38 protein-coding genes and 2 tRNA genes are annotated in these 48,800 nt (G+C 60.7%); 8 read left to right on the forward strand and 32 right to left on the reverse strand.

Going from position 1 to position 48,800, the window contains the following annotated elements; all coding sequences use genetic code 11:
• Positions 1-185: 185 nt before the first annotated feature.
• The 5 genes from ABHR63_RS05825 to ABHR63_RS05845 form a co-directional block, all read right to left on the reverse strand.
• Positions 186-1,568: a 6-phospho-alpha-glucosidase gene (locus ABHR63_RS05825; RefSeq protein WP_346965284.1), complete on the reverse strand. Its 1,383-nt coding sequence runs from the start codon at positions 1,566-1,568 to the stop codon at positions 186-188.
• A gap of 3 nt (positions 1,569-1,571) precedes the next feature.
• Positions 1,572-3,188, reverse strand: coding sequence for a PTS transporter subunit EIIC (locus tag ABHR63_RS05830; protein ID WP_346965285.1), 1,617 nt, complete (start codon positions 3,186-3,188; stop codon positions 1,572-1,574).
• A 99-nt stretch (positions 3,189-3,287) separates the two neighbouring features.
• On the reverse strand, positions 3,288-4,142 hold the full coding sequence (locus ABHR63_RS05835; protein ID WP_346965286.1) for a PRD domain-containing protein: 855 nt from the start codon (positions 4,140-4,142) through the stop codon (positions 3,288-3,290).
• An 18-nt stretch (positions 4,143-4,160) separates the two neighbouring features.
• Positions 4,161-4,673, reverse strand: coding sequence for a PTS sugar transporter subunit IIA (locus ABHR63_RS05840; RefSeq protein WP_346965900.1), 513 nt, complete (start codon positions 4,671-4,673; stop codon positions 4,161-4,163).
• Between the two features lie 476 nt (positions 4,674-5,149).
• On the reverse strand, positions 5,150-7,384 hold the full coding sequence (locus ABHR63_RS05845) for a DEAD/DEAH box helicase (RefSeq protein ID WP_346965288.1): 2,235 nt from the start codon (positions 7,382-7,384) through the stop codon (positions 5,150-5,152).
• 602 nt (positions 7,385-7,986) lie between these two features.
• On the opposite strand from ABHR63_RS05845, the gene ABHR63_RS05850 reads away from it, so the two are divergent.
• From ABHR63_RS05850 to ABHR63_RS05875, 6 genes are all read left to right on the forward strand, one after another.
• On the forward strand, positions 7,987-8,949 hold the full coding sequence (locus tag ABHR63_RS05850) for an FHA domain-containing protein (protein WP_346965289.1): 963 nt from the start codon (positions 7,987-7,989) through the stop codon (positions 8,947-8,949).
• Between the two features lie 170 nt (positions 8,950-9,119).
• On the forward strand, positions 9,120-11,204 hold the full coding sequence (locus ABHR63_RS05855; protein WP_346965290.1) for a protein kinase domain-containing protein: 2,085 nt from the start codon (positions 9,120-9,122) through the stop codon (positions 11,202-11,204).
• A 492-nt stretch (positions 11,205-11,696) separates the two neighbouring features.
• Positions 11,697-14,036, forward strand: a complete 2,340-nt coding sequence (locus ABHR63_RS05860; protein WP_346965291.1) for a heavy metal translocating P-type ATPase — start codon at positions 11,697-11,699, stop codon at positions 14,034-14,036.
• Positions 14,037-14,188: 152 nt separating this feature from the next.
• Positions 14,189-14,410, forward strand: coding sequence for a heavy-metal-associated domain-containing protein (locus ABHR63_RS05865; RefSeq protein ID WP_346965292.1), 222 nt, complete (start codon positions 14,189-14,191; stop codon positions 14,408-14,410).
• A gap of 138 nt (positions 14,411-14,548) precedes the next feature.
• The gene (locus ABHR63_RS05870; RefSeq protein ID WP_229071458.1) at positions 14,549-14,818 is read left to right on the forward strand and encodes a metal-sensing transcriptional repressor; all 270 of its coding nucleotides are present in this window, start codon (positions 14,549-14,551) and stop codon (positions 14,816-14,818) included.
• A 146-nt stretch (positions 14,819-14,964) separates the two neighbouring features.
• Positions 14,965-15,438: a hypothetical protein gene (locus ABHR63_RS05875; RefSeq protein WP_156600377.1), complete on the forward strand. Its 474-nt coding sequence runs from the start codon at positions 14,965-14,967 to the stop codon at positions 15,436-15,438.
• 106 nt (positions 15,439-15,544) lie between these two features.
• Here the strand turns inward: ABHR63_RS05875 and ABHR63_RS05880 are convergent, their stop codons facing one another.
• The 5 genes from ABHR63_RS05880 to gltB form a co-directional block, all read right to left on the reverse strand.
• Positions 15,545-16,915, reverse strand: a complete 1,371-nt coding sequence (locus tag ABHR63_RS05880; protein ID WP_346965293.1) for an amidohydrolase family protein — start codon at positions 16,913-16,915, stop codon at positions 15,545-15,547.
• 407 nt (positions 16,916-17,322) lie between these two features.
• Complete coding sequence (locus ABHR63_RS05885; protein ID WP_346965294.1) at positions 17,323-18,399, reverse strand: hypothetical protein; 1,077 nt, start codon at positions 18,397-18,399, stop codon at positions 17,323-17,325.
• Positions 18,400-18,678: 279 nt separating this feature from the next.
• Positions 18,679-19,386, reverse strand: coding sequence for a hypothetical protein (locus tag ABHR63_RS05890; protein WP_346965295.1), 708 nt, complete (start codon positions 19,384-19,386; stop codon positions 18,679-18,681).
• Positions 19,387-19,739: 353 nt separating this feature from the next.
• A complete protein-coding gene (locus ABHR63_RS05895; protein WP_346965296.1) occupies positions 19,740-21,221 on the reverse strand; it encodes a glutamate synthase subunit beta in 1,482 nt (493 codons plus the stop codon).
• A gap of 5 nt (positions 21,222-21,226) precedes the next feature.
• Positions 21,227-25,924, reverse strand: coding sequence for a glutamate synthase large subunit (gene gltB / locus ABHR63_RS05900; RefSeq protein WP_346965297.1), 4,698 nt, complete (start codon positions 25,922-25,924; stop codon positions 21,227-21,229).
• Positions 25,925-26,287: 363 nt separating this feature from the next.
• On the opposite strand from gltB, the gene ABHR63_RS05905 reads away from it, so the two are divergent.
• Positions 26,288-27,544, forward strand: a complete 1,257-nt coding sequence (locus ABHR63_RS05905; RefSeq protein WP_346965901.1) for an Nramp family divalent metal transporter — start codon at positions 26,288-26,290, stop codon at positions 27,542-27,544.
• 151 nt (positions 27,545-27,695) lie between these two features.
• Here ABHR63_RS05905 and ABHR63_RS05910 read toward each other — a convergent pair whose 3' ends face one another.
• From ABHR63_RS05910 to ABHR63_RS05935, 6 genes are all read right to left on the reverse strand, one after another.
• The gene (locus tag ABHR63_RS05910; protein ID WP_006235327.1) at positions 27,696-27,839 is read right to left on the reverse strand and encodes a rubredoxin-like domain-containing protein; all 144 of its coding nucleotides are present in this window, start codon (positions 27,837-27,839) and stop codon (positions 27,696-27,698) included.
• 89 nt (positions 27,840-27,928) lie between these two features.
• Entirely contained in the window at positions 27,929-28,432 is a 504-nt protein-coding gene (locus tag ABHR63_RS05915) for a flavin reductase family protein (protein WP_346965378.1), read from the reverse strand.
• Between the two features lie 206 nt (positions 28,433-28,638).
• Positions 28,639-29,109: an SsrA-binding protein SmpB gene (smpB, locus tag ABHR63_RS05920; RefSeq protein WP_006235325.1), complete on the reverse strand. Its 471-nt coding sequence runs from the start codon at positions 29,107-29,109 to the stop codon at positions 28,639-28,641.
• Positions 29,099-30,016 carry a tetratricopeptide repeat protein gene (locus ABHR63_RS05925; protein WP_271759129.1) on the reverse strand — a complete coding sequence of 306 codons (918 nt, stop codon included), beginning with the start codon at positions 30,014-30,016 and terminating at the stop codon, positions 29,099-29,101. Before ABHR63_RS05925 ends, smpB begins: the two co-directional genes overlap by 11 nt.
• Before the next feature lie 97 nt (positions 30,017-30,113).
• Positions 30,114-30,190 (reverse strand) — tRNA-Glu (locus ABHR63_RS05930).
• A gap of 17 nt (positions 30,191-30,207) precedes the next feature.
• A tRNA-Gln gene (locus tag ABHR63_RS05935) sits at positions 30,208-30,281 on the reverse strand.
• 276 nt (positions 30,282-30,557) lie between these two features.
• Here ABHR63_RS05935 and ABHR63_RS05940 point away from each other — a divergent pair.
• Positions 30,558-30,968: a hypothetical protein gene (locus ABHR63_RS05940; RefSeq protein ID WP_006235322.1), complete on the forward strand. Its 411-nt coding sequence runs from the start codon at positions 30,558-30,560 to the stop codon at positions 30,966-30,968.
• A 196-nt stretch (positions 30,969-31,164) separates the two neighbouring features.
• Here ABHR63_RS05940 and ABHR63_RS05945 read toward each other — a convergent pair whose 3' ends face one another.
• The 16 genes from ABHR63_RS05945 to ABHR63_RS06020 all read right to left on the reverse strand — a co-directional run.
• Positions 31,165-31,524, reverse strand: a complete 360-nt coding sequence (locus ABHR63_RS05945; protein WP_006235321.1) for an arsenate reductase family protein — start codon at positions 31,522-31,524, stop codon at positions 31,165-31,167.
• A gap of 92 nt (positions 31,525-31,616) precedes the next feature.
• Positions 31,617-32,669, reverse strand: coding sequence for a MupG family TIM beta-alpha barrel fold protein (locus ABHR63_RS05950; protein WP_195919690.1), 1,053 nt, complete (start codon positions 32,667-32,669; stop codon positions 31,617-31,619).
• A 117-nt stretch (positions 32,670-32,786) separates the two neighbouring features.
• Positions 32,787-34,217 carry a PTS transporter subunit EIIC gene (locus tag ABHR63_RS05955; protein ID WP_346965379.1) on the reverse strand — a complete coding sequence of 477 codons (1,431 nt, stop codon included), beginning with the start codon at positions 34,215-34,217 and terminating at the stop codon, positions 32,787-32,789.
• Positions 34,218-34,274: 57 nt separating this feature from the next.
• Positions 34,275-35,198, reverse strand: coding sequence for an N-acetylmuramic acid 6-phosphate etherase (murQ, locus tag ABHR63_RS05960; protein ID WP_346965380.1), 924 nt, complete (start codon positions 35,196-35,198; stop codon positions 34,275-34,277).
• A gap of 10 nt (positions 35,199-35,208) precedes the next feature.
• Positions 35,209-36,060 (reverse strand): MurR/RpiR family transcriptional regulator, encoded by an 852-nt coding sequence (locus tag ABHR63_RS05965; RefSeq protein ID WP_055310345.1) that lies wholly within the window; start codon positions 36,058-36,060, stop codon positions 35,209-35,211.
• 163 nt (positions 36,061-36,223) lie between these two features.
• Positions 36,224-36,682 (reverse strand): IS200/IS605 family transposase, encoded by a 459-nt coding sequence (tnpA, locus tag ABHR63_RS05970; RefSeq protein WP_346965902.1) that lies wholly within the window; start codon positions 36,680-36,682, stop codon positions 36,224-36,226.
• Positions 36,683-37,012: 330 nt separating this feature from the next.
• Positions 37,013-37,594: a VanZ family protein gene (locus tag ABHR63_RS05975; RefSeq protein ID WP_270226327.1), complete on the reverse strand. Its 582-nt coding sequence runs from the start codon at positions 37,592-37,594 to the stop codon at positions 37,013-37,015.
• 104 nt (positions 37,595-37,698) lie between these two features.
• Positions 37,699-38,304, reverse strand: coding sequence for a recombinase family protein (locus ABHR63_RS05980; protein ID WP_195919687.1), 606 nt, complete (start codon positions 38,302-38,304; stop codon positions 37,699-37,701).
• A 176-nt stretch (positions 38,305-38,480) separates the two neighbouring features.
• Entirely contained in the window at positions 38,481-40,616 is a 2,136-nt protein-coding gene (locus ABHR63_RS05985) for a ribonuclease R family protein (RefSeq protein WP_346965904.1), read from the reverse strand.
• A gap of 135 nt (positions 40,617-40,751) precedes the next feature.
• Complete coding sequence (ftsX, locus tag ABHR63_RS05990; RefSeq protein WP_346965382.1) at positions 40,752-41,672, reverse strand: permease-like cell division protein FtsX; 921 nt, start codon at positions 41,670-41,672, stop codon at positions 40,752-40,754.
• Complete coding sequence (gene ftsE, locus ABHR63_RS05995) at positions 41,659-42,879, reverse strand: cell division ATP-binding protein FtsE (RefSeq protein WP_346965383.1); 1,221 nt, start codon at positions 42,877-42,879, stop codon at positions 41,659-41,661. Before ftsE ends, ftsX begins: the two co-directional genes overlap by 14 nt.
• Positions 42,880-43,383: 504 nt before the next feature.
• On the reverse strand, positions 43,384-44,325 hold the full coding sequence (locus tag ABHR63_RS06000; RefSeq protein WP_117769460.1) for a transketolase family protein: 942 nt from the start codon (positions 44,323-44,325) through the stop codon (positions 43,384-43,386).
• Between the two features lies 1 nt (position 44,326).
• A complete protein-coding gene (locus ABHR63_RS06005) occupies positions 44,327-45,157 on the reverse strand; it encodes a transketolase (protein ID WP_035137416.1) in 831 nt (276 codons plus the stop codon).
• Positions 45,158-45,364: 207 nt separating this feature from the next.
• Positions 45,365-46,255 (reverse strand): YitT family protein, encoded by an 891-nt coding sequence (locus tag ABHR63_RS06010; RefSeq protein ID WP_035137417.1) that lies wholly within the window; start codon positions 46,253-46,255, stop codon positions 45,365-45,367.
• 168 nt (positions 46,256-46,423) lie between these two features.
• Positions 46,424-47,572 carry a peptide chain release factor 2 gene (gene prfB / locus ABHR63_RS06015; RefSeq protein WP_346964946.1) on the reverse strand — a complete coding sequence of 383 codons (1,149 nt, stop codon included), beginning with the start codon at positions 47,570-47,572 and terminating at the stop codon, positions 46,424-46,426.
• On the reverse strand, positions 47,572-48,800 hold a 1,229-nt coding region (locus tag ABHR63_RS06020), incomplete at its 5' end, for a preprotein translocase subunit SecA (protein WP_346965906.1). The genes prfB and ABHR63_RS06020, both read right to left, overlap by 1 nt.

Consider the following 48,800-nt stretch of genomic DNA (forward strand, 5'->3'; position numbering starts at 1 on the left):
GGCCTGGCGTTAGCATGTCGCGATTCAATCTCGAAAACAGCATTGCCCAGTTGACAAAACTATAGGAACACCCCCATATCAACCCTTTGCGCAAAACGGCAATGCCCCGCCCACGCAATCACGTGGACGGGACATTGCTCCAGGCATGCGGTCAGCGGCTCTTTTGTGCCAGCGACCTTCTGTCTTTAGCTAAGCTCGGGCCAGTAACCCTTGTTGGCCTCGATCATGTCGTCGAGGACCTCCTTGGCGACCTTCATCGAAGGCACGGTCTTGTTCAGCGTAAAGGCCTTGAGCGCCTTCTCGTACGAACCCTCGATCGTAGCCTCGACCACGAGCTTCTCGGAGTTCAGCTGCTGCATCATGAGGCCCTGCTGGAACAGCGGAATGTTGTCACGGCTGATGACCTCGGGGCCGTTCTTGCCAATGTAGGCAGGCAGCTCGACCATGGCGTCATAGGGCATGTTGGGGATAGCGCCCTTGTTCTCGCAAATGACCAGGAAGCGCTGCTTGGTGTCGTTCTTCAGAGCGATGGCCAGGTCGGCAATCCAGTCGCCGTGGCTGCCCGCATAGAACGTGCTCTCGTCGATCTCGCCGGTCTTCTCGTAGTGGTCGATGCCGTCGAAGAGGTTCTTCTCGCGCGTCTCCTCAACCTCATTCGCACGGGTGCGCTCGGGGTTGGAATGCTCGACGAACTCCTTCTGCTGCAGGTAGTAGTTCAGGTACGTGTTGGGCAGGTACTCCGGGAAGCACTCCATGATCTCGTACTCGCCCTTCCAGACGTAGTACCAGCTGCCCTTGGTGTGGCGGTTCTGCTCGGGGTGCTCATCGGTGGCCTCCTCGGGCTTCTTGGACATCAGCGAGCTCATGCCCTTGAGGTACGAATCGGGCAGCAGGATCTCATGCTCCTTGATGTACTCGCGCAGCTGCGGGAGCACCTCCTCACCCTTGTGGCGAATCGAGGTAAACCAACCAAAGTGGTTGAGGCCAAAGTAATCGTACTCAACGTCCTTCTTGTCGATATCGAGCGCGGCGCAAACCACGTCGATGATCGCGATCGGCATGTCGCAGATGTTGATGATACGAGCGTTGGGACGCAGCACACGGCAGCCCTCGGAGACGATGGCGGCAGGGTTGGAGTAGTTGAGAATCCAGTAGTCCTTCTTGGCGTACTTCTCAACGTCATCGATCAGCTCGACCATGGGGAAGATGGTGCGCATGCCGTAGGCAAGGCCGCCGCAACCGCAAGTCTCCTGACCCACGCAGCCGTGACGCAGCGGAATCTTCTCGTCCTGCTCGCGCATGGCGTAGCCGCCCACGCGCATCTGGGCAAACACGAAGCTCGCGTCGGTAAAAGCCGTCTTTTTGTCGGTGGTCACCGTGAGCTTGATGTCCAGGCCGAGGTCCTCGTGCAAAATCCAGTCCACGAGCACGCCGATCTTGCGCTGGCGCTCCTCGTTGATGTCGTACAGGCGAATCTCGTCAACGTCGAGCTCGTCCTTGCGCAGGGCGATGGACTTGACGATGCCGGGGGTAAAGGTGGATCCGCCACCACACAGAGTAATGATCATTGTTTACTGCTCCTTCTCAATTGCGTTCTCGACCTTGTCGCGCATCTCGGCGACCTTCATGCCAAAGATGATCTGGATATTGTTGCCGTTGCGGTTGATGCCGCTGTTGGGCACGTGGTTGATGAGGTTCTCATCGATGAGGTCCGGGTTCTTAACGTTCACGCGGAGACGCGTAAAGCAGTTCTCGAGCTCCTCGATATTGTCCTTGCCGCCAAGACCTGCGACCAGGTCGGCAATACCTGCATCGACGCCCTCTGCGGGAGCTGCGGCAACAGCGCCCTGCTTCACCGTGACAGACGCGGCGGCCTCGCCCTCGGCAACGGACTCGGCGAGCTCGGACTCCTCCTCGCGACCAGGCGTGTGAAGGTTGAGCTTCTTGATGAGGAAGGTGAAGAGGAAGAAATACAGAGCGGCGTTGACGACTCCAAGCACCAGCATAACCGGCCAGTTGGTCTTGTCGACACCGAGGACCAGGTTGGAAACCACGATGTTGATGATGCCGCCTGCAGTCGAAGCGGGCACGGAGAGGACCTTGAGCAGAACTAAGAAGATGCCGGAAAGAATCGAGTGAACGACAAAGAGCACGGGAGCGGCAAAGACAAAGAGGAAGTCCATGGGCTCGGTGACACAGGAGAGCACGGCGGTGATGATCAGCGGGATGATAACGGCCTTGGTCTTATCCTTGTTCCCCTTGTAAGCGGTGACGATAAAGGCGAGACCGATACCGATGTAGGGCCACAGGTTGTTGAAGGTGTAGCTGTTGAAGTAGGTGCTATCGGAGAAGGGCTGGCCCGTCATTGCCATCTCGGCAACACGGATGGGGTAGGCACCGGCGATAACCTGATCGCCCAGCGTCAGGGTGCCACCCACATCGGAGAACTGGAACGGGGTGTAGATGAGGTGGTGCAGACCGGTGGGAACGAGCAGCTTGTTGAGCATGCCGTAGATAAACAGACCGACGTTGCCCGACTCCTTAATGATGCCGGCAACGGAGGAGATGGCGCCCTGAACCGGAGGCCAAACGATACAGAAGCCAGCGCCCATGATCCAGGAAATGATGATCATGATCAGGAACGGAAAGCGAACGCCCGAGAACATCGAAAGGGCAATGGGGAACTGCTTGTTCGAGTACTTGTTGAACACGGCACCGGTGATGCAACCAAGAATGATGCCGCCAAACACACCGGTATCGAGCACCTGAATGCCCATAACGGTGGCCTGGCCGGTTCCGGTTAGGCCGAGCATGCCGCTCGCATCGGCAAGAGAGCCGGTAGCGTTGAGCACGATGTTGTTAGCTTGCAAGAACAGGAAGAACGACATCAGGGCGATCAGCGAAGCATGGCCCTTGTTCTTCTTTGCCATGGCGCCGGCGATGCCCACGCAGAACAGAATCGAGAGGTTGTTGATGATAAACATCAGCGACTGGTAGACAACGGCGCCCGCAAGCTGGAACGGACCGGAGCCCAGTACGGGGACCAAAGCGCAGATGGTCTTGTTGGTCAGAATGATGCCCACGATGAGCAGGATGCCGGCAACCGAGAGATACATCATCGGCTGGACGATCGACTTCGCGAACACCTCCAACGGCGCTTTGAAATTGAACTTCTTTTTTGCGGTCATAGCGGTACTCCCCTTCCTTTTCCGCAAATTAAGACAGATGTGCCCTGGACAAGACCGTGAGCCTTGCCTTATATCAATCGGTGTGTGGGCACGTTATGCCTAGAGACCAGGTTCTCCAAGCAGGTTAACAATGTGGTACGCGAGATAACTCTTCTCGGCATTGGTAACGACAACGTTATAGGTAGACGACAAGTGGGCGGCTATGACGTCCGCGCACGAGAATGCGCACGGATACGCCGTTTCATCGATTCGGAACAGCGCATCGCCATTGATTTGCCCTGACGCGGGATCGAGCGCTCGTTGCGCAAAAAATTGCAGGTGACGAACGAAACGTTCGTAAGGCAGAGAGGTGTCATCGAGGGTCGTAGCATAGCGCTCGGAAACAATCGAGAGCACGTCGCGAACAAGCTGAACCGAAATGATGAGACGGTCGGAGCGTTGCGGCATGGTGGCGTTGACGATATGCAGCGTAATGAAGCCCTGCTCTTCTTCGCTCATCTGGATGCCCAAATAGTCCTTGATAATCTGAAGGGCACGGCCCGCAAGCGCGTACTCCTTGCGATAGAACTGCTGGATCTCGAGCAGCAGCGGGTTCTCGCAGGGAACGCCTTTGCGCTCGCGCTCCAAAGCAAGGCTGATATGGTCTGCGAGAGCAATGAGAATCTTGTCGTTAATATCAACATTGAGCTCTCGACGGAGCATCTGAACAATGTCCTCGGAAATCACGAGGTTGACGGTGGGGATGGACTCCAAAAGATGTGCCAAGCGGTCAATCGTACGCGAATCCTGAGAAGTTCCCCTCTGCAACGCGTAGGTCTTTTCGATCGACGCCTCGTCGATGGCATCGCCGGCATGACGGCCAAAGCAGAGGCCTCGACCGATGACGATGAGCTCGGAGCTATCGTCCGAAGTGACCATTGCGACGTTGTTGTTAAAAACTCGCTTGATAACCACGGTACCCACCACAAGAATTTACTCGGAAAGCCAGATGACAGGCTCTTTAACAGCAACAGGGCCGGAAGCATGCTCACGAAGAGTTGATTTCTCTGAACGCTCGCACACGATAACGAAGACCGTGGGATCGAAGCCGGCGGCGCGGACCGCGTCGAAATCGACCTCGACGAGGGGCTGGCCCGCGTCGACATGGTCACCCTGGGCAACAAGCGCATGGAAGCCCTTGCCCTCAAGCTTAACAGTGTCGATTCCGATATGCAGCATCACCTGAGCAGAGCTGTCGTCGGACATGATGCCCAGCGCGTGCTCAGTCGGAAACAGCGCCGCGACGGTGCCGGAAACAGGAGCGCACACCGTTCCCTCTTGGGGAACCACGGCAACACCATCGCCCACGGCACGGCTGCTAAAAGCGGGGTCATTGGTTTTTTCTAGATGAACAAGCTCGCCGGAAACGGGAGCGAGGATTTCGAACTCGGAGGTTACAGTCTTCTGCTCATCCGAGCCCCCCATAAGGCGAGAAAAGAAACCCATGGTGGCATGTCCCTTCATATATATAGCCCAACCAAAATCAAACGAATGCGTCCATAGAGACACACCCGTTCAAAGACTTTGGTTAGGCCCACGTCCGAGGGACTCGGTAACCTTCCGCATTTCTTTTTACGGGAGTTATTGTAGGCAACAGCAAAGCCAGAATTATCATTATGACCGGTGAACGGTATTGTTTCTCCGATAAACGGTATCTATGCGGCACTTAGGGACGATCCTTTTCTGCCGGCACCCAGGGACACTCCTTGCTCTGGTGCATTGGGGTCAGGTTACTTTGCACCAATCATGAGTTGCGGTGAAATAGGGACTGAAAAGCCGCTCAAAAGGCCAAAACAGTCCGTATTCCACCGCAACTTCAAGACGTTGGCGCAAACCAACCTGTCCCCCTGGCACCAAAAAGGGTCCCGAGCATAGCCTGCTCGGGACCCAAACACATCTCGCCTTACCGCGCGACACGTATGTTACTTGCGCTTGCCGCCGCCGTCGCCGGGACGACGGGAGCTGCCACCGCGCTTGCCGCCACGGCGGTTGCCATAGCTGCCACGGTTATCGCGACCGCCGGCACGACCGCCGCGGGAGCCGGCCTGGTTGCCGCCACGCCCGCCGTGATAGCCGCCACGGCGCTCCTCGCGGGTGTCGTCGTAGTTGCGCCAGTCATCGCGACGGTCGCGGCTGGCACGCGGGTCGCGACGATCGCGCGACTCATTCGAACGACCGGCGCCGCTGCGGCCACCTTTGCCACGAGCGCCATCGCGACGCTCGACACCGCGGCCGCCGTGCTCTTCAAAGCGCTTGCCGCCACGGGACTCGCCGCCGCGGGTACCACGCTCGTCACGCGAACCACGGCCTTCGCCGCCACGGCGCTCATCACGCCCGCCGCGCTCGCCATCGCGACCGGAACGACGACGGTCGCCCGCACCGCGCTTGCCGCTGCGCGAACCGCGGCCCTCGTCCTCGCGCTCGACACGGCGACGACCGCCGCGGTCCTCGTCCTCACGGCGACGGCGATGCGCCTCGCCTTGGAACTGCTTGGCACGGCGCTCGGCGCGGTTGCCGCGCGGGGCCTGCTCAACGGCACCAGCACCGCCGCGCTCCTCGGCAGCCACCTCGCGGGCCACGCTCTCCACAGCCTCGTCCACGCGAGCCTGAACGCCCTCGCGCACGCGGGTCTTGCCGCCGCGCTTGGGACGGCTCGGACGCTCGCCGTCGCCGCGACCACGGTTGGAACGACCGGCCACATCGCCGTTGCGCTTGCCGTCGCGACGTGCCTGCTCAAGCTTCTTCTTGCTCTTGGACTTGCCGCGCTTGGTCTTCTTCTTCACCTTAAAGGCCGCAGGGTCGCGCTCGGGGTCAACCGCGGGCGGATTGGGACCCACATGCAGGTCGCCGGCGTCATAAATGTCGGCGGTCTTGTCCATGAGCTTCTCGATCTCGTAGAACTCGTCCACATCCTGCTCGGTCACAAACGTAATGGCCCAGCCCAGCTCGCCGGCGCGGCCCGTGCGGCCAATGCGGTGGATGTAGTCGGTCGGCTCGGCCGGCACGTCAAAGTTCACGACGTAGCGCACGTCGCTAATGTCGATGCCGCGGGCAAGCACGTCGGTTGCCACCAGCACGTCGACGGTACCGTCGCGGAAGGCCGAAAGCGCGCGCTCGCGCTGCGCCTGGCTACGGTTGCCGTGGATCGCGGCAGCCTTGATGCCCTTGCGCTCCAGACGACGGCAGCAGCTGTCGGCGCGATGCTTGGTGCGCATAAAGACGATAGTGCGCTCCGGGCCCTCCTTCTTGAGGAACTCGGGCAGCAGGTTGTTCTTGGCCTCGATGGACACCGGGAACACAAACTGGTCGACGGTGTCGGCGGTCGACGTGGCAGGCGCGATCTCCACGCGGGCCGGGTCGCTCACCAGGTCGGTAATCTCGCCCACGGCCTCCTCGTCGAGCGTGGCCGAGAACAGCAGCGTCTGGCGCTCGGCCGGCGTCTCGCGCACAATGCGGCGGACGGCGGGCAAAAAGCCCATGTCGAGCATGCGGTCGGCCTCGTCGAGCACCAGCACCTTGACCTCGCCCAGGTGGCAGGCGCCCTGCTCGATCAGATCGACCAGACGGCCCGGCGTGGCGACCAGGATGTCGCAGCCATACTTGAGGGCCGCGGTCTGGGGCTTGTAGCTCACGCCGCCCACGACGGTCACGGCGACATGGCCGGTGACGTCGGCGATCTTGCTCGCGACCTCGTCGATTTGCTGGGCAAGCTCGCGCGTAGGGGTGATGACGAGCATCACGGGACCGCGGCCGTTACCCTCGGGCTTTTTAGCACCGCGACGGCGGTTGCGGCCGCCGCGCTCGCGCACGGGTTTGGGAGGAGCGATGTGCTCCAGATTGTTCATGGTCGGCAGCAAAAAAGCAGCCGTCTTGCCGGTGCCGGTCTGAGCGGCGGCAAGCAGGTCGCGGCCCTCAAGCACCACGGGGATCGAGCCAGCCTGGACAGGCGTGGGTGCCGTGTAGCCTAGGTTCTCGATGGCACGAAGCATCTCGTCCGAAAGTCCCAGCTCGTCAAAGGCGGGCAGGTTCTCGGTCGCGGACTCGATGGTCTCGGCGGCGCTGGCCTCGTCGGCAGCATCGAAGGCAGCCTGGGTCATGGTCTCGCGGGTCTCGTCCAGAATCTCGGCGTCCGTGACGTCGGATACAGAATTACGCATATGTTGTTGTTCCTTATCTGCACGCATTGTGGGCACGGCATGCGGCCGCGCGAGCGTGCTTGGTAGTGCGCTAATACATACAAAAACAGGTGCGCACAGAGAGGACGTTGCTCAGCACGCTGGCGATCGCTTTGGCAGCCCTATCACGCGCCGTCCAGACGCAGCGGCCCTAAGCGATGGAGCAGATTCGCCGCCGGTTAGTATACCCTCGGTTCGCATGACCCCACGTAAACCACAGATGACGGGGCGGACGGGGCGGGCCCGAGGTGGGCCCGGCCGATTGTCTCAATCTGTAACATCTACAGGGCAAATCTTCCTCTACGTGTTACAGATCGAGACAAACGGTCGGCACGGTTCACAAACGTCTCAATCTGTAACAGTTACCGAGTAAAATCGGTCCTAATTGTTATAGATCAAGACAGAGAGGGGGGGATTTCCGTCCAGTCCAAACCAAATCTCCCAGTCTTCCTGCAATTTCGAACATGTGGCCTATAATGTTGCTTTGGTTACGCTATATATTGCGCAGCCATTTAATACGTCGCCCACCGGGGGCCATTAATTCCTATCGCCATATTGCTAGGAAGCAATCAAAGGAGGTATCCGTGGCAGCAGAGACGCCTTGCTCGGTTCTCTATAACGATATTCGCTCGTTCGGCGGTCTTAAACATCTCGAGATCGCCCGAATGCTCATCAATGGAAACTCTTATCTCGGCAGTACCCTGCTCGAGAAATGCTCTTCCAACCGCTCGTATCTCACCCGTTACATCGTCCATCGCGAGCCTGACCAGTGCGCGCCCGCCATCTACAGCGACTTTGCCGTCACCACGCTCAATCTTTCCGCGGCAATCTGCAGCAAGCTCGGCGGCGGTGAGTCCGTCTATCAGGCAATCGCCGAGCACTATCGCGGCCCGGCCGCCAACGAAATGATGTCGGCCCTCGCCAGCTACAAGCTGGACAGCCGCCTATATGCAAATGCCCTCAATCACATCGACAACCTTGACGGCAATGCCGTGCGCGAGAAGAGTACGCTTTACCTTATGCTCTTTGTGGCAACGGGGGCGCTCGCCGACCCCATCCAAGGCGTGGCCACCGTCGAGCGCTTTTGCGACAGCAAGACAGGCGGGCACTTTGGCACCACCGAAACTACCGTCGGACGTGGCTTTATGGGCAGCCTGGAGCAGCCGCACGCTGTCGCCCCCAACCTCGGTCTGCTCAGAACCCATGCCGACAACTGCGCCGACATGCAAATCCATCCCCTCACACGCGATCCGCGCGGCACGGTAATTGGGTCCTTGCCCAAAACCTCGCCCAGCATCACCGATGTAGGCGCCGACGCATCGCGCGAGCATCTCCGCATTTGGCTCGAAGGTGGACACTGGTACGCCCAGGGCCTTGGGTCGACCAACGGCACAGCGCTCGAATCGGGCGCGGGCGACGGCAATATTGTGATTGAGCCGCCGCGCGACCAACGAGAGCCCGGCAAAGTCTATCCCCCCGTGGAAATCGCCAACAGCGACAGACTTCATTTGGGCCTCTATACAACGTTTCTCGTTATTGTGGACTAGCGCGTAGAGACGTGGGGAAACAGGTGCCACTCGTCTTATATCATTTCATTGCACGCTGCACTGTAAATAGCAATACGAGTCAGCTTGTCGGCAAACACGTCTATCATGGGCTTTACTCGATAATCGCGTTCTCAGCGTGAGCACGCGGCCCCATCAAACGAAGGAACGCCATGGATACTACCGATAGCGCCTATGGCGACAAACTCATCCGTCTCGATACGTTCGATACCGCCGTGGCGGTCAACCCCAGCGCCGAGGACGACGCCAAGCGCCGGTTTATGACGCTTATTCTCCAGACGGCCCACCGCAACAACGGCAACATCGGGCACGTGCTGCGCGCGACCAACACGGGCGGCGAGGTCTTTGCCGTCAAGCTACTCAAGGACAACGCCCTCCTTTCCGGCCAAGCCCCCGACCGCTCCGCCGAGCAATCGGCCGCGCACCTGGCCAACACCGCCGCGCTGTTTGAGGAGTACCGTCATCTGTGTACCGTCTCGCACCTGCGCGGATTTCCGCGCGTCTATGGCTACGGATCGTGCGAGGACGACCCGCTTATCCTCATGGAGTGGGTCGAGGGCACTTCGCTCAAGCAGGCGCTGCCTCTGCTTCCGCACGACGCCTCGGGCGGGCTGACCACCCAGATGGTCGCCGCTGTCGGAAACGCCGTGCTTCGCGCGCTCTTGATGACCCAAGGCCTCGTGAATCCGGTCGTCCATCGCGACCTGTCGCCTGCCAATATCATGTTCCGCACCACCAGCCGAACGCTTGAGCAGCAGATTGCCGATTGCTCCTTTGACCCCTGCCTCATCGACATGGGCTCCGCGACCATGGCCCTCGGCGACGACACGATCACCCGGCGCGCCGACATCTGGCGCTTTGCCACGCCCGCATACGCCGCGCCCGAGATGCTCACGCAGGATATCGAAGGCATCGCAGCCCTTCGCCGCTCGCCCGCGATCGACGTCTATGCGCTTTCGAGCATTCTGTACCAGCTCTACAGCGGTCGCAAACCGTTCGATGTTAAGTCGACGGGTGCCGCGGCAACCGGCTCGTTCTACCTCATAAAGACCAAGACCAAGCCGGTACCGCTCGAGCCGCGATGCAATGACGACGAGGCGCTCGTCCAGATCATCATGAAAGGCATCTCGGTCGAACAGGGCGATCGCCCTACCGAGCAGCAGATGCTCGAGGTGCTCTCGACATACCTCCCCGCTGCAGAATCTGAAGACCGCGAGGGCGCGGGCAATGACGCCGTAATCGACATCGACTCCGGTACGCACCTTAAGGTCGACGTCGCCGGCGAGCGCGCACGAGAGATCCTGGAGCAGGCCCGTCACGATGCCATGACCCGCCGTCGCTTTATTATCGGCGGCGTCGTTGCAGTCGTTGCGGGGCTCGGCGTCATTGGCGCGGCGACCCGTGGCTTTGGCATCCCCGACTACCTGGACGGCATCCGCAGCTCTCTTGACGACTACGCCTGGGATCGGCTGCAGGAGATTTCGCTCAAGATTAAGGCCGCCGGGACCCGTAGCGAGGCACGCGAGATTGCCAAGCGCTACCACCTGCTCGATGCCGATGGGCATATCCCCTATCCGTGCACCAAGCGCGTGAGGCTCACCAACGGGCTGCACGTCGGCGCGCAGCTTGTGGGCATCCGTCACGACGAGCTTCTGGACGGGACGGGCAAGGCCGGACTGACGTTTATGTTCGATGCCGGCATTGCCGAGCGCGATGCTGCGGCTGAACCGCCGAGCGCCGGCTGGGCAGATTGCGAGCTGCGGGAATGGCTCGACAGCGACGGCCTTAAGCTGCTGCCCAACGAGTTGCGCGCGCTCATCAAGTCTGTCAAAAAGATCTCGAATAACTTTGGCGCCGCCAGAAGCGCATCGTGTCTGAGCGAGTTGTCCGCAACCCTTTGGCTGCCCGCCATGGTCGAGCTGTGTGGTACGCAACCGCCCGATTCGTTTGCCAAGGACTATCACTACCTGGCCGACATCTATAACGGCGAGGGCAAGGAGTATCAGCTCTTCCGCGAGCTCAAGGTGAGCCCGTATTCCACGAACGAGATGTTGGTCCGCCAGTGGAAGGGCAAGGACACCTGCTGGTGGGAGCGCACGGTGAGCCCCGACTCATCGGAGACCGAAGGCACGCTCTATTTGAATCGCGTGGGACACGACGGCGACGTCTTTACGTACGCAACGCCTGCGGACAGCCCCAAGAAGCGAACCTGCGTGATCCCCGGATTCTGTATCTAGGCGGCGGGCGTCTTGCCGTGACGGAACCCCTCCCCGGCAATTGTCTCGATCTGTAACACCAGCTCGGCAGATACAGGTCTAGATGTTACAGAACGAGACAAAACCCCAGCCCCGCGAGACAACATCTCAATCTGTAACAGTAAGGGGTTAAAAACCTCTCTAGATGTTACAGATCAAGACATTTGAGTTGACCGCGGACGGTCCGTCTCGATCTGTAACAGTTAGAGGTTATATTTTCCGCCAGATGTTACAGATTGAGACGTTGAGTTTCCTGCCAACTGTTTGTCTTGATCTGTAACAGCTATGGTTCAAAAACCGGTCCAGACGTTACAGATTGAGATGTTTGGCAGAGGCGACCATTGATTGAGCCGCCACCCTCATCTGTAATGAAAAGTCATACATTCCAACTATCACTGGACACCCCCGGGGGGTATGGGTGTATAGTATCGGCAGGTTAACATTTCCAACACTACGCCACAGAAAGGAGAAGCCATGGCTCAAGATAAGTTTGACGTGGGCGGCATGACGTGCGCCGCTTGCCAGGCACACGTGGACCGCGCCGTCAGCAAGCTCGAGGGCGTCCAAAGCGTCGCCGTCAACCTACTCGCCGGCTCCATGTTGGTGGACTATGACCCCGCGCAGGTCTCCCCCGACGATATCTGCACCGCCGTCGACCGCGCGGGCTATTCGGCCTCGCCCGTCAGCACGGGCACCGAAGCCGCCCCGAACGGCAACGCACAAGTCAGGTCCGGCGCCGCCCATATGGAGTCGCCGACCAAAAAGCTGGAGGCCACCGCCTCTGCCATGCGCACTCGACTCATCGTCTCGATTGTCTTTCTCATCCCGCTGTTCTACATAGGCATGGGGCACATGCTCGGCTGGCCGCTGCCCAGCGTCTTCACCGACCACACCCACAGCATGACGTTGGCGCTCACCGAGCTCGTCCTGCTCATCCCCATCGTCTACGTCAACGACGCGTACTTTATCAACGGCTTCAAGTCGCTCGTACACGGCGCGCCCACTATGGACGCCCTCATCGCCGTCGGCGCCACCGCTTCCATTGCATGGTCGCTCTACGCCATGTTTATCATGGCCGACCAGCTGGCCGCCGGGCAGGTCCACGAGGCCATGATGACGGGCATGGACAACCTGTACTTTGAGAGCGCCGGCACGATTCTGTCGCTCGTCACCGTGGGCAAATACCTCGAGACGCGCAGCAAATCCAAAACCGGCGGAGCCATCGAGGCGCTCATTGACCTGGCGCCCAAGACCGCGACCGTCGTGGCCGACGACGGCACCGAGACCGCTGTGGACGTCGACGCCATTCTTCCCGGCCAGGTGCTGCACGTGCGCCCCGGCGAGTCTATCCCTGTCGACGGCGTGGTACTCGAGGGTAGCTCGGCCGTGGACGAGAGCGCGCTCACCGGCGAGTCCATCCCCGTGGAAAAGACCGTCGGCGACACCGTCAACGCCGCCACGGTCAACCGCACCGGATCGTTTACCTTCCGTGCCACGCGCGTGGGCGCCGACACGTCGCTCGCCAAGATCATCCAGCTCGTCGAGGACGCCAACGCCACCAAGGCGCCCATCGCCCGCATGGCCGATAAGGTCGCCGGCGTGTTTGTGCCCGTGGTGTTTGCGATCTCGGCCGTGACCTTTGTGGCGTGGATGGCGCTGACCGGCAGCGTAAACGAGGCGCTCACCTCCGCCGTGGCCGTGCTGGTGATCAGCTGCCCGTGCGCGCTTGGCCTGGCCACGCCCGTCGCCATTATGGTTGGCACCGGCAAGGGCGCCGAGATGGGCATTCTGTTTAAGAGCGCCGAGGCGCTGGAAAATCTGCGCAACGTGGGCACCGTGGTGCTCGATAAGACCGGCACCGTCACCCGCGGCAAACCGGCTGTGACCGATATCGTGGTGGCCACGCGCACTGACGGCTCGCCCGCCATGAGCGAAAAGGCGCTGCTCAAGCTGGCCGCCGCGCTGGAACGCCAGAGCGAACACCCACTGGCCGAGGCGATTATGGCCGAGTGCGAGACGCGCGGAATCGTCGCACGCATGGTCGAGGACTTTGCCGCCGTGCCCGGGCGAGGCGTCACGGCACGCGAGGGGCAGAATGTCATCGCAGCCGGCAACGTGCGCCTGATGAGCGAGCTGGGTATCACCGTGCCCGCAGGACTTGCGGAGCGATTTGCCGCCGAGGGCAAGACGCCGCTGTTCTTTGCCAAAAACGGTGAGCTTGCCGGTATCGTCGCCGTGGCCGACGAGGTTAAGGAGACAAGTGCCGAGGCCGTTACCGCGCTGCGCTCGCTCGGCGTCGACGTGCGCATGCTCACCGGCGACAACCGCGTGACGGCCGAGGCCATCGCCCGCCGCGTGGGACTTACCAGCGAGCAGGTTATCGCCGACGTTCTTCCCACCGACAAGGAACGCCACGTGCGCGAACTGCAGGATGCGGGCAGCAAGGTCGCCATGGTGGGCGACGGCATCAACGACTCCCCCGCCCTGGCGCGCGCCGACGTTGGCCTCGCTATCGGCACCGGCGCCGACATCGCCAAGGAGGGCGCCGACGTGGTGCTCATGCGCAGCGACCTCATGGACGTCGCCCACGCCATCGAGCTTTCGCGAGCCACGATTCGCAACATCAAGCAGGATCTGTTCTGGGCGCTGTTCTACAACGGCATCGGCATTCCACTCGCCGCGGGTGTGTTCTTCCCCCTCACCGGCTGGCAGCTCTCGCCGATGTTTGGCGCCGCGGCCATGAGCCTGTCGAGCGTCTGCGTCGTAAGCAATGCTCTGCGCCTGAAATCCTTTAAGCCTAAGACGGCGCACTGATGCACCCGACCTTGCCCCTCAAACCGTCGCTCGCGTACCCAAGTACGCTTCGCTCCTCTTTCGGGGCAATCTCGGGCACCTCAGCGCACCTTTAAGATGACGCTGTTCACGACTAAACTGTCAGATAATCTCAATCGATAAGGAGTACACCCATGCGTTACACAATCAAGACTTCCGGCCTCATGTGCGGCCACTGCGACGCTACTGTCGAGACCGCGCTGCTCAGCGTAGCAGGCGTGACCGATGCCGACGCCGATCACGAGACCCAAACCGTCCAGGTAGAGTGCGCCGACACCGTGACCGCCGAGCAGCTCGCCGACGCCGTCGAGGGCGCGGGCGAGAAGTTCCACGCCCCGTCTGTGACCGCTGCGTAGCAGACGCTGCCTACTCAATCCTCAGAAGTTGCGGTGAAATAGTTCTTGTTTTAGCGCTTCAAGCCTGCAAACAAGAACTATTTCACCGCAACTGACGGGGGCATCCGGAAGATCGACCAGAAACGAGGACCCGCCATGATGGCAGACCACAAATCGGTGACTCGCATGCTCAAGACGGCGCGCGGGCAAATCGACGGCATCCTGCGAATGGTGGAGGAGGACCGTTACTGCGTCGACATCTCCACGCAGCTCATGGCCACGCAGGCACTCATCGCCCGCATCAACGCCGATGTGCTCAAGGCTCACATCGAGGGATGCGTCGCGTCGGCCATCGAATCGGGTGACGAGGAGCTCAAAGCCGCCAAGCTCGCCGAGATCGAACGCGTCGTCGACAAGCTCGCCAAGTAATTGGTGCATTGGGAACAAACTTCTTTGCACCGTCTTGGTGTTCCGGGGACAGGTACGTTTGCACCACCTTGGTGCAGATTAACCCGTCCCCAATGCACCAAAAGGGGTATAAAGGCGTGCAGCATATCGAACGAAAGGCAATTCGCATGAATGACTTTATGAAGGGTCGCAACGGCGCCGATGAACTCACCATCGTGCTGGGCTTCATAGGAATTATTTTCGCGATGGTCGGATCGATGGCCCGTATCCAGTGGCTCAGCTGGATCGCCATCGCCGTAATCGCACTCGGCGTGCTGCGCGGCCTGTCCAAAAACATCGACGCGCGCCGCAAGGAAAATGATGCCTTCGTTGCCGCGACTGCCAACGTCCCCTGCCTGGGCAAGTTCGTGGCCAGCCTGGGCGGCGGAACTGCAGCGGCCAGCGCCTCGCGCGCAGCTGGAACGAGCAAGGAAGACTTTGAGCGTGCCAAGCGCACGGCAAAGAAGATGTGGAAGGGCCGCAAGACCACGGCCTACCTCAAGTGCCCCAACTGCGGCCAGATGCTGTCCGTCCCCAAGGGCAAGGGCAAAATCCGCGTCACCTGCCCCAAGTGCCACGCTAAGATGGAAACGCGCTCATAGCATCTACACCATAGGAATACTAAAAGCCGAGGCCTCGTGTTGAGACCCCGGCTTTTTGCATGGGGCGACATCATTCGATAAAGCTGTTGCCCCGTCACACCAGCGCCTACGCTACGCCATCGCGAGCGAGCTCCTCTGCCAGGGCTTCTGCCGGCATGGCCATAATCGTGTCGAGCTCGGCGTCCACCTCGGGAATGCGCTTCACCTTGAGCTTGCGCACCAGATCGCCACGGCACATCACATGCATCGGCTCACGCAGAGCGCATAGGTCATCGAGCGGATTCTTGCGCGTCACCAGGATATCGGCGGCCTTGCCGCACTCGATCGTACCAGTCTCGCCGCCCAGCCCCAGCAGCTCAGCATTGACCTGTGTGGCCGTATGCAGCGCGAAGACGTTGCTCACGCCCACGTACTTGGCAAAATAGGCTACCTCGCGCCACATGTCGTACTGCGTCACGAACGGGCAGCTCGAATCCGTGCCCAGGCCCACCTTAACGCCTGCATCCAGGGCGGCACGAGCACTCTCGATAATGCCCGAGCACACGATGTCGCCGTTCTTCTTTTGCGTGTCGGTCGAATGGGTCTTTTCCGGATCGAGCAGCACAAACGGCAGCGCCGGACTAATCGTGCAGGTCACGCTCGGCGCGCGTCCCTCGAGCTGTGTTCCCGCGGCGCCGCGGTACAGCTCCAGAACCTCAGGCGTCATCGGAGCGCCGTGCTCGATTGTGTCGACGCCAGCCCGAAGCGCGGCCTTCACACCTTCGGTGCTCTCGACATGGGCCATGACCGGAAGGCCAACCTCGTGTGCCGCCTTGCACGCCGCCGCGGCGACATCGACCGGCATGCGCAGCACGCCCGGCTCGCCCACTTCGGTCGCGTCGAACACGCCGCCCGTCACGAACAGCTTGATGACGTCAGCGCCGCGCGCATACAGATCGCGCACCTGTTCGGCCGCCTCGCCGGGGGTATTGGCGACCTGCGCGAACAGCCCCGCACCGTGACCACCCGGCACCGTGACGCCCGTTCCCGGCGCTACCAGGCGCGGACCCTGATACTTGCCGGCGTCGATGGCGTTGTGCACGGCGATGTCGGCGAACAACGGGTCGCCCGCGCCGCGCACCGTGGTCACGCCGCTTGCCAGCTGCTGCTGAGCGCTGCCCTTGAGGATATGGCGCACGATGGCGCGCCCCACGGGATTATCGAGCTTCTTCATCAGCGCGCCCGCATCGCCCGCCGAAACCGGCTTGCCCGAGCCGCACAGATGCACGTGCATATTGATGAGACCCGGCATGAGATACGCACCGCCCAGGTCGATGACCTCGGCACCCGCCGGCGCCGGCGCCACGGCGCTCGGACCAATCCAAGTGATGACACCGCGCTCGACGGCCACGGCCATATCGGGCTGCGGCTCCATATGCTCCGAGCCGTCCAGAATGGTCGCATTGATAAACAACGTGGGACGATCGGTAGTCGCCATATCGAGCTCCTCCCTCACGATTAACTTGAACATTTGTCCATTATCACCTAATGCAGCGACTAAAGTCGAATATATCGGTTAACGGAGAAAAGGGAGGATGTGAGGATAGAGAGGCCAGCACGGCGATGCTCCAGCCGTGTGGGCCAAACGTCTCGTTCTGTAACAGTTGGGTCGAATTATGGCCGCTAGATGTTACAGATCGAGATATTCTCCAGCACTGTCATCAAACGTCTAAATCTGTAACAAGTAGACAGGTTTTGAGCCTCTAGATGTTACAGAATAGGATCTTTTAGCGGCAGCCAACCTTCTGTCTCGATCTGTAACATTTGCGAGGCCAAACGGCCCCTTGTTGTTACAGATCGAGACAAACTCGGCAGGAACAACCACATCCGCGTCAGTTGCACCCCTCAGCGCCCATACCACTGCTGCCTCCATTCCTCCGCCAGATCGACCCGCTGCGGAATGCCCGCCAGTCTCATCTTTTCAGCCAGCTTCCCCGGACTCTTGAGCTCATCAAATGTAAACCTCAGTACCTTATGTCCGAGCATCGTCAGATGGGACTCCCGCTGACGTTCTGCCACGAATGGGTCAACCGACTCCCGATCCCCACCATCCTGCAGGGCATACTTTCCCTTTCCATCGAGCTCGCCAATCACGCACGTCTCGTCCTCGAGCCTCCAAAAATAGTCGACTCGAAACACCTGGCTCGGATCGAGCGGGTCGCGAAACTCCACCTGCAGCCCCGGAACCGGAAAGCCGTACGCAATAAAGAACGCTCGGAACCGAGACTCGCCGCCGTTTTCGGACAACCCGTCCGCATACGACGCAATCACCTGTGCCCTGCGATACCCTCGCCTGCCCTCGCAATCGGCACGGAGGCGCTCGCACAAATCCCCACGTGATACGCCTTTCGCCCGCAGCGCAGAATCGGCAATCGCCAACCCGTAGGAAAACGGCGCACGCAGCAAGCAATCCTCCGCCGTGCGCCAAAACGACGTCACCCGCACGCCATCAACACGCTCGAGCGCGCCCGCCATCTGCGGACGCAACAACCTGCACCCGCCGCTCAACGTCACCGAACAACCCGTCTTTACAAGAAAACGCGGCCCGAGCAGATCATTCGGCACCTCCAGACCCCACAAAAGCGCCGCGTCATAGCCCCAAAACGCCCAATCGGGATGAAACTCCGCAAGGCCCTTAATAGTCCGCAGCGCTCGATCCACCGGCGTCAATGCATCCCAATCATGCTGAAAACAGAACAGGTACGGCTCGGGCTCCGCGATATCGTCGGTTCCAACATGGCGTCGCAGCCACATGAGCTCGGTATTGTCATGCGTTGCGAGCAGCGCACCTTGCTCGGTCACCTCCGTGAGCCGCGCGAGCATCCTGTTCCGCGCCAACGTGTTGCGAGTCGTATGCTTGTGTTTGAGAACGGTGTTAGACACTTTCATCACCACCACATCGGAGAAATGGGACGTCGTCACCGTTGCCTCCGCTGACAAATGTCTTGATCTGTAACAAGAAGACCGATTATTGGCCGCTAAATGTTACAGATCGAGACATTCCCCCAGTCAGGTGCCAAACGTCTCGATCTGTAACAGTTAGACGTTCTCCAGGCCCCTAAACGTTACAGATTGAGACAAACCAACGGCGCCCAAGCATTCGTCTCGATCTGTAACAGGTAGACCGGTTTTTTGTCCCTAAACGTTACAGATCGAGACATAAAGACAGAAGGCAAGGCAGGACAACGCCAGGTCCATCCCCTACTCCCACTCCTGCTCGTAGATGTTGAGCGACTTTACGTACCGCCCCTGGGCGCCCATGATGTCGCGGACCAGACGCAAGAAGAAACTGATGCACGAGGTGTCAAAGCCATCCTGCAGGTCCTCCGGATGCACCGCACCAGGCCCATCGACCGCCGTGTCACTCAGGCGTGCGATGTCATACAGATAGAGTTGTCCCGCCGTCAGCCAGACATCGTCGACGCAGGCGAGGCGCACCGCAATCGCGCCGTCGCTCCAATGCTCCTTTTGCACGATATGCGGGTCGTAGACATCAAAGCGACGGTCGGTGCGCGTGTCCTTCAGCGCGACCATACCAGTCGCAGGATCCTTGTCCAAAATGCCAAAGCGCGAGAAATACTGCGTGTCGCGTACCTGCTCGAGCCGCTTGAGCGAGGCAGGCGAAAGCGATGTCGGCGGCTCTTCAACATACAGCTCGAGCAGCGTCTTGCCATGGCGATAAGGGCGCTCGAAGAGCAGCCAATCGGTAAATGCCATGTTGTAGGCCATGATTTCGTTTTGCGAAGGCTCAGTGCAATAGCTGAGCCACGGGTCGACAATGATCTCGAACTGTTCGCGCGCCGGCTCCAAAAACTGGAACTTCCGCAGCATCCAAAAATGGGCCATGTCGGCAATATCGTTGCCGACGGCTTCGGCTAGCTGCGCTCGGTCTAAAGCGTGGTCAGTCATGGCATCCTCCTCAAACTGATGGACCTCAATTTGAGCTTACGAGGAGGGTGGGCAGCCACGACCAGCGCGGGCAAAATAGGCCTCCGGCTGCAAACCAGATGCTGACCAAACACTTGACGGGATGCTTGACCGAAAATGCGCACCGCAACAAAACCGCAGGTAAACATAGACGGCAAACCCGTCCTTTTGAGCCAAACGCCCCCGGCCATCACAGAAACAGCAGAGCACCACAGCTCAAGAAGACGCCGAATGGACACTCGCGCGTCGACAAACGAGCAAATCGCTCGCAAAGAGTGTCCCCAACGACTAGACAAAAAATGACTAGTCATTGGGGACGTTCTTAAATGACTACCTCACAGCTCCAGCGCATCGGCGACTTCGGCTGCGCAGGCCAGAGCATCGGCCATGGCGTTCACCACGAGCGAGCTGCCGTTGCGAGCATCACCCGCCACATACACCGGCGCGGCATCCGCGGCGACGCCGTCGACACGGGCCGCAAGGTGCGAGCCCTCGGCAGCCATCACCGGCAGCGGACGACCAGCGGTGGCAACAGGCACGCCAACGGCGTCGAACACACCGTGCTCGGGACCCGTAAAGCCGCAGGCGATGAGCACCAGCTGGGCCGGCACCTCGTGCTCGGAGCCCGCGATGCGCTCGGGCTTGCCAGCCGACCAATCCAGATCGACCACGCGCAGGCCCGCGGCCGCGCCCTTCTTGTCCAACAGTACCTCGAGCGTATCCACACCCCAAGCGCGCATCTCGCCGCCCATGGCAGCGATGGCCTCCTGCTGGCCGTAATCGGTCTTCTTCACGTTGGGCCACTGCGGCCAGGGGTTGCTCACCGCGCGCGCATCAGGCGCCGCCGGCAAGAACTCAAACTGGCGCACGCTACGCGCACCCTGACGTACCGCGGTGCCCACGCAGTCGTTACCGGTATCGCCGCCGCCAATGACCACAACGTCCAGGCCGCGCGCGTTCACCGCGGGCTCGTCGCCATCGAGCACCGAGACGGTCGAAGCCGTCAGGTAGTCCACGGCATACACTACGCCCGGAGCATCAATGTTCGCAGCCGAAAGCCCACGCGGAGCACGGGCGCCGGCGGCCACCACGACGGCGTCAAAGTCATTGAGCTTGGCCGCCACCGCAGGGTTCGCAACGTCAGCACCCAGCTCGAACACAATGCCCAGCTCGCGCATGAGCGCCACGCGACGCTCGACCACGGACTTCTCGAGCTTCATGTTGGGAATGCCGTACATGAGCAGACCGCCCGGGCGGTCGTCGCGCTCAAACACCGTCACGCGGGCGCCACGACGCGCAAGCTCCCATGCTGCCACCAGACCAGCGGGACCGGAACCCACCACGGCAACCGTGGGTGCACCCTCCCCTGCCGGCTCAAAGCGGTGCGGACCGCCGTTGGCCCACTCATGGTCGCTAATCGCGCGCTCGTTGTCATGGATCGTCGTGGGCTGGCCATCGACCGAGCCCAGGTTGCATGCGGCCTCGCACAGCGCCGGGCACACGCGGCTCGTGAACTCGGGCATGGGCGAGGTGAGTGACAGGCGCTCGGCAGCCTCGTCCCAACGGCCGCGGTACACCAGCTCGTTCCACTCGGGAATCAGGTTGTGCAGCGGACAGCCGCTCGGGCGCGCCTTGCCAAAGCTCGCGCCCATCTGACAAAACGCCACACCGCACATCATGCAGCGGCTCGCCTGGGCACGGCGCGCGTCGTCGTCGAGCTCCACGTACAGCGGATCAAAATCATGGCTGCGCTCCTCCACGGGGCGAAGCTCGTGGGTCACGCGATCGATATCAAGAAAAGCACCGGGCTTACCCATGGCACTTACGCCTCCTTCTTGGTCGAAGCAACAGAGCTGGCAGCCACGGACGCAGCGTCCGCAGCACCGCCCGCGACATCAAAGCGAGCGACATCCGCGGCGCTCGCGCGACCGGTCACAATGTCAAACGCCAGCTCCTCAGCCTGCGCATGCGTCTTGCCCACGGCCTCGGCGGCGGCGACAATCGCCAGCACGCGCTCGTACTCGGTCGGAATGACCTTCACAAAGTGCTTGCTCATCGTCTCAAAGCTGTAGAGCAACTTAATGCCGCGCGGGCTCTGCGTCGCGTCCACGTGCTCCTGGATAAGCTCGCGAATCTGCGCCAGCTCGCCGGCCGTCGGGGCCTTGAGCTCAACGCTCTCGTGGTTCACGCGGGCGTCGAGCGTGCCATATTGGTCAAAAACGTAGGCCACGCCGCCTGTCATGCCGGCGGCAAAATTCTGCCCGACCTCGCCCAGGATGAGCGCCAGACCGCCCGTCATGTACTCGCAGCCATGGTTGCCGCAGCCCTCGACCACCACGGTGGCACCGGAGTTGCGCACGGCAAAACGCTGGCCGGCAAGACCGTTAATGAAGCCGCGCCCGCTCGTGGCACCAAAGAACGCAACGTTGCCCACGATGATGTTCTCGTCGAACTTGTAGGTCGCATGCGGGTTGGGGCGCACCGACACCTCGCCGCCCGAAAGGCCCTTGCCAAAGTAGTCGTTGGCGTCGCCGCACACGTTGAGCGTAATGCCGCGCGGCAGGAAGGCACCAAAGCTCTGACCGGCCGAACCATCGCAATCGATGGTGATGGAGCCGGCAGGCAGGCCCTCGGGATGCGCCTTGGTCACCGCGTTGCCCAAAATGGTGCCCACGCAGCGGTTGACGTTGGCGATATCGGCGCGGAAGCGAATCGGACGCAGGTGCGCACGGGCATCGGCCGTATAGGGCACAAACAACGTGGAGTCGAGCGTCTTGTCGAGCTCGCTGTCCGCGGCCATCTGCGGCAGGAAGTGGCGACCGTCGGCACCCGGAATATGGGCACCAAACTCACAGGTCGCGCTCGCCAGCACGGGCGACAGATCCAGCAGGTTAGCCTTGCGGTTACCCGGAACCTCGATCTGGCGTAAGCACTCGGGATGGCCGACCATCTCGTCGACGGTGCGGAAGCCCAGGCTCGCCATGACCTCGCGCAGCTGCTCGGCAACAAAGAGCATAAAGTGCTCAACGTGCTCGGGCTTGCCGCGGAAGCCGCGACGCAGGCGGCAGTTTTGCGTAGCGATGCCGGCCGGGCAAGTGTCCTGCTGACAATCGCGCTGCATGAGGCAGCCCATGGAGATGAGCGGCATGGTCGCAAAGCCAAACTCCTCGGCGCCCAGCAGGCAGGCGACGGCGACATCGGTGCCGTCCATGAGCTTGCCGTCGGCCTCGAGCACCACGCGTGAGCGCAGACCGTTTTGCAGCAGCGTCTGCTGGGCCTCGGCAAGACCGAGCTCCAGCGGCAGACCCGCGTGCCAGATCGAGTCGCGCGCAGCGGCACCCGAGCCGCCATTGTGGCCGCTGATCAAAATCTTGTCGGCAGCACCCTTGGCCACACCGGTGGCGATGGTGCCGACGCCGGCCTCGCTGACCAGCTTGACCGACACGCGCGCGCCGGGGTTGGCGTTCTTAAGATCGAAGATCAGCTCTGCCAGGTCCTCGATGGAGTAGATGTCGTGGTGCGGCGGAGGCGAGATCAGGCCGATGCCGGGCGTGGACTGACGGACCTCGGCGATCCAGGGGTAAACCTTCTTGCCGGGCAGGTGGCCACCCTCGCCGGGCTTGGCGCCCTGGGCCATCTTGATCTGAATCTCGAAAGCGCTGCACAGGTAGCGACTCGTCACGCCAAAGCGCGCGCTTGCTACCTGTTTAATAGCGGAGTTCTTGGAGTCACCGTTAGCCAGCGGGGTCTCGCGACGCGGATCCTCACCGCCCTCGCCGGAGTTGGAACGGCCGTGCAGGCGGTTCATGGCGATGGCCATGCACTCGTGTGCCTCTTTGCTGATGGAGCCATACGACATGGCGCCGGTGTTAAAGCGGCGGACGATGTTGAGCGCAGGCTCGACCTCGTCGAGTGCCACCGGAGTGCGGCCGCTGGCATCAAAGTCCAACAGGTCGCGCAGGCGCACGGCGCGGCCGGTGCGGTGCAGGCGGGCGCTGTATTCTTTAAAGGTGTCGTAGCTGTCCTCACGGCAGGCGGTCTGCAGCAAGTAGACAGTCTGCGGATCGATGAGGTGATCCTCGCCGCCGAGCGGGCGCCACTTGGTCAGGCCCAGCGTGGGCACCTGATCGGGAGCCGGGCTCTTAAGGATAGCGAGCGCGGCGTCGTAGCGCTCGTTTTGCTCGCGCTCGACGTCCTCGACACCCATACCGCCCACACGGCTCACCGTGCCGGCGAAGTACGCGTTGACGAACTCCGGCGTAAAGCCCACGGCCTCGAAGATCTGCGCCGAATGGTAGCTCTGCACCGTGGAGATGCCCATCTTGGACATGATGGAGACGATGCCGGCGGTCGCAGCCTTGTTGTAGTTGGCGATGCCCTGCTCGGCCGTCACGTCCAGGTCGCCGCGTGCCGCCAGATCGCGGATGCACGCATGCGCGTTGTACGGGTAGATACCGCTTGCGGAGTAGCCCACCAGCGCCGCAAAGTCGTGCGGAGACACGGCATCGCCGCACTCCACCACGATATCGGCAAAGGTGCGCACGCCGGCACGGATCAGGTGGTTGTGCACGCAGCCCACGGCGAGCAGCGACGGCACGGGCACCTCGCCCGCAGCGGCACGGTCGCTCAGCACCACGATGTTCACGCCATCGCGAACCGCAGCCTCGACGTCTTCGGCAAGCTGCTTGAGCGCAGCCTGCAGCGCGCCCTCACCCGCGTCGCGACGGTACACGGCACGGAACCGGCGGGTCTTAAAGCCAACACGGTCAATCGCGCAAATGTGGTCGAACTCCTCCTCGCTCAGCAGCGGGCGCTCCAAGCGCACCAGCTGACAGGCCGTGCGGGAATCCTCGAGCAGGTTGCCGTGGTTGCCCAGGTAGAGCGTGGTCGAGGTGACCATATGCTCGCGCAGGGCGTCGATCGGCGGGTTCGTGACCTGGGCGAACAGCTGATAGAAGTAGTCAAAGAACGAACGCGTCTTCTTGGACAGGCAGGCCAGCGGCGCATCGATACCCATCGAGGCGAGCGGTGCCTTGCCCTGCTGGGCCATGGGGCGCACGACCTCGTCAACATCATCCCAGTGATAGCCGAGCTTGGCCATACGCACGGCGGTAGGCACCTCGTCGTCCTCGGCGGGCGTCGCCGCGGCGGGCTTGTCGAGCGCGTCGACCGTCAGCGTCTCCTCGGCAATCCAATCACGGTAGGGCTTTTCCTTGGCGTAACGGGCGCGCAGCTCGTCGTTGTAGATCACGCGGCCGCGGGCAAAGTCGACCTCGAGCATCTGGCCCGGTCCCAGGCAGCCGCTCGTCAGGATGTTCTCGGGGCTCACCTCGATGGTGCCCACCTCGCTCGCCAGCATAAAGCGGCCGTCGCGCGTCACATAGTAGCGGGCGGGACGCAGGCCGTTACGGTCGAGGGCGGCACCCAGCGTGCGACCGTCGGTAAAGGCGATGGCCGCCGGGCCATCCCACGGCTCCATGAGCATGGACTGATAGGCGTCGTAGGCGCGGCGCTCCTCACTCAGGCTGTCGTTGTGATCCCACGGCTCGGGCAGCAACATGGACGCGGCACGCGTGAGCGGACGGCCGTTCATGACCAGGAACTCGAGCACGTTATCCAGAATCGCGGAGTCGGAACCCTCGCGGTTGATGATGGGCATCACGCGCTCAAGATCGTGCTGCAGCACGGGGCTGTACAGGTTGGGCTCGCGGGCGCGGATCCAGTTGACGTTGCCCTTGAGGGTGTTGATCTCGCCGTTGTGGATGATAAAGCGGTTGGGGTGCGCGCGCTCCCAGCTGGGCGTGGTGTTGGTGGAGTAGCGCGAGTGGACGAGCGCCACGGCCGTCTTGACGGCGGCGTCGTTGAGGTCGATGAAGAAGCGGCGCATCTGCGTGGCGACCAGCATGCCCTTGTACACGATGGTGCGCGAGCTCATGGAGCACACATAGAAGATCTTGTCGCGCAGGGCAAACTCGGCGTCGGCCTTCTTTTCGATGGTGCGGCGGCACACGTACAGGCGACGCTCAAAGGCGTCGCCCGCCGGCGTGTCGTCGGGACGGCCCAGAAAGGCCTGCAGGATGGTAGGCATACAGGCGCGGGCCGTCTCGCCCAGGTCGTGCGGATCGACCGGCACCTCGCGCCAAAAGAGCAGCGGCACGCCGGCCTCGGCACAGCCCTCCTCAAACACGCGGCGGGCATCCTCTACGCCCTTGTCGTCCTGCGGGAAGAACAGCATGGCCACGCCATAGTCGCCCTCTGCCGGCAGAATCTGGCCGCACTTTTGGGCCTCTTTACGGAAAAAGTGATGCGGAACCTGGAACAGGATGCCAGCGCCGTCGCCGGTGTTCTTCTCGAGTCCCGTGCCGCCGCGGTGCTCCAAGTTGACCAGAATGGACAGTGCATCGTCCAGAATCTGGTGATGGCGCTCGCCGTTGATATCGGCAAGCGCGCCGATGCCGCATGCATCGTGGTCGAATTCGGGGCGATAAAGGCCCTGCTGTTGAGCGGAATCTGCCTGCATCGCGATCCTCCCCTAGATATTTAGTCAGTCAGTTGAATAGGCATACTAGGAGCATCGCCGGCCCGTTGTGTTTCCCACCCGTTTCGAAACAATCGCGTAACGCACGCCCTACGAGTGGGCGCCGCCGACCTCAAGGACGACAACAAGGGCCCCAAGTTCGGTCTTCAAGCTCACCGCTTCAAACATCTCAATCTGTAACAGGAAGACCCAATTTTGGCGCCTAGATGTTACAGATCAAGACATTTCGGCAACCCCCTTTCCCCACCCCATTCAAATACAACTATTTTGTTAGTCATAGTTAACTTTTGAGCCTAAAACGGGTATCCTTTGCGGCGTCAAACAAACGGCACACAGGAGCGCACCATGCTCAACCATCTCAAACAACATTTTGGCTCCCGACGCACCGGCGGTCACGGAGGCCTAGACATTGCGCGGCATATCGGCCCCGGGCTGCTCGTGACCGTCGGCTTTATCGACCCGGGCAACTGGGCCTCCAATATGGCCGCGGGCTCGCAGTTTGGATACGCGCTGCTGTGGATCGTCACACTGTCCACGATTATGCTCATTGTGCTGCAGCACAATGCGGCGCACCTGGGTATCGCCACGGGCGCCTGTCTTGCCGAGGCCACGACACGTTACCTCCCCCGCTTCGTCGGGCGCACGGTGCTCGCCAGTGCCTATCTCGCGACCATCGCCACCGCCATGGCCGAAGTCCTGGGTGGCGCGATTGCCCTTCAAATGCTCTTTGGGCTGCCCGTGCGCGCAGGCTGCGTCATCGTGGCGGCGGCATCGATGGCGATGCTCATGACGAGCTCCTACAAGCGCGCCGAGCGGTGGATCATTGCCTTCGTGGGCGTGGTAGGACTCTCGTTTTTGGCCGAGCTTGCGCTGGTCAAGGTCGACTGGCCGCAAGCCGCCACAAGCTGGATTACGCCCAGCATGCCCACCGGCTCGGCCGCGATTATCGTGAGTGTCCTGGGCGCGGTCGTTATGCCCCACAACCTCTTTCTGCACTCCGAGGTCATCCAATCCATGCACTTCGAAGGCCAAGGCGAGCAAGTTATCGAAGAGCGTCTGCGCTATGAGCTCTTCGACACGCTCTTTTCGATGGGCGTGGGCTGGGCAATCAACTCGGCCATGGTCATCCTGGCCGCAACGACCTTCTTTGCGCACGGCATTGTCGTAGACGACCTCGCCGTCGCAGCGGCCACGCTCTCCCCCATCTTGGGCCCGGCGAGCTCGACTATCTTTGCGGTGGCGCTGCTGTTTGCGGGCCTCTCGAGTAGTGTGACGGCGGGCATGGCGGCAGGCACCATCACCGCGGGCATGTTCGACGAGGAATACGACATCCACGACCGACATTCCTCGATTGGGGTGGCGGCATGTTTCGTCGGCGCAGTGGCGGCGTGTCTGGTCGTCCCAAATCCTTTTGAAGGTCTCATCTGGAGCCAGGCGCTGCTGTCGCTTCAGCTGCCGATCACGGTTTTCGTGCTTATACGGCTCACCAGCTCGCGCCGCGTCATGGGCAGATACGCCAATTCACGCCCGCTCAACACGCTGCTCGTAGGAATCGGTGCCATCGTGACGATTCTCGACATCGTGCTGCTAACGGGGATGTAATTGGGATGGCGTGACTGTCCAGATATAACGTCTCAATCTGTAACACGTAAGGCCGTTTTAAACCGTCAGATAAATCAAAAAGGCCCCGGCCGAGAATTCGACCGGGGCCCTTGGACAGAGCTATGTTCGGCTTTCGCCGTGTGCCTACGAGTTACTCCTCGACGAGCTCAAACTCATCGGGGCCGACGCCGCAGACCGGGCATACGTAATCCTCGGGCAGCTCGGGCGTGTCGACCTCAACCTCGTAACCGCAAACGGTGCACACAAACTTATACGTCTTCTTCTCCTCAGCCATGATGTTCTCCTCTCGAACGCGACTGGTGATGTACTTCGTTTATTAGTATAGATTCTCAATAATATAATGCAAGTATTTTTAGAACATTTCTAGCCTTGATACGATGAAGCCTTGGGCGGCGTCTTGCCCTTCAAGACCTTGTGATAGTAGTCATAGGTCAGCGGGGCCTCGCCGCTCAAGCGCTCGGCGTCCTCCACCTCGCCGATAAAGAGCAGGTGCGTGCCCACGTCCACGGTATCAATCAGACGGCAGCTAAACAGCGCCGCCGCGTGCTCGGGCACATAGGGCATGCCCAGAGCGGTCTCGTGGGTCTCGTACTTGGCAAACTTGTCGTAATCGCTGCTGGTGCGGAAGCCAAAGTTGCCGATATAGAGCATGTCGGCGGTCTGGTCAATCACGGTCAGCGCAAAGGCCTTAGCCGATGCGATTACGCCGGACGTGACATTTTCCTTGTTCACGGCAATCGAGATGCGCGGCGGGGCGGATGTCACCTGCACTGCTGTGTTGATAACGCAGCCGGCACGCAGCCCGTCTGCCACGGCGCTCACCACGTACAGGCCACTCGGCATGGTAAAGAACGCAGTTTTGTCCATAACGATCACTCCCCTAACTCGGGATTGAGCCTCATGGATGTATGTACCCACAAAAAAGGCGACGCACATACCGAACGCCGCCTTTGAGACATATGTGTCAGAACAGTAAGCAAGATGGAACGCCCGCAGTTGCGGTGAAATAGAGACTGAATAGCCCCTCAAACAGGCAAAACAGTCCGTATTCCACCGCAACTTATGAAGGGCGGTCAGCGATTACGCTCCTTAAGCGCACGATCGATTTCGCGCTGAACGTCGCGCTTGGCCATATCCTCGCGCTTGTCATAGAGCTTCTTGCCGCGACCCAGACCCAGCAGCAGCTTTACGCGGCCGTCGGTATTAAAGTAGAGCTCCAACGGAACCAGCGCATAACCACGGTTGCGAAGTTTGCCGTCAAGAAAGTCGATCTCCTTACGGTGCAGCAGCAGACGACGCCGACGGTCGGGATCGCGATTCCACACGCCACCATGGCTATAAGGATGGATATGCAGGCCGACGAGCCAGCACTCCCCGCCGCGGATCAGCGCGAAGGTATCGGTGATCTGACAGGCGCGCTCGCGAATCGACTTGACCTCGGTGCCGCTCAGCTCAATACCGCACTCAAACGTCTCATCGATAAAGTACTCGTGATGTGCCGAGCGATTCTTGGAAATGAGCTTGCGCTCGCGCTTACTGGGCATCGCCGGCCTCCTTGGCGCCATCGGTTCCCTTGTCGGCACCTGCGCGCTTTGCCTTGCGCTCGGCATTGAGCTCGGCATCGCTCTCGCGCACCAGTTTGATAATCGCCGCGCAGGCCTCCTCGCCCACCAAGTCGCGAGCACGCACCGTCAGGCGCGTCGCCTCCTGCTTGTCGCCGTCGCTTGCAGCATCGGTCGCACACATGATCAGGCAGATGGCGATCTCGGCCGAAGGTGAGGTCGGCACGCCCTGCAGGGCGAGCTCACCCATCACGTGGTCGTCGCTCTCATCGGCGGCATCCGGATAGGTGGTATGGATCTTGTTGAGCAGGCGCGTCGTATGCGCATCGTTGGGCGCCAGGCGCAGCGCCAGACGCGCGCAGCCCACGGCAGCCGAAACGTTCTCGGTCTCGGGCTCCAAGAAGTACTGACCTAGATTGGCGTAAGCGCGGGCGGCGCACTTGCCATCGCTTGCACGCTCCAGCACCGAGAACGAGAGCGATGCCCATTCCTGCTTGTCCTCGAGAGCGCGGAACAGCTCGGCCAGATCCAGGCGGTAGTTGCAGTTCATGGGGTCCCAGCGCACGGCCTGCATCAAGGCGTTGCGAGCACTCACATAATCCTGCTGGCGAATGTAGGCAAACGCCATGTCAGAGTACAGGCGGTCAAACGGCACCTCGACCTGCACGAGCTCGCGCGGATCCTTCTCCACGCGGCGATAGGCCAAGCGCTCAAACTTGCTATCGAAGCTAAAGTATTGACGCTTCTCCTCCGTCTTGCACTCAGCGTCGATATACTCCTCGGCGAGCTCCACCAGACGCTCCAGCAGCGGCGTCGCCGTAGCCAGGTCGCCCTGCGCCAGATAGTTCTCGGCATACGTGATGTCTTGCAAGCTGATGGGCAGATCCATGGCTACTCCTCGATCCGGGCGGCAGACTCAACGCGCGCCTTAAGCATCGGTCAATACACAAAACCCGGGTCTCTTACGAGGCCCGGGCATTCAATTTTGGTAGCCCGTACCAGATTCGAACTGGTGATCTCCGCCTTGAGAGGGCGGCGTCCTAAACCGCTAGACGAACGGGCCATATGTAGCAAATGCAATGGCTGGGATGGAGGGAGTCGAACCCCCATTGACGGAACCAGAATCCGCTGTCCTGCCATTAGACGACATCCCAATGACTGCATCGCTGCGCTCGGCTGTGCCTTTGCGCAAGAAAGAAATATACGGGAAGTCTCGCCGTGACGCAAGCCCCAATTTTGACTTTTTTGAAATTCAGTCAAATTGGCCTAATTTAGTCCAACCCGTGAAGGACCTGTGAAGCCGACCGCTGTACACGAAGGGCAAAACACCGCGAGCGGTAGCCGTCAACCGTTGGCAGATTCTACCGCGAAAACGATAGCACCAGGCAACACAATCGAAGTATCAATGATCGCGTAGATATCGAGGTACCATGGACGAAGAGCTTGATTACCTATGGGAGACCCTGGGCCTCGAGATCACTGCCGACCTTTGGCCCGAACGGGACAAAATCCATCCCACACTGCGCCCCGCCATTACTGTGGTGCAGGCAAAATACCGCCGTGCATCCTTTTTGATCATGCGGATGTCATGGCACGCGGGACTCCCCGACCTTAAGCGAATCCAGGCAAGCCTCGTCGAGTTGTCCGGTATGCCGACCGTCATATCCGAGGCGCACCTGGAGCAGCGCCAGCGCGAGCGACTGCAACAGCAGCGGATTCCCTTTATCTGCCCCGGCGTTCAGGCATATCTGCCCTTTATGGACGAGGAGTACTGGAGCGGCAAGCCCAACAAACACGTAAAGGTCTACGATCCGCACGAATGGGCACAGCTGGCGGACTGACTGGGGCAGGCCCGCCGGCGGAAAGTGCGTCCCAGATTTCAAGCTCAAACTGGTCCCCACTTTCCCGTCGAGCCCTCAACCGGAAACCGTGTCCCACAATCGAAGCTCAGAATGGGACGTGCTTTCCGCAACCGGCCACTTTGGGAAAGCGCATCCCATTCTGGAAGCGAATTCCGGGTCGCACTTTCCGCAGCCGCTACAGCAACGCCTCGGCCCAAGCCGCTTCCCTAAAGCCGGGAATCGCAAAGTCGTCGCCCACCAGCAGCGGACGCTTGACCAGCATGCCGTCGGTCGCCAGCAGCTCGTAGCACTCCCGATCCGTCATGCCCGCATCCAGACGCGCCTTCAGGCCCAGCTCTCGATATTTCATGCCCGACGAATTAAAGAAGCGCCGCACCGGCAGCCCCGAACGAGCAATCCAGGTCGCAAGCTCATCAGCCGTGGGATTGTCCAAAACGATATCGCGATCGATATACTCTACCCCATGTTCGTCCAGCCATGCCTTGGCCTTCTTACAGGTCGAGCACTTGGGATATTCAACAAACAGTACAGTCATGGGAATCCTCCGAATATAGATCGGCCAACGCAGGCACACGCCACACGAGGCGCCTTCGTATGATGGGCCAATTGTAGCCCGCGGGTCACACGTTAAACGAACCGTACCCCGAATCCGCGCTTGATAAACGGCAGCAGTTCCATTGCCTCGGGCGTGATATGGCCCGCAACGTTCATGCGCTCGTCACCGGGAAGATCGACCCGCGCAATCTCAAGCTCGCCTTCGTAGCGCCCATATCCGCTATTGCTCACAGCGATCGACCCCGCCTTTCGCGGCAGGCCGGCTCCGGCATCCGTCGGCACGGAATCCGGCTTAAGCTTCGTACGTGACTCCTGAGACCTAAAGATGAGGACACTCGAGTCGGGCCGGTCGTGATGAATCTGCCCGCGCACATAGGCATAACTGAGCTCAAGCTCGCATTGCAGGTCCACGTATCCGGCGGAAACTTGAGCAAACTGCGCCCAGCCCGCATCGGAAAGATCGGGGTCGCCGACCAACACAATGTCGCAATCGGCGCCATGTGCAAGCTCAAGCATATTGAGGGCAACCTTTGACGCGCGACCGCGCTGCGCCTCGACCGTCGGCAGTCCCTCGAATACCGGCCCGCGAACGTTAGCATCACCCGGCACAAAAGCCATGATTTCGAATCCAAGCGCCGCAAGACGAAGATTCACCCGAGCAATGTCCTCCAGAGCTAAACCGGTATAAGGCTTGGGGTAAAAATTGTGGCAGGCGGCAAAACGAGTCACATCGGCACCGGCCTCACGCCACGATGCGATTTCATCAGAACTCACTGTCGATGCATTGACCACAATGCGAAATACACCGGACAGCTCCGCGACCCGCTGGGCGCTAAAGCCATAGTCCAAACGAAGGTATTCCAACCCCAGATCGCGCAAGTCCTCGATGCGCTCAAGCCCGAGCAAATCGCACGTGCGAGGCCCCACATCGGCAATGAGCGCAATGCCGCGGGCGGAAAGCAGCGACAGCACATGACGGACCTTATCGGCATACGCCGCTCCCCCATCCTCGGGAATATGCAGCGAGGTGAACGCATAGCGCGCACCCGCCGCGGCACCACGCTCAATCGTCCGCTCAATATCCTGCAGAGGGCTGGAAAGATAAATCGAAATACCCGTTTTCACGCTTCAACGCTCCTTTAAAAAAGGCCGGCGGAGCAGCTAGCCCCGCCGGCACAACCATAACATCAAGAAATCTGCCGCGCGCCGCGAACCCCGAGCAACACGGCTCGCGATATCAAACTACTCGCCAAAGAACTCGTTGATCTTCTGCTCGTCGACGCCAAAGAACCACGTCAGGACAAAGCCGGCGGCATAGGCAAGCAGCATAGCGGCAACGTAGCCGAGCTGCTGGCCAGGAACGACGATCAGCAGGCCAAACAGACCGGAAACGCCCTGAGAAACCGTGCCGATGTGAAGCAGCGCCGCGAGCGCGCCGCCAAATCCGGCACCCAGGCAGGCCGTCACAAACGGACGAACGAGCGGCAGCGTAACAGCATACATCAGAGGCTCGCCCACACCCAGGATTCCAACGGGAATGGACTCTGCGACGTACTTCTTGAGCTTGGCGTTCTTGGTCTTAAAGTACAGCGCCAAACCGGCACCGACCTGGCCGCCGCCAGCCATCATAAGGATGGGAAGCAGGTAATTGATACCCTTGGTAGCGCCGTCGGGATCGTTGAGCATAGCGTGGATCGGCGTGAGCGCCTGATGCAGGCCGACGGAAACCAGCGGCAAGAAGCCTGCCGACAGGATATAGCCGCCCAGGACGCCCAGCTTCTCGAAGATAAAGGTCAAAACGCTAAAGATGGCAGTCGTCAGCCATGCGCCAACCGGCTGGATGACGAGCATCAGAGCAAAGGCGCCGATGATGAGCACCAGCATCGGAGACAAGAACGTGTCGAGTGCGTTGGGCATAACCTTGCGAATCTGACGCTCCATCCAGGCAAAAAATGCGCCAGCGATGAGAGCCGCGATCATGCCGCCCGCTGCGGGGTTGTACTGCGCACTGGTGAGCGGCAGCAGAATGGCAGTGGCAGGATCAGCCGCGCCAGGCGCAAGCAGGGGCATGGCACTGTTGGCGATACACATCATGCCGGCGATGCCGCCCAGCGCAGCGGAGCCACCAAACTCACGTGCCGCGTTATAGCCCACCAAGATGGGCAGATAGGCAAACAGGGCCCAGCCCATGGAACGAATGCCCTGGTACCACCACTCGCCTGCAAGCGCGCCTGCCGTCGAGACGTTAATGACGTTGCAGATACCGTTGATGAGGCCAGCCGCAATGATGCCGGGAAGCAGGGCGACGAAGACATTGGAAATCTTCTTGAGGAAGGCCTGAACCGGCTTAGACTCGTACTTGGCCTTCTGCGCGGCCTTGTTTGTGGCCGCAGCGTCAACCACGCTCTCGTCGGCAACGCCTTTCGCAAGGCCAGTGAGCTTGGAGAACTCCTCGAGCACCTTATTCACCTTGCCCGGACCCAGCACGATCTGCATCGTGTCGTCCTCGACCAGGCCCATCACGCCGTCGAGTGCCTTAATGCCCTCCGTGTCGACGTTGCCCGCGTCTTTGACGGTCACGCGCAGGCGCGTCATGCACGCCGCGTTTGCCAGCACGTTGTCTTTACCGCCCAAAAGGTCCAGCAGCTTTTGAGCCAGCTCTTTGTTCGTCATAACTCCTCCTTGTATTGGGTATCTCGTCTGGATGTCATATCAGCTCACGCCGCGCACCTATTGGGCGTCGGCATTGCTCTTCTCATGGCCACTCACCGCAGCACGGACATGGCCTCGCGCCCGCTCAAGAGCTACCGTAGCCTGCTCGGCATCGCGGTCCAACAGTACCGAGACAATAGCGGTTTTTACATGGCCGCCGGCATCTGCAAGCGCCTGAACGGCGCGCTCGCGCGTACAGCCGGTCGCCTCCATCACGATGTTCTGGCCGCGCACCACCAACTTCTCGTTCGTCTGCTGCACATCGACCATCAGGTTTTGGTATACCTTGCCGATCTTGACCATGGCACCGGTCGAAATCATGTTGAGAATGAGCTTTTGAACCGTTCCCGCCTTGAGCCTCGTTGAGCCGGTCAGCACCTCGGGACCGGGCACGGGCTCAATGGCAAGATCTGCGCTCTCCCCGATCTTCGACCCTTGGTTGCAGGCAATTGCAATGGTCTTGCACCCAGTTGCCTTGGCGTACGCAAGGCCGCCCACCACATAAGGAGTACGGCCGCTTGCCGCCAGGCCAACGACAAGATCCTTGTCCGAGAGTCCACGCTCTCGCAGGTCGTTCGCGCCAAGCTCATCGCTGTCTTCGGCACCTTCGACAGCCTTGATAAACGCCGTCTCGCCTCCGGCAATGAGCCCGACAATCAGATCGGGTGACACGCCAAACGTGGGCGGACACTCCGAAGCGTCGAGTACGCCCAGACGACCGCTGGTGCCTGCGCCCATGTAAAAGACGCGCCCGCCGCGCTCGAGTGCCTCAGCAGCCCAGTCGATTGCTGTGGCAACCTGGGGCAACACTTTCGTGACCGACTGGACGGCACGAAGATCCTCATCGTTCATCGTCGTGACGATTTGCAGCGATGTCATCGTATCGAGGTCCATTGACCTTTGATTACGCTGTTCGGTCGTGAATTTTGTTAAATCGAGCATTTCATTCACCTCATCTTTCCTGTTTCTCGATGTAGTTTTGCTTAATGACATGCGTCGCCCGTTCGTAGTCGCTGGCAACGTAAGCAGCGTAAAGGGCATCGACAACCATAAGCTGGGCCATACGCGAAGCCATGGCACCGCTGCGGACCAAGGGTTCACTCGCAGCAACGCCGAGCACGGCATCGGCCATGGTGGCAAGCTTGGATGATCCATCTACTTTGGTAACGGCCACAACGGGACAGTTGTGACGTTGAGCCTCGGCGGTGCAGTCCAGCACCTCTTGCGTCAAGCCCGAGTAGCTAAAGGCGATTGCCATATCGCCCTCATGCATGTTCTTGGCACATAAGAGCTGATCATGCCAGTCGTCGTACAGATGGCACTCTTTGTCGACACGCATGAGCTTTTGCGCCAGGTCGTGCGCGACCAAACGAGAGGCACCAATACCGAACAGATTGACCGCGCGTGCCCGCTTAAGACGGGCCGCGCATCGCTCCAAGACGGTGTAATCGAGCGTTCGCGCCGTCGCCTCGATCGTGCGCACGTTGCTTTTCATCACCTTCCCCACGATACGTTCGACGCTGTCATCCATGGAGATGTCCTCGAGGGCTACGTCTTTCTTGTCACCTAAGAGCGCCAGCTCGGCAATCAGTTCGCGCTGGAACTCCTTGTAGCCCGCAAAACCCAAACGCTTGCAAAAGCGCAAAATGCTCGAGGGCGAGGAGAACGTGACATCGGCAAGACCGCGGACGGACAGCCCGACCACCTCGTGCGGATGAGCGCTTACATATGCGATGACATTGCGTTCCGCCGGGCTCGCGCTAAGCTCACGCTCGCGAAGCCGCAAAAGCAATCCGTTTGCCATCTCAAACACCTCCGTTGAGAAGAATCAGAACCACCCTTAAAAAGGGTGGTTTGCTCTTAGGGTATAACCCACGGGCCCCGGGCTCGCGTCTAAAGGCGCGGGCCCGGACTTCGTCCAGGCCTAGTGCATCTTGACCCGTGGCGCGCCGGTCGAACCGGCAGCATCACCCCCTCTTGAAGGGGTCCTCGTACTCCTTCACGCTCAGCTTGTCCAGCGCGATGTCGTGGGACTCCTGCTCCCTGATGTACTTGGCGATCGTCGCCTCGTTCAGGCCGACGGTGGACACGTAGTAGCCCTCCGCCCAGAACTTCCTGTTGCCGAACTTGTACTTGAGGTTGGCGTGCCTGTCGAATATCATCAGCGAGCTCTTCCCCTTCAGGTAGCCCATGACGCTCGCGACGCTGTACTTCGGCGGGATCGCCAGCAGCACGTGCACGTGGTCGGGCATCAGGTGCCCCTCGATTATCTCGATCCCCTTGTACTCGCACAGCTTCCTGAGGATCTCCCCTATGTCGCTCCTGATTTGGTTGTAGATCACTTTGCGCCTATACTTCGGCGTGAACACGACGTGGTACTTGCACATCCACTTCGTGTGGGAAAGGCTGTAGGCCTTCTGGGCCATGGCGACCACCCCTTCGACTCGAATTCTTGACGGCCTGAACAATCGTCAATATCGGTCGGAGGGGTGGCTTTGTAAAGCCGTTTGTCTCCACCCGCGTAGCGGGTGGTTCAAAGCTGGCCGCTGCGCGGCCAGCGGACTAAAGTCTTGAAATTAAAGACCAACGAACGATTCGTACCGGATACAAACAGCTTTTGCGGTACATTGTGCCGCATCGTGGCGCACAAAGGGCGAGCGTTCTACCGCTCGCCCCTCAAATCCGACCGCTCGGAAATACGCGCGACACAAAATAATTCAACAAGGTCGCATTATCAGAAACGGGTTTGTTACCGGCTAGCGCCTCGCATGGGCGCCGATCGGCCGAGTCGCATGGCGCACCAACGCCGCCGTCAGCAATACCAACAGCATGGCGATGACATAGCCCGCAGCATCGAATCCTAAATCGATAACGTCGAAATGCCTGCCGGGAACAAAGATCTTATGTACCTGATCGCCAACGGAGCAGGCGGCGCAAAAGAGCAATACGGGCACGCAACGGGAGCATACGCTCCACGGACGCCTGGAAAAGCAAGCCACGACCACCGAGGCGAACAATCCGACGAAGAAAAACTCTACGGTATGGGCAACGCGACGGACGTTCGTGCCCACCCACATGCGAATGGAAGCAAGTCGGCCAGACCGGACATTCGAGGCAGCCGAATCGGTGCCCCCGGTCATTCCGTTCTCCGTCTGGGCTTCACCCGTGGCATCGACAGCCTGAACGCCCGTAGCCTGACCCTCCACCACACGCGCGGTGGACTCGCTCAGCAACGACGTCTCCACCGCATTTTGCTCCGTCAGCACCCAGATGCCCGCCAGCGTTGCAGCGAACAGAACGATCGCGGTCCATCCGATTATTTGTTTTACGCGCGCCAAGGGTCAACCTCCTTTTTTGAATATCAGCGAGTGTAGCCCCAAATGGCATCGTCACCGTATCAAAATTTGAATCGCAACAGGAAGCGACAAAGCGACGCAAAACCCTACCCCGCCTCGCGCATCCAGCGATCGAACGTCCCCACGCACACGCCCAGGCACTTTGCTGCCTGGCTGCGGGTAATATCGCCCGCCTCATAGCTATCGCGCACCAGCTCAAACTGAGGAGGGCATGGCTTGCGAGGTCGACCGAAACGGACCCCTCGCGCCCGCGCCGCTGCAATCCCCTCCGCCTGGCGCCGATGGATATTCTCGCGCTCCACCTGCGCCACGTAGCTCAGCAGCTGCAGCACAATATCAGCAATCAGGGTGTTAGTCACATCCGGCGCGCCGCTGGCCCTGGCGCGCGTGTCAAGCAATGGCATATCCAACACCACAATGGCAACCCCGAGCACCTTGGTAATGCGTCGCCATTCCTCAAGAATCTCGGAGTAATTACGGCCAAGTCGGTCGATAGAAAGCACCACCAGCACGTCCCCGTCTCCCAGGACGTGCAGCAGCTCGCGATAACGCGGTCGATCGAAGTCCTTGCCGCTCGCATGGTCGGCATAAATATTCGCCGAGCCCACGCCATAGGCGCCCAGCGCATCCAGCTGCCGATTAAGATTCTGATCGCGCGAACTCACCCGCGCATAACCGTACACCGTCGCCATCTCATCCCCGCTTTCTTGTAAACCTGCCAAAAGGGACAGGTTTATTTTGGTAGGTTTTACCTCTCAAATAGCAGGTAAGCGGGCGGCCGAGCAGACGGCAAGGTAGCCACGATTCAAATGCGAAGGGCGGTCCCGAAAGGCCGCCCTCCGCTCCCCCACCATGAGTCGGGATTTGGCTAATGGATAAGCTTAAAGTCCAAGTGCCCACGCGTGGTATTGACGCGCGAGACCTCGATAATCACGCGCTGCCCCAGCTCGTAACGGGTGCCCGTGTCGGCACCTGTGAGCGTGAGCGCGTCCTCGTCGAACTCGAACCACTCGTTGCCCAGACTCTTGATCGAAACCAAGCCTTCGACCTGCGTTAGGTCCAAGCGCACAAAAAGGCCCATGCTGCTAACCCACGAGACGGTTCCGGCATAGCGCTCGCCCAGACGGTCCTCATAGTACTGGGCAATCTTGATCTTTTGCGTCGCATGGCTGGCGGCATCTGCCGCGCGCTCGGCATCGCTGCATGCGCGGCAGATCTGCGGCAGAATGCGCGGCAGTGACTCGCGCCCCTTGCCGATCAGGCGCGGCGTACGGACCAGGGCGTCCTTGCCGCCCAGCTGCTCATAGGCCAACTGCAGCTTGAGTACGCGGTGCACCACCAGATCGGGGTAGCGACGGATGGGACTCGTAAAGTGACAGTAGCACGGCGCGGCGAGCGCAAAGTGGCCCTCGTTGCGCGGCTTGTACAGCGCGCGCTGCATGCTGCGCAGAAGCAGCGTGTTAACGAGCGGTGCGTTGGCCGTACCGGCGGCAGCATCAACTGCAGCCTGCAGCTCATCGGGGCTCCCCAGGGCAATACCGGCAGCACGGCGATCGTCGATGATGCCTAGCTGCGCCAGCGCAACGGCGGCACCGTGCAGGCTATCGGGGCTCGGATCTTCATGCACGCGATAGCAGGCCTCGATATCACGGTCTGCCAGCCACTCTGCAACGCACTCGTTGGCGAGCAGCATGGCTTCCTCGATAAGCGACGTGGCACACGAACGCTCACGCGCCACAATCTGCACGGGCACTCCGTCCTCATTCAATAGAGCGCGAATCTCGGCTGTGTCAAAATCGACTGAGCCGCGGGCGCGACGAATACGACGGCGAAGTTCGGCGAGTTCGTTAGCGGAGACAAGGAAATCGCCGAGGTCGATGTTGTAGCCGCGGGCGGCCTCCTCGCACGCAAGACCGCGCTCAAGCGCTTCCTCGCGCGAGGTCTCGGCAGCCGCAACATCCTCGGCTGCACCCTCCAGCACCGAATACTCAACCGCGCCGGCACGCACCAGCAGCGCCTCGGCGCCGTCATAGTCCATACGCACACGCGAGCGAATCACGCTGGGGTACGGATCGTAATGCCGCACGCGACCCTGTGCATCGAGCTCAATGTCAACGGTAAACGCAAGACGGTCCTCGTCAGGGCGAAGCGAGCACAGGTCACAGGACAGGCGTTCGGGCAGCATGGGAAGCACGCGATCGGCCAGATACACCGATGTCGTACGATGGCGAGCCTCAAGATCGATATGCCCGTCCCAAGCCACATAGTGTGAAACGTCGGCGATATGCACACCCAGCTTGTAGCCACCCTCGGGCGTGCGCTCCAACGAAATGGCATCGTCAAAGTCGCGCGCGTCGACCGGGTCGATCGTGATGACAAAGCGGTCGCGCAGATCGCGGCGGAGCGGGTCCTTAAGCGCCGCGGACACATCGAGCGAAAGCCCCTCGGCCTCGTCCAGCGCGGCCTCGGGATAGCTATCGGTATAGCCGTAACGCGCCATCACATATTGAACGCCCAAATCGGGCGCGTCATCTCCGCCAATGCGGCGCTCGATCGTCACGGTACCCGATTCCAGGCGCGTCGGGTAGGTCAAAATGCGCGCGACAACAGCATCACCCGGGTGGACACCCAGACGATCCGCCGAGGTATCCTCGGGCAGAATGAAGAAGTCGGCCTTCAGACGCGAATCGAGCGGCTCGATCACACCGAGCGGACCGGCGGTCTGGTACGTGCCCACCACGCTTATGGCTGCACGCTCAACCACGCTTTCGATCACGGCGCGCCGCTCACCGTGCGGGCTGTTCTTAATGCTCACGGCAACGGTATCGCCATCCATGATCTCGCGCTTACCGCGGCCCATGACCTTGTAGTCGCCGTTTTCGGTTACAACGTAGGCGCTATGCTCATGGAGCTGCACGCGCCCGGTCAGGCTCGGACGGCGTTCGCTGCGCACCGGCCCGCGCTGATTGCGAGCTCCACGCTTATGCTTGTTATTGCGCCCCATGGCGCCTCCTAACTATCGATTGCGAACTCCAAAGAGTCTACCCAAATGATTCGCTTTCCTGCCGTCCCCTAGGGATCAAAAAACGGGCCGCCCCATAAGAGACGACCCGTTGGAAGGGATGAATTCCAAGCATGCCTACACGCGCAGGTAGCGGCGCATGGCGATGGCAGAACCAAAGAGACCGATAATCACACCGACCAGAATCAGCGCAGCATAGGTCACCAGGTAGTACCGCATCGGCAGGGCAAACGACATCCAGCCGATGCTCTCCTGCAGACGCGGAATCATCAGATTGCGCAGCAGCTCCAGAACGCCGATGGAAAGCAGCGAGCCCAAAATGGCCTGCAGCACGCCCTCGGTGATAAACGGGCCACGAATGAAGCCGTTGCTGGCGCCGACCAGACGCATAATCGCAATCTCACGACGACGCGCCGTGATGGACAGGCGAATCGTGTTGTTGATGAAGATGAATGCGATAAAGGTCAGAAGACCAACGAGCACCACGGCGGCGATGCGGATGTAGTTGGTCACCTGGAACAGGCGGCTCACTTCCTCCTGGCCGTACAGCACGCTCGCGTTGACGTCGCCGTCATCCGCGATCTTCTGGAAATCGGCATCCTTCTTGAGCTTCTTTGCCGTGCTCTCGACCTTGGACGGATCGTCCATCTCAATAGCGAAGGAAGCCGGCAGCGGGTTCTGGCCATCGAGCGCGCTCATGGTGGCGTCGGCGTTGCCCGACATCTTGCTCGTATACTCGGCCAGCGCGTCGTCCTTGTCCTTATAGGTCACGGACTTGACGTTATTCCACGTCTTAAGCTCGGCCTCAAAAGCCTGAACATCGGCCTGATCGGCGTCATCACTAATGAACGCGTTGATGACAACCTGATCCTCGACGGTGCCGATCACGGAGTTCAGCATCGCAGAGCCCATGATGAACAGGCCGATGATAAACAGCGAAAGGAAGATCGTGATGACGGCGCCGAGCGAGGTAGTCCAGTTACGGAAGAAGTGGCTGATTGCCTCTTTGAAGGAGTAGCCCACGTTAGTTGGTGCCATAGTTGCCGTAACCTCCCCTCTCCTGGTCGCGGATGACGTGGCCGCCCTCGAGGGCGATCACGCGACGGTGCATGCTATCGACCATCTCGCGGTCGTGCGTGGCGACGATCACGGTGGTGCCGGTGCGGTTAATACGCTCAAGCAGCTTCATGATGCCCAGCGAGATCGCCGGGTCGAGGTTGCCCGTGGGCTCGTCGCAGATCAGCAGCGGCGGACGGTTGACCATAGCACGGGCGACGGCAACGCGCTGCTGCTCGCCACCGGAAAGCTGGTCGGGCAGCGAGTCCATCTGATCGGCCAGACCGACCAGGCGCAGCACCTCGGGCACCTGGCTGCGAATGACGCCCTTGGGCTTGCCGATGCACTGCAGGGCAAACGCCACGTTTTCGTAGGCGGTCTTTTGCGGCAGAAGCTTAAAGTCCTGGAACACGGCGCCAATCTGGCGGCGCAGGAACGGAACCTTGCGGTTCTTGATCTTCATGAGGTCCTGACCGGCAACCAGGATGCGGCCGCTCGTCGGCTTGACGTCGCGGTTGAGCGTCGACAGCAGCGTGGTCTTACCCGAGCCGGAGTGACCGACCAGGAAGACGAACTCGCCCGGATAGATCTCGATGTTGATGTCGTCGAGTGCAGGCTTGTTGGGCTGTGCCGGATAGATCTTGGTGACATGCTCCATAAGGATGACGGGCTCGACACCGGCCTGCTTGGCCATCTTCTTGCGGCTGGCCTGCGGATCGATGGGCGCAAACACCGACGTAAAATCGGGGTTGTTGAGCGCGTTATCGAGGCTTGCGACCTCGGCTGCCTGATCGCTCTCGACCACCGGGGCAGCAGGCTGCGTGGGGTCGGGAACAGCGGCAAAGAGACCGGACTGCGCAGGCTGAGGAGCCGGCGTCGCAGGGGCCAAGGGGTCGGGAATGCCGGCCATGGTAGGCTGCGGCGTGGCGGCACCAGCCTGAGGCTGCTCCACGCGAGCGGTCACGGCCTGAACGGGCTCAAAACCCGCCGTGCCGGAAAGCGCGACATCGCTGGTTGGATTGTAGGCAAAGGGATCGGATGCCGGCTGTGCCTGATCTGCCGGCTGAGCGGGGGCCTGAGCAACAGGCTGGCCCTCTGAATCCGGAGTGGCGAAACGACTGCCCTGGACGCCTGCCTGCGTCTTGGGGGCATCATCGCCCGCACCGGAGGTACGGAAGTGGTTACCCACTGGTGCTCCTTATCGTCGTGCGTTTAAACTACATGAGCGCTTTGTATTTTAGCAGCATTAGCTTTGCTGCACATAAGAAGCATGGCGTGGTTAGGGATCCCGTCGGCCGGACACAGGGTTACTCTCCAAATCGTCCTCGGACATGTCGGAGCCCCCGCTGCGCGCTTCGCGCGGCGGGGGCTCCTCCGTCCTGCGGAAAGATTTGGAGAGTAACCCTGTGCCCGGCCTGCGATAACTAAGGGGTCGCCGCGTTTATCTTGAGGTGCTGCAAATACAAAGCTGGAAGGGTCTGAATTGCGCTTTGTCGATATATGCCCTTTTTCCTGATGGGACCGTGCTTGAGGGGCGTCTTCATGAGTTGCGGTGAAATAGGGACCGTTTTACCAGTTAAAAGGTCTAATCAGTCCCTATTTCACCGCAACTGAAACAGGGGCGCTCTCCAAGAGAGCGCCCCTGCCGGGTTTCCATAGTTCTGGCGAAGCAGTCCTTGAGATCCGCCTTGCCTTATGCCAAGAACTCCTTGGTGGTCGCCACGATGTTGGCGGCGTCCAGGCCATACTTGTGCAAGAGCTCGGCACCCGGGCCGGACTCGCCAAAGGTGTCGTTGACGCCGATCTTCTTGAGGGGCGTCGGGCACTGCTCGCACAGGACGTCGGCAACGGCGCTGCCCAGGCCACCGATTACAGAATGCTCCTCGACGGTCACGACGTGGCCGGTCTTGGTGGCGCTCTTGACGATCAGGTCGGCATCGATGGGCTTGATGGTGTGCATGTTGATGACCTCGGCGTCGATGCCCTCGGCAGCGAGCTGCTCGGCGGCCTCGAGAGCCTCGCCGACCATCAGGCCGCAGGCGATGATGGTGACGTCGGCGCCCTCGCGCATGACAATGCCCTTACCCAACTCGAAGTTGTAGGTCTCGGGGTCGTTGATAACCGGCGAGGCCAAACGAGCGAAGCGCATGTACACCGGACCGTCGCACTCGTAGGCGGCGCGCGTCACGGCGCGGGCCTCGACGTCGTCGGCAGGAACGATCACAGTCATGCCGGGGATGACGCGCATGAGGGCGATATCCTCGCAGCACTGGTGCGTGGCACCATCCTCGCCCACCGAGATACCGGCGTGCGTGGCACCAATCTTAACGTTGAGGTGCGGGTAGCCGATGGAGTTACGGACCTGCTCAAAAGCGCGGCCGGCTGCGAACATGGCAAAGGTGCTCGCGAAGGCAACGCGGCCGGTGGTCGCGATACCGGCGGCGACGCCCATCAGGTTGCTCTCGGCGATACCCACGTCGAAGAAGCGGTCGGGGCAGGCGGCCTTGAACTTGCCGGTCTGCGTGGCGGCGGCCAGGTCGGCGTCGAGGACCACAAAGTCATCGTGCTCGTTGGCGAGCTCGACGAGGGCCTCGCCGTAGCTTACGCGCGTGGCGATTTTTTTGACGTCTGCCATCCTAGAGCTCCTCTCCGGCGGCCGTGAGCTCTGCCATGGCCTGCTCAAACTGTTCATCGTTGGGGGCCTTGCCGTGCCAACCAACCTGGTTCTCCATAAAGGACACGCCCTTGCCCTTCAGGGTCTCGGCGATAATGGCGGTCGGCTGCCCCTTGGTGGCGCGAGCCTCGGCAAAGGCGGCGCGGATCTGGTCGAAGTCGTTGCCGTCGGCGAGCTCCACCACGTGGAACTTGAACGCGCGGAACTTGTCGGCGAGCGGCATGGGGTCGTTGACCTCCTCGACGGGGCCGTCGATCTGCAGGCCGTTGTGGTCGACGATCACGCAGAGGTTATCGAGCTGCTGGTTGCCGGCAAACATGGCGGCCTCCCAGACCTGGCCCTCCTCGCTCTCGCCATCGCCCAGCAGGGCGTACGTGCGGTAAGTATCGCCCCAGTGCTTGGCGGCAACGGCCATACCCACGGCGGCGGAGATACCCTGGCCGAGCGAGCCGGTGGACATGTCGACGCCCGGGGTGTCGTTCATGTTGGGATGACCCTGCAGGTGGCTGCCGATATGGCGCAGCGTCTCGAGATCCTCCTTGGGGAAGAACCCACGCTCGGCGAGCACGGCGTACAGGCCCGGAGCGCAATGGCCCTTGGAGAGCACAAAACGGTCGCGATCGGCCTTGCGGGGATCGGCCGGGTCGACGTTCATTTCCTCAAAGTACAGATAGGTCATGATGTCGGCAGCGCCGAGCGAACCGCCCGGATGGCCGGACTTGGCAGCGTGCACGCCGGTGACGATGCCCTTCCTTACCTCGTTGGCAACCTTTTTGAGCTCTTCGTCGCTCATTGTGCCTTCCTTTCATCCTCATTAGACAAAATGCGCACGGCACCGAAGGTAATCCCAACACAGCCGCAATGCACGTACGTCATTCATTATGCTGGAAACTGATGGCTTTACCAGAGTTTTTATCATTATTTGAACAATTTAGCAGGCAGAACCGCTGATGAAACGGTTTATCAATGTGAACGTCTTTTGGATGGAACGCAGTCGACCCTACGCGCTAATGTCCTTGAATCCCTCGCCGAAGGCTTCCGTAACGTCAGCGACCGTCACAATGGCGTGAGGATCGCGCTCGCGCACGATCGTCTTGAGGGTATTGAGCTCTCGACGGCTCACGATGACCATAATCACCGGCTTCTCGGCACCCGAATACATGCCAGTCGCCTTAAACTTGGTACAACCACGACCCAGGCCATACATGATATCGGCAGCGATATCAGGGAACTTATCCGAGATGATGAGTACCATACGGCGCTTGTTGCCACCATCGACCACGGCATCGATCACGTAACCGCTAATGACCATAGAAAGGCCTGCATACAGTGCGTTTTCGATTGAAAAGACCGGAGCCGACAGCGCGCATACGGCGACATCGATCGCCATGACGGTCGAGCCCACCGGCAGCGAGGTGTTACGCGAGATGATTTGGCCAATCGTGTCCGAGCCGCCGGTGTTGGCGCCGGCGCGCAACACCATGCCGTAACCGATGCCCGTAATAATGCCGCCCCACATGGCAGGGAGCATCAGGTCCGCATCCGCCAGAGGTGCTACAAACGGAGCGAACAGATCGGTAAAGAAGCCCAGCAGCACAAAGCCCGTCGCGGTCTGCACCACGTAGAACATGCCACCCTCGCGCATAACGACCAACAACAGCAAGGCGTTCATCACGATCGTCTGAATACCAACGGGAAGCGATAGGCCGCGCGATGCACCGACCGCCTGGATAATGGTGGCAAGGCCCGTAACGCCACCGGCGGCAAGACCGTTGGGAATCAAAAACAGGTCGGTCGCGATGGCGGCCAAGGCACACCCCAACATGATCTGGGGCAAATCGTGAAAGAAGTTCATCGAAAGAATGCGCTTGATGTCCAGACGATATGCCATGCTGCCTCCCTCAAAAAAGCGCACCCCATCGGATGCGCTTTGAACTTCTTCTTGTATTCGATTCTACCTATTCGCCGAACAAAAACCACCCCTGCGCAGGGTTTACTCTGGATACAAAACCACACCGCTCGGAGGGTTTTAATCCATTTCCACATAAACCCGAGCGGTTTAAGCAGATGGGGTCTCCGCGTCGGCGTTGCCGGTGGCCCAGCGATGGTAGCCAATAACAAACGGGTCCAGGTCGCCATCGTCAAGAACGGCCTCGACATTGCTGGTCTCCACGCCCGTGCGTAGGTCCTTGACCATCTGGTACGGGTAGAGCACGTAGCTGCGAATCTGGTTGCCAAAACCAATCGTGGTCTTGGGTCCGCGGATCTCATCCAGGGCCTCGGCGCGCTTCTCGAGCTCAATCTCGTACAGGCGGGCCTTGAGGATCTGCATGCACGCGGCCTTGTTCTGAATCTGGCTGCGCTCGTTTTGACAGGTAACCACAATGCCGCTGGGGAAATGCGTCACGCGCACGGCGGAGTCGGTGGTGTTGACGCCCTGACCGCCCGGGCCGCTCGCGTGGTACACGTCCACGCGGATGTCATCGGGGCTGATCTCGATGTCGATATCATCGGGTAGCACGGGGATGACCTCGACGCCGGCAAACGTGGTCTGGCGGCGCTTCTTGTCGTCGGTGGGGCTAATGCGAACCAAGCGGTGGACGCCGGCCTCGGCGCGCAGCATGCCAAATGCGTCCTTGCCCTCGACGGTAAAGGTCGCGCGGTCGATGCCGATGACCTCGGCTGCGGGACAGTCGTTGATGGTGACCTTCCAGCCGCGACGCTGGCAGTACTTCATGTACATCTTAAAGAGCATGAAGGTCCAGTCCTGGGCCTCCAGACCACCCTGTCCGGGCTTGATAGTCACAATGGCATCGCCGTGATCGAACTCACCGGTAAACCAGCTCGAAAGCTCGAGATCGTCGATTGCACGGGCCAGGCGCTCAGCCGTGGCCGCAGCCTCCTCGCGCAATGCGGCGGCATCGGGGTCGTCGCCCATCTCCTCGGCAAGCTCCAGCGCCGCACGGGCGTCAGATAGCTCGCCGCGCGCGGTATCCACGGCAGCGATATCTTCCTTGGCGCGAGCGATCTCCTCCATGGTGGCGCGAGCGGCGTCGGCGTCATCCCAAAAGCCGGGGGCCACGCTTTTTGCCTCGAGCTCGGTCACGCGCGTGCGCTTCTCGTCCAAATGAAGATACGACTCGACCTCGCCGAGCCGGTCCGCAAACGCGTCCAGCTCGGCGGGCGTTACCTCTAAAGCCTCCGCCATTAACGATTCCTGCCGTGGCAATACTTGAACTTCTTGCCGCTGCCGCAGGGGCAAAGGTCATTGCGGCCCACGTTGACATAAGGGTCATCGCTCTCTGACTTGCGGTAGGTGGTCACCTTGCCGCCGTTGTTGACAGCAGCCGGGCCTCCCTGGACGGCCGTACGAGCCTGCACCTGTGCCTGCTTGCGCAGCACCGAGTTGCCGTTGTCGCCATCGACATCGGCGGGGCCGGAGAAGTGCGCACCCTCGAGCGCGGGGTCCTCCTTGTGCTCCACGGCGTGCGGGGCGGCCTTGATCTCGATGCGCAGGACGGTGCGCAGGTAATCCTCGTACATGGTGTCGACGAGCATCTGGAAGGCACCATAAGCCTCGGTCTTGTACTCGACCAGCGGGTCGCGCTGACCAAAGCCGCGCAGGCCGATACCGGTCTTGAGGTAGTCCATCTCCTGCAGGTAGTTCATCCAGCGGGTATCGATGACGCGCAACATGACCTGGGTGTTGAGCTCGCGCATGAGGTCCTCACCCAGGCGCTCGGCCTTCATGTTGTAGCACTTCTCAACGTAGGCCAGGACATCGGCAGCCAGGGCCTCGTAATCCTCGTCGGGGAACTTGGGCGTATCGATATGACCGGTCAGCTCCACGACCCACTTGCGCAGGCCCTCGAGATCGCGCTCGCCATCGTGGCTGTCCTTGGTGCAGAACTCCTGCACGCAGCGGTACACAGTGTCGTGCATGACCTCGGTGATGTGGTCGGTCAGGTCCTTGCCATCCAGAATCTTGTTACGCTCGGCGTAGATGACCTGGCGCTGCTTGTTCATGACGTCATCGTACTCGAGGACGCTCTTACGCATGGAGAAGTTGATGCTCTCGACCTTGTGCTGGGCGCTCTCGACGGCCTTGGAAATGATCTTGTGCTGGATGGGCATGTCGTCGCCCATGTCGGCCGTGACCATCATCTTGGAGACGCGGTCCATCTTGTCGCCGCCGAACAGGCGCATGAGGTCGTCCTCGAGCGACAGGTAGAACTGAGTCTCGCCCGGATCGCCCTGACGGCCGGAACGGCCGCGCAGCTGGTTGTCGATACGACGGGATTCATGGCGCTCGGTGCCGATGACGGTCAGACCGCCGGCGGCAAGCACGCGCTCGCGCTCGGCCTTGCAGGTCTCCTTGGCCTCGGCGTTAAACTGCTCGAGCTGCTCGGGCGTCACGTCCTCCATGGTCAGGCCCT

The organism is Collinsella aerofaciens (assembly GCF_039752775.1).
In the GTDB taxonomy this organism is placed as follows: domain Bacteria; phylum Actinomycetota; class Coriobacteriia; order Coriobacteriales; family Coriobacteriaceae; genus Collinsella; species Collinsella aerofaciens_R.

Excerpts from the sequence above, each read along its gene's own strand:
- ABHR63_RS05825 (WP_346965284.1), bottom strand. The coding sequence starts at position 1,568 with ATGATCATTACTCTGTGTGGTGGCGGATCCACCTTTACCCCCGGCATC.
- ABHR63_RS05830 (WP_346965285.1), bottom strand. The coding sequence starts at position 3,188 with ATGACCGCAAAAAAGAAGTTCAATTTCAAAGCGCCGTTGGAGGTGTTC.
- ABHR63_RS05840 (WP_346965900.1), bottom strand. The coding sequence starts at position 4,673 with ATGGGTTTCTTTTCTCGCCTTATGGGGGGCTCGGATGAGCAGAAGACT.
- ABHR63_RS05845 (WP_346965288.1), bottom strand. The coding sequence starts at position 7,384 with ATGCGTAATTCTGTATCCGACGTCACGGACGCCGAGATTCTGGACGAG.
- ABHR63_RS05855 (WP_346965290.1), top strand. The coding sequence starts at position 9,120 with ATGGATACTACCGATAGCGCCTATGGCGACAAACTCATCCGTCTCGAT.
- ABHR63_RS05860 (WP_346965291.1), top strand. The coding sequence starts at position 11,697 with ATGGCTCAAGATAAGTTTGACGTGGGCGGCATGACGTGCGCCGCTTGC.
- ABHR63_RS05865 (WP_346965292.1), top strand. The coding sequence starts at position 14,189 with ATGCGTTACACAATCAAGACTTCCGGCCTCATGTGCGGCCACTGCGAC.
- ABHR63_RS05870 (WP_229071458.1), top strand. The coding sequence starts at position 14,549 with ATGGCAGACCACAAATCGGTGACTCGCATGCTCAAGACGGCGCGCGGG.
- ABHR63_RS05875 (WP_156600377.1), top strand. The coding sequence starts at position 14,965 with ATGAATGACTTTATGAAGGGTCGCAACGGCGCCGATGAACTCACCATC.
- ABHR63_RS05880 (WP_346965293.1), bottom strand. The coding sequence starts at position 16,915 with ATGGCGACTACCGATCGTCCCACGTTGTTTATCAATGCGACCATTCTG.
- ABHR63_RS05890 (WP_346965295.1), bottom strand. The coding sequence starts at position 19,386 with ATGACTGACCACGCTTTAGACCGAGCGCAGCTAGCCGAAGCCGTCGGC.
- ABHR63_RS05895 (WP_346965296.1), bottom strand. The coding sequence starts at position 21,221 with ATGGGTAAGCCCGGTGCTTTTCTTGATATCGATCGCGTGACCCACGAG.
- gltB (WP_346965297.1), bottom strand. The coding sequence starts at position 25,924 with ATGCAGGCAGATTCCGCTCAACAGCAGGGCCTTTATCGCCCCGAATTC.
- ABHR63_RS05905 (WP_346965901.1), top strand. The coding sequence starts at position 26,288 with ATGCTCAACCATCTCAAACAACATTTTGGCTCCCGACGCACCGGCGGT.
- ABHR63_RS05910 (WP_006235327.1), bottom strand. The coding sequence starts at position 27,839 with ATGGCTGAGGAGAAGAAGACGTATAAGTTTGTGTGCACCGTTTGCGGT.
- ABHR63_RS05915 (WP_346965378.1), bottom strand. The coding sequence starts at position 28,432 with ATGGACAAAACTGCGTTCTTTACCATGCCGAGTGGCCTGTACGTGGTG.
- smpB (WP_006235325.1), bottom strand. The coding sequence starts at position 29,109 with ATGCCCAGTAAGCGCGAGCGCAAGCTCATTTCCAAGAATCGCTCGGCA.
- ABHR63_RS05925 (WP_271759129.1), bottom strand. The coding sequence starts at position 30,016 with ATGGATCTGCCCATCAGCTTGCAAGACATCACGTATGCCGAGAACTAT.
- ABHR63_RS05940 (WP_006235322.1), top strand. The coding sequence starts at position 30,558 with ATGGACGAAGAGCTTGATTACCTATGGGAGACCCTGGGCCTCGAGATC.
- ABHR63_RS05945 (WP_006235321.1), bottom strand. The coding sequence starts at position 31,524 with ATGACTGTACTGTTTGTTGAATATCCCAAGTGCTCGACCTGTAAGAAG.
- ABHR63_RS05955 (WP_346965379.1), bottom strand. The coding sequence starts at position 34,217 with ATGACGAACAAAGAGCTGGCTCAAAAGCTGCTGGACCTTTTGGGCGGT.
- murQ (WP_346965380.1), bottom strand. The coding sequence starts at position 35,198 with ATGCTCGATTTAACAAAATTCACGACCGAACAGCGTAATCAAAGGTCA.
- ABHR63_RS05965 (WP_055310345.1), bottom strand. The coding sequence starts at position 36,060 with ATGGCAAACGGATTGCTTTTGCGGCTTCGCGAGCGTGAGCTTAGCGCG.
- tnpA (WP_346965902.1), bottom strand. The coding sequence starts at position 36,682 with ATGGCCCAGAAGGCCTACAGCCTTTCCCACACGAAGTGGATGTGCAAG.
- ABHR63_RS05980 (WP_195919687.1), bottom strand. The coding sequence starts at position 38,304 with ATGGCGACGGTGTACGGTTATGCGCGGGTGAGTTCGCGCGATCAGAAT.
- ABHR63_RS05985 (WP_346965904.1), bottom strand. The coding sequence starts at position 40,616 with ATGGGGCGCAATAACAAGCATAAGCGTGGAGCTCGCAATCAGCGCGGG.
- ftsX (WP_346965382.1), bottom strand. The coding sequence starts at position 41,672 with ATGGCACCAACTAACGTGGGCTACTCCTTCAAAGAGGCAATCAGCCAC.
- ABHR63_RS06000 (WP_117769460.1), bottom strand. The coding sequence starts at position 44,325 with ATGGCAGACGTCAAAAAAATCGCCACGCGCGTAAGCTACGGCGAGGCC.
- ABHR63_RS06005 (WP_035137416.1), bottom strand. The coding sequence starts at position 45,157 with ATGAGCGACGAAGAGCTCAAAAAGGTTGCCAACGAGGTAAGGAAGGGC.
- ABHR63_RS06010 (WP_035137417.1), bottom strand. The coding sequence starts at position 46,255 with ATGGCATATCGTCTGGACATCAAGCGCATTCTTTCGATGAACTTCTTT.
- prfB (WP_346964946.1), bottom strand. The coding sequence starts at position 47,572 with ATGGCGGAGGCTTTAGAGGTAACGCCCGCCGAGCTGGACGCGTTTGCG.